Here is a 56,225-nt window from a genome sequence, read left to right on the forward strand (position 1 = left end):
TGGTCGTCCTTGATGGCGCCGGCGTCCATGACCAGGCGGACCTGTTCGGCGCGGCCCTGGTCGTCCTTCTTCAGGACCTCCGCCTGCTTCACCTCTCCGGTCCAGTCCGGGTAGCGGGCGAAGTCGGCGATCACCGCCATGACATCGGCCGGTGCCGCCTCGATCGTGATGCTCGAGCTGGTGTGTTCCGCCATCGCCGTGGCTCCTCCGGATGCGGGCCGGTCAGGGTAGAGAAGAGGACACCGTGTGCCGGCCGTGGGCGCACGTGTGTGCAGCGTGAAGGCTACCGCGCGCCCGACCGGCCGCTTTCACCAGGAGTGGGTCGCCGTCGGGCCGGCGGCGGTCACCACTCCAGGGCCCATGGCTTCCCGCTGCCCGCGAAGTGCCCCACGTTCACGCATTCGGTCGCCCCGATCCGCATCCGGGGCGCGAGCGGCTGGTGGACGTGGCCGAAGAGCGAGTAGCGGGGGCGGGTGCGGCGGATCGCGTCCAGCAGGGCCCGGCTGCCGCGTTCGAAGCGGCGGGCCACGGTGTCGTAGACGAGTTCCGGCACCTCCGGCGGGATGTGGGTGCACAGCACGTCCACCTCGCCGACCGCCTCGATCTTCGCCGCGTACTCCTCGTCGCTGATCTCGTACGGCGTGCGCATGGGTGTGCGCAGGCCGCCGCCGACGAAGCCGAAGACAAGGCCGCCGATCTCCGCCCGCTCCCCGTCGAGGACGGTCGTGCCCGGCCCGGCGAACTCGGACCACAGCTGGGGCATGTCGACGTTGCCGTAGGTGGCGTAGGTCGGGGTGGGGAACGCCGGGAACAGCTCGGCGTACTGCTTGCGCACCGCCTGCTCGATCAGCTGGGCCCGGTCGCCGTCGATGCCGCCCCACAGTCGGCCGCCCAGCTCACGGGCCTCCTCGAAGCGGCGGGCGGTGCGCAGTTCGACGAGGCGGTCGGCGTTCTCCACGCCGAAGAGGTCGGGGAATATTCCGCGGGAGTGGTCGGCGTAGTCCAGGAACAGCACCAGGTCGCCCAGGCAGATCAGCGCGTCCGCGCCTTCTCCGGCCCGGGCCAGGTCGCGCGCGTTGCCGTGCACGTCGCTGACCACATGAATGCGTGTCCTGCGGTTGCCGGACGGTGTGGATGCCATGTCGATCAAGGGTAGGCGTGTGCGGCATACGTGAACAGTGGCGACCGGGATACCGGTTACTGGCCAGTCAGTAAAGCTGTGGACTACTGTCAGCCAGGAAACACCAATCTGTGTGACGCAGCGAACATCTCGTCGGACCCCCCTGTCGAAGGGGCCATACCGGCGGGTAACGTCCAGGCAGTCCAGTCGTGCTCAGGATTTCAACTACCGAGATGCCCGAGTGCATGCCCGACCCTTGGACCGCACCGTCGCATCACACAACGTCGTGGCGCCGGCGCCCTATGAGGAGCAGCAGTCTTGCGCGAGTTCAGCCTTCCGGCTTTGTACGAGGTCCCCGCGGACGGCAATCTGACCGACATCGTCCGCAGAAACGCCGCGCAGCATCCCGACGTCGCCGTCATCGCCCGCAAGGTGGGCGGCGCCTGGCAGGACGTGACGGCCACGGCCTTCCTGGCCGAGGTGCACGCCGCCGCCAAGGGCCTCATCGCCTCCGGCGTCCAGCCCGGCGATCGCGTCGGCCTGATGTCGCGGACCCGCTACGAGTGGACGCTGCTCGACTTCGCGATCTGGTGCGCGGGCGCGGTCACCGTGCCGGTGTACGACACCAGCTCCCCGGAGCAGGTGTCGTGGATCCTCGCCGACTCGGGTGCGACCGCCCTCGTCGTCGAGCTCGACGCCCATGCGGCGGCCGTCGAGTCGGTGCGCGAGTCGCTGCCGGCGCTCAAGCACGTCTGGCAGATCGAGGCCGGCGGCGTCGAGGAGCTGGGGCGGCTCGGCAAGGACGTCTCCGACAAGGCGGTCGAGGAGCGCAGCTCGCTGGCGAAGGCCGACGACCCGGCGACCATCGTCTACACGTCGGGCACGACCGGCCGGCCCAAGGGCTGTGTGCTCACCCACCGCAGCTTCTTCGCCGAGTGCGGAAACGTCGTCGAGCGCCTGCGGCCGCTGTTCCGCACCGGCGAGTGCAGCGTGCTGCTCTTCCTGCCGCTCGCGCACGTGTTCGGCCGGCTGGTGCAGATCGCCCCGATGATGGCGCCGATCAAGCTGGGCACCGTCCCGGACATCAAGAACCTCACGGACGAGCTGGCGGCCTTCCGGCCGACGCTGATCCTGGGCGTGCCGCGGGTCTTCGAGAAGGTCTACAACTCGGCGCGCGCCAAGGCGCAGGCCGACGGCAAGGGCGCGATCTTCGACAAGGCCGCGGACACCGCGATCGCGTACAGCAAGGCGCTGGAGCTGCCGGCGGGCCCGCCGCTCGCTCTGCGGATCAAGCACAAGGTGTTCGACAAGCTGGTCTACAGCAAGCTGCGCGCGGTCCTCGGCGGCAAGGGCGAGTACGCGATCTCCGGCGGCGCGCCGCTGGGCGAGCGGCTCGGTCACTTCTTCCGCGGCATCGGCTTCACGGTCCTGGAGGGCTACGGCCTGACGGAGTCCTGCGCGGCCACCGCCTTCAACCCCTGGGACCGGCAGAAGATCGGCACGGTCGGTCAGCCGCTGCCGGGCTCGGTCGTGCGCATCGCGGACGACGGGGAGGTGCTGCTGCACGGTGAGCACCTGTTCAAGGAGTACTGGAACAACCCGGGCGCGACCGCCGAGGCGCTGGCCGACGGCTGGTTCCACACCGGTGACATCGGCACCCTCGACGAGGACGGCTACCTCAGGATCACCGGCCGCAAGAAGGAGATCATCGTCACCGCGGGCGGCAAGAACGTCGCTCCGGCCGTGATCGAGGACCGGATCCGGGCGCACGCGCTGGTCGCGGAGTGCATGGTGGTGGGCGACGGGCGGCCGTTCGTGGGCGCGCTGGTCACCATCGACCCGGAGTTCCTGGGCCGTTGGGCCGAAGAGCACGGCAAGCCCGCGGGTTCGACCGCGGCGTCGCTGCGCGACGACGCCGATCTGCTGGCTGAGATCCAGTCGGCGATCGACGACGGCAACGCCGCGGTCTCGAAGGCGGAATCGGTGCGGAAGTTCCGCATTCTCTCCTCCCAGTTCACGGAGGACTCGGGCCACCTCACGCCGTCGCTCAAGCTCAAGCGCAACGTGGTGGCGAAGGACTATGCGAGCGAGATCGAGGCGATCTACGCCAAGTAGTACAGCGGTTGCGTCATGGCGCGGCGTCCTCGGCGAGGACCCGCGCCATCGTGCGTTCGGCGAGCGCGGTGATGGTGACGAACGGGTTCACCCCGATGTTGCCGGGCACCAGTGAGCCGTCGGTGACGTAGAGCTTCGAATACCCCTTCACCCGGCCGTAGTCGTCGGTCGCCTTCCCCAACACGCAGCCGCCGAGCGGGTGGTAGGTGAAGTCGTCGGCGAAGACCCTGCTGGGGGTGCCGAAGAGGTCGGAGCGGTAGATCGTGGCGTTCGCCGAGTTGATCCGGTCGAAGAGTTTCTTCGCCATGCCCATGGAGACGGCGCTCTGCGCGGCGCTCCAGCCGAGCTTCACCCCGCCCGAGGCGGCGTCGTAGGTGAACGCGGCCCGCTGCGGGTTCTTGGTGATCGCCAGATACAGGCTGACCCAGTGCTCCAGTCCCGTCGGCAGCGGGGCTATCTCGGCGAAGACGGGGTTGGCGGTGTTGGCCCAGTCGTCGATGCCCATGACCGGCATGGTCGACTGGTTGGCGCCGACGGTGTCCCACAGATGGTTGGCCCGCCCGAGCATCACGTTCCCGTTGGGCCCCCAGCCTGCCCCGACGCTCGCGTCCAGCGCGGGCAGCGTGCCCGTCTCCCGTGCCCGCACGAGGAGTTCGCTGGTCCCGAGGCTGCCGCCGCCGAGGAACAGGTAGGTGCAGCTGTACTGCTTGGTCTCGACGATCCGTCCCGTGTCGTCGATGCGATCGGCGGTCAGGAGGTACGTCCCGTCGCTCGCCCGGCTGATCCCGCGCACCTTCTCCATGGTGTGGATGGTGACGTTGCCGGTGCCCAGCGCGGACGCCAGATAGGTCTTGTCGAGGCTCTTCTTGCCGTAGTTGTTGCCGTAGATGACCTCCTGCCCGAGGGCGGACCTGGTCGCGGTGCCGGCCGCCTCGCGCTGCATGTAGCCGAAGTCGTAGACGCTGGGCACGAAGGTGGTCTTCAGCCCGGTGTTCACCGCGTGCTTCCGGGAGACCCGGCTGAACCGGTACCACTCGGTCGACTCGAACCAGGCGGGGTCGATCGTGTTGACGCCGAGCATGGCGCGGGCGCGCGGGAAGTACGTGGAGTACATCTCCGTCGCGTTCACCGTCGGGAACTGCTCGGCGAAGTAGGACTGGAGCGGGGTGACCGCCATCGAGCCGTTGACCAGGGAGCCGCCGCCGACCCCGCGCCCCACGAAGACGGACATGTTCGCGAAGTGCACCCGGTCCAGGACACCGGGGTAGAGGCTGATGTCCTTGTTGACGACGTCCAGCCACAGGAAGGTGGCCAGCGGCGCCTCGGTGCGGGTCTTGAACCACATGGAGCGCTGGTCGGGGCTAGCGGTGTTGCAGAAGACCTTGCCATCGGCGCCGGCCGTGTTCCACAGCCGGCCCATCTCGAGGACAAGGGTGCGGATTCCGGCCTGACCGAGGCGCAGGGCGGCGACGGCGGCGCCGTACCCGGATCCGACGACGATGGCGGGGGCGGATTCGACGGCTGCGGGCTCGGCCGCACGGGCGGACTGCAGGCCGACGCGGGTGAAGCCGAGGGTGGCCGCCGTCTGGAGGGCGGCCATACCAAGGATTTGACGTCTCGTCAGCTGACGGTGCATCAGTTTGGCTGTCATGTGCGCAGCATCAGCGGATTTTCACCCTCCGCCTAGAGCAAAGGGGGAAAAGTCTAGAACAATGTTTTCAAACGCTCCGCGAGCAGATCCCACCGCCACTTCTCCTCGACCCAGGCACGCCCCCGCTCCCCCATCCGACGGCGCAGCTCGGCGTCCCCCAGCAGCACGACGATGCGCTCGGCGACGTCGGCCGGAGAGCCGCCCCGCACGACCCACCCCGTCTCCCCGTCGAGCACGGCGTCGGGAGCGCCCCCGGAGTCCCCGGCGACGACGGGCAGCCCGGTCGCCGACGCCTCCAGATAGACGATCCCCAGCCCCTCCACATCGAGCCCGCCCCGCCGCGTCCGACAGGGCATCGCGAAGACGTCCCCGGCGCCGTAGTGGGCGGGCAGCTCCGCCCAAGGCACAGCCCCCGTGAACCGCACCGAACCGGCGACCCCCGTCTCCTGGGCGAGCCGCCGCAGCTCCTTCTCGTACGGCCCTCCCCCCACCACCAACAGCACCGCCTCCGGCTCGGCGGCCAGGATCCGGGGCATGGCCAGGATCAGTGTGTCCTGCCCCTTCCGCGGCACCAGCCGCGAGACGCACACGACCACCGGCCGGTCGGTCAGCCCGAGCCGCGCCCGCACCTCGTCGCCGCCCGACCCCGGGTGGAAGGTCTTCTCGTCGACGCCCGGCGGCAACTGCACCATCCGCCCGGCGGCCTCGGCGCTCAGCGCGGTCGCGATCCGCGAACGCGTGTACTCGCCCAGGTACGTGATGGTGTCCGTGGCCTCACCGATCCGCCCCAGCAACTGCCGCGCGGCGGGCAACTGCGCCCACCCGGCCTCATGCCCGTGCGTGGTGGCCACCAGCCGCTCGGCGCCGGCCTTCCGCAGCGCCGGCGCCATCAGCCCGAGCGGCGCGGCCGCCCCGAACCACACCGAGGTGCACCCGTGCTCCCGCAGCAGCCCGACGGCCCGCCGGGTCGCCCCGGGCGTGGGCAGCAGCATCGTCGTGGCATCCCGTACAACAGCGAACGGCTGCTCGGCATCGAAGGCGGCCGTGGCCTCGACGCCCTCCCGCCCCCGCTTCCAGGTCGACGCGTAGACGACGAGCCGGTCCGGGTCGAGCCGGAGCGCCATGTTGTGCAGGAACGCCTGGATACCACCCGGCCGGGGCGGAAAGTCGTTGGTCACGATCAGGGTCTTGTGCATCGCACCCGACCCTATCCAAACGCTGTTCACAGCCGCGCCCACCCGCGCCTCACAGCCCACCGGGAGATCATGTGGCGAACAGGAACGGACGGGGGCCACCGGTGGACAGCACGGACGTGAAGCGCCCCCTGACGCACCTGCTGACGACCTGGGGCGTCACCCGCCTGGCCCTCCTCCTGTTCGTCTTCAAGGTGTTCCTCTTCCCCGGCCCGGACGTCACCACCGACGTCTCGGTCATCTACCAGGGCTGGTACGAGATCCTGCGCACCGGCGCCTTCCCGGCCACCGACATCACCTGGCAGTACCCGCCCGCCGCCGCCCTGGCGATCCTCTCCCCCGGCCTGCTGCCCTTCCTCGACTACGCGTCGGCCTTCTTCGTCCTGGCCTTCCTGGCCGACCTGGCCGTCCTGATGTTGCTCCTGGACTCAGGCCTGCGCCCCGGCCGCTCACCGCGCGGCGCCTGGATGTGGGTGGCGGCCGTCCCCCTGCTCGGCCCCACCGTCTACGCCCGCTACGACGTGATGGTGACGGCGGTGGCAGTGGCCGCGCTGATGGCTGGCGTCCGGCACCCCAGGGCGATGGGGGCGCTCACCGCCTTGGCGGCCCTGCTGAAGGTCTGGCCGGCACTCCTCCTGGCAGGCGCAGTACGCAAACGGGCCTGGACGACCACGGCGGCAACAGCCGCCGCCCTCGCCGCCCTCTTCGCCTTCACCATGCCCGGTGCCTTCGCCTTCCTCGCCTACCAGCACGACCGGGGCACCGAGGTGGAGTCGGTGGGCGCCCTCGCCCTCCACGTGGCCCGACAGTTCGGCTGGCAGGGCGAAGTCCTGTTCCGCTACGGCTCCCTGGAGTTCGTGGGCCCGTACGTGGACCTGGTAGGAAACGTGGCCCTCGCCCTGACAGCCCTGGCCCTCGGCTGGCTGCTCCTGTGGCGCCTCATGGCCGAACACCTCGCACCGCACACCCTCGCGGAGGCGGCCTTCACGGCGGTCCTCCTCTTCACGGTCACCAGCCGGGTGATCAGCCCCCAGTACCTCGTCTGGCTGATCGGCCTGGCGGCGGTCTGCCTCTGCTCCCGAGAAACCCGCATGACCCTGCCGGCAACCCTCGTCCTGACAGCGTCCCCCCTCACCACGCTGGAGTTCCCGATCTTCTTCTCGGACGTGGTGGCAAGCACCCCCCTGGGCGTAACCCTGCTACTGCTGCGCAACACCCTCCTACTGACAGCCGCCCTCACAGCAGCCACCCGCCTCTGGCGCGCAACGGTGCCCCGACCCAGCGGCCCTTCCCCGACGCACCGCCCTCGACGCACGCGCGGCCGCCCGTCGACGGGAGTGGGTCGTGGCGGTGCGGCGCAGCCCGTCGCTTAGCTCGTCACAGCCAGGTCCCACTGTGGCAGCAGGCAGCAGTACGCCCAACACGCGACGGGCTCGCCGCACCGCCACGACCCCGACCCACCCACAGGGCCTGCGCACGACCCGGCTCAGCCCACCCGCACCACCACCCCGGCCGCCTCGCGCTCCCGCTCCCGTTCCCTTTCCCGCCACAACACCACCCCCACCGCCCCACACTGCACCCCCATCGCAAGCGCCAGCGCCAAGGACACCCCCGGCAGCCCAAGCCCCGACAGCCCATACGCCAACGGCAACTGGACGGCCGTCCCCAGCACGGTCACCCGCAACAGCACGCCCGCTCCCCCGCTCCCCTCGAAGACCCCGCCCAGCGCGATGAACCCGGCCATGAGCAGCAGATACGGCCCGACCGAGCGCAGGAACAGCACGCCCTCGCCGGCAACAGCGGACCCGGCGCCGAACGCGGCCATGATCCAGGGGGCCGCACCCCCCAACAACACGGCGGCCACCAGTCCGACGGCCCCGGACACCACCACCGCCTGCCGCGCGATCGCCCGCAGCCCGCCCCCGTCCCCGCCCCCGTCGCCGTCCCCGCCCGCGCCGCGGGTGTGCGCGGTGTGGATGGAGGCGGCCTGGCGGACGGCGTAGAAGGCCATGGTCGCCACGTACAGGACCTTGTAGGCGATCGAGTACGCGGCCACCGCCGTCACCCCGAGCCGCGCCACCACGGCCACCATCCCCAGCGTCCCGGCCTGCCGGACGGTGAAGTCGGCGGACATCGGCAGCCCGGTGGTCAGCGTCCGCCGCAGACAGACCCCGACGCCGAAGGCGGGCTCGGCGGCCGTCCGCAGCAGCGCGTTGCGGCGCAGGGCGAGCAGCCCGACCCCCAGGGCCACGCTCCGGCACAGCACCGTGCAGGCGGCGGCGCCCTGGACGCCGTACAGGTGGATGAGCAGCGGGTCGCCGACCAGGATCAGCCCGTTGGCGAGGAGGGCCAGCCGCATCGGGGTCCGGGTGTCACCGGCGCCTTTGAGGATGCCGTCCACGAGTTGCTGGGCGAAGAAGACGGCGATGCCCGGCATCGAGATCGCGAAGTAGGACACGGCAAGGGGCAGGGCCGGCCCGCCGCCCCCACCGAGAACCAGCCGGGACAGCGGCTCGCGCAGCAGGAACCCCCCGATCGCGACCACCGGCGTGACCACGGCACACAGCGCCCAGCCGCCCCGTACGGCCGCGCGCACGGCCCCCGGATCCCGCGCGCCCCGGGCATGGGCGACCAGCACGGTCGTCCCGGAGGCGAACACCAGCGCGACGCCGAGCAGCACGTTCTCGGCGTTGGTCGCGACGGCGACGGCGGCGACCGCCGGCCCACCGAGCCGGGACACCCAGACGGTGTTGATGACCCCGGCGGCCACGGAGGCCAGAAGCGAGAAGTAGACGGGCCGAGCCAGCACGATGAGCTGCTCCCGATGACTGTTCACAACGCATCCCCTTAAAACCGAGCTACCTCGAATCGCGCTACCTCGAATAGAGGTAGCTCGATAAGAGGTAGCATGACGTCGTCGCATCCGCAAGGAAAGGTCGTCGAAGGGCCATGCTCGAACTGTCGATCCTCGGATTCCTGGCCGAAGAGCCACTGCACGGATACGAGTTGAAGGAGCGGATCACTGCACTGACCGGCCACGTCCGCCCGGTCAGCGACGGCGCTCTCTACCCGGCGATCACCCGTCTCGTCACCGCAGGCAAGCTCGACCAGCGCACCGAGGACGGCACGGGCGCGGCCCCCCGCCGCGTGCTCTCCCTCACCGACAAGGGGCGCGCGGACCTGCTGGAACGCCTCCGCCACCCCAAGGACACGGAGATCACCGACCATGTCCGCTTCAACACGGTCCTGGCGTTTCTGCGGCACCTGCCCGACCGCCGGGAGCAGGCGGCCGTCCTGTGCCGCCGGTCGGACTTCCTCGAGACGCCTGCGAGCTTCTTCTACGCCGAGGGCCGACCCGTACGCGCGGAGGAGACGACGGACCTGTTCCGACAGGGCATGCTGCGCGTGGCCCGGGCGACGGGCGAGGCGGAGCGGGCGTGGCTGCGCGAGGCGATCGAGGAGCTGAACGCAGTTCAGCCGAGCTGAGCCTTCAGATAGGCCCGCCAGTCAGCCGTGAACTGCTCCGAAGAGGTGCCCAGCACGCTCCGCAGCGCGCCCTCCACCGCCCCGGCCCGCGCCCGGTGCTCCCCCACGGCCCGGTAGAAGGCGTCCAGCTTCACCTCGCCCCACCGCTCGGCGATCATCCGGCAGGCCAGCCACCCGCCCTCGTACGCCTGCGCCAGCCGGTTGGCGTCACCGTAGAAGCCGAAGTCGCCGTCGGCGGGCAGCGCCTCCGGCATGTTCCCGTCCCTGACGGCCTGCTGGAGCTCCGGCGCGGCCTCGGCGGGCGTGCGGCCGGTCTCGCGGTAGCCGACCCAGTCGGCGAACCCCTCGGACAGCCACAGCGGGGTGGCGGCGTTGGTGTGGGCACGGGTGGCGACATGGGTGGTCTCGTGGGTGAGGACCACCTGCCGACCGACCTGGCCGAGCAGGTCGTACGCGTCCGGGTTGACGACGACCCGGTCCGCGGGGGTCTTCGCGCCGCCGCCCGTCTCGCCCGTGGTGACCGCGGCGATCCCCCGGTAGGCGGAGGCGGGCGAGCCGAGCAGCCCCGCCATGCCCTCCAGCGACTTCGGCACGAGGACGACGACATGCCCGGCCCAGTCGGTGCCCCAGGCCGCCGACACGGCCGGCACGGCGCCGTCGGCCAGCTCCGCGAAGGACCGCAGCCGCGCGTCGGACTGCCCGACCCCCAGCACCAGGCTGTGCGCGCCCCGGACGACGCGCACGACGCCCTGGTCCCACAACTGCTCGCCGGCCTTCGCCGCGGGCTTCTCCGACGTCACCGACCACCGCCCGGCCCCGTCACGGGCCAGCCGCAGGGTGCGGCCCACGGTCACCGGGGCCTTGTCGTAGCCGTCGACCCGGTAGCTGAGTTCGGCGTCGGCGGTGGCGCTGTCCCCGCTGCGCTGCAGGGCCGTCACCCGGTACGCCCAGCCCGCCAGCGGCACGGCCCGCACGGCGGCGTACCCGGCGGCGGCGCCGGTGGCCGCGTAGGCGCTCGCGTCATGACCGAGGAGGGCGGCGGCCCGCCGGTCGAGGACCCGCTGCACATCGGCCCGCGCACTGTCCGTCCCGGTCCGCCCGCCGCAGCCGACCAGCCCGACGAGCAACAGGACGACCAGCGGGACAAGCCGCGCATGAAACCGCAGACCAAGCCGCGGAGCGAGCCGTGGAACGAGCAGCGGGCAGCGGCCCGGAACCCCGGATCCGCGCGCCCGCCGTCCCTCAGCCATCCCCCCGATCGTACGGCGGCAGCCGGGCGCGGGGTGCTGTGGGTCAGGGCCTGGTGACGGACGAGACCGGCATCATCCCGACCGGGTCGTAGCGCACGGGCGCGCCCGGGTAGGGGGCGTGGATGACCTGACCGTTGCCGACGTACATGCCGACATGACTGGCGTCGGAGCGGTAGGTGACGATGTCCCCGGGCTGGGCCTGGGAGAGCGGGATCCGGCGGCCGGCGTGCGCCTGGGCCTGCGAGGTGCGCGGGATGGAGACTCCGGCCTGCGCGTACGACCACTGCATGAGGCCCGAACAGTCGAAGCCGGTGGGCCCGTTGGCGCCCCACACGTACGGCTTGCCGAGCGCGGAGCGGACGGCGGCCACGGCGGCGCCCGCACGGCCGGAGGACGGCACGGCGCCCGAGAGGTCGGGCATCTCCTCGCGGCCGGAGCGGGAGGCCCGGTCGTAGGCGGCGCGTTCGTCGGACGGCAGGGAGTTGAGCAGCTGCCGCGCCTTGGCGAGCTTCTGCTCCACGGTCCGCTTGTGGCTGACGACGGCCTTGCGGCTCTTCTCCAGCTCGGCGAGCTTGCGGGCCGCCTCGGAGCGCTCCTGGGTGAGTTCGCGCATCGCGCCCTGGAGTTGGCTCAGTTCGCCGGCCTGGTGGGCGGTGATCCGGTCGAGGACGGACGCCTTGTCGAGGTAGTCCTCCGGGTCGTCGGAGAACAGCAGCGCCAGGGAGGGGTCGAGGCCGCCGGAACGGTACTGGGCGCCGGCCAGCGAGCCGAGCTGTTCGCGCAGGCCGTTGATGCGCTCCTGCTGCCGGGCGATGTGGTCCTGGGCCGTGCCGACCTGCCTGCGCAGTACGTCGACGTGTTCGTCGGCCTTGTTGTAGGCCTCGGTCGCCTTCTCGGCCTCCTCGTAGAGACGGTCCACCTCGGCACGGGTGTCGTCGTGCGGTGCGGCCGTGGCCGGTACGGCGGACACCGCGCCGAGTGCGGCGGCCGCGACGGACAGCACGCCCAGGGCGCTGCAGGCGCCCCGGTCGAACCCGGATCGTGCAAGTCGGCGATGGGACCCCACGGGAAGCCGCGCTCCTTCCGCTGGCGGACAGGGAAACGCGGGAGACAGTAGCCCTGTGTCAGGGGGTCGGCCAAAGACCTCGGCGGGCACGCACAGTGACGCCCCGCCGCTGACGCAGGTCACCGGCGGGGCGTGGGGTCACAGCTCGTTGTCGTAATTCGCCCGTTCGGGCGGCGTGGTGTCCTGATCTTGAAGTCGATCAGGCTCCGTACCGAGCTCGATCAGGTTCCGGTCCCGGGATGGATCAGACCCGGACGCCGAACATGAACGGGCCGCCGATCGTGCTCATCGACTCGTAGCGCACGACGGTACCGGTGCGCGGGGCGTGGATGATCTGGCCGTTGCCCGCGTACAGACCCACGTGGTGCAGGTCGTTGAAGAAGAACACCAGGTCGCCGACCTTGAGGTCGCTCTGGGAGTAGATGCGCGTCCCGTCGTTGGCCTGCGCCTCCGAGGTCCGCGAGATGCCGACGCCGGCCTGCGCGTAGGCCCAGGAGGTCAGGCCCGAGCAGTCGTACGTGGCGGTGCCGGTGGCACCGTACTGGTAGGGCTTGCCGAGCTGGCTCTGGGCGGCCTGGAAGGCGGCCATGGCCCGGCCGGAGCCCGCGGGGGCGTCACCGAGGTCGACCCGCTCACCGGCGTCACGGCTGGCGCGGGCGTCGGCGGCGGCGAGGTCCGCCCGCTCCTTGGCGGTCAGCGTGTTGAGGAGCGCCCGCGCCTCGGCGAGCTTGCCCTGCACCGTCTTCTTCTGCTTGGCCAGCTCGGTGCGGGTGGAGGCGAGGTCCTTGAGCTTGCTGGACGCCTCGGAGCGCTCCTGGGCGAGCTCGCGCTGCTTCTCCTGGATCTTCTTCAGCGCCTCGACCTGCTGGGCGCTCAGCTGGTCGGCGGTGGACGCCTTGTCCAGGAAGTCGTCCGGGTTCGAGGACAGGAGCAGCTGCACGGACGAGTCGATGGACCCGGTGCGATACTGCGCGGCCGCCGCCAGGCCTATGGAGTCGCGCAGCTCGTTGAGTTCCGCCTGGCCGCGGGCGACGTTGTCCTGGATGGTGGAGATCTCCTTCTGGAGCTTCTCCTGCTTCTCCTGGGCGCCGTTGAGCTTCTCGGTGGCCTGCTCCTGCTCTTCGTAGAGCTTGTCGACCTTGCTCTTGACCTCGTCCTTGGTGGGCTTCGCACTGGGCGCCGCGTTGGCGGCCTGGGAGCTGAGGACGACGGCAGCGGCAGCTGCGGTGGTCAGCACGGTCACGCGCACGCGACTCGGCTGCTTCGGTCGACGGTGGGACGCCACGGAGACGGGCTCCTTCTTTTGAGTGATCACCCGTGTGGAGGTTCGAGCACCAGACCTTAGTGACCCAGCCGTGATCAGTTCAAATCCTCGGGAGAAAAAAACCCATCACGCAACACAGTTTTTTCACACAACTCACGCGCAGCAATGCTCGATTGACGCTACGTTGCGTGATCATTCAGTCAATTCAGGCATTAAACCAGTAACTTCGACCTTCAGGACAGTCGCTTCAGAAGTACCGCGGAAGCCACCGGTCGGGCACCCGCCTTCGCGACCCCGTCGGCCACCTCGCGGTCGGTCGAGGCGACGATGACCGGCCGGCCCGGCGGCTCGGCCCGGACCAGCTGACGGATCAGCTCGTCGGCCGTGACCCCGGGCTTGGAGAACAGCACCCGCACCCCGCGCGGCGGCGCGAGCAGCACCGGAGCCGCCAGTTCGGCCCCGTCGAAGACACAGGTGACCTCGGCGCCGGTCTGCGCGGCGAGCTGCGAGAGCTGCCCCAGCAGCCGCAGCCGCTGCTTCTCCAACGGCATCTGCGGATACCCGGTCTTGGTGACGTTGTAGCCGTCCACGACGAGATGCGCCTGCGGCAGCGCGAGGAGCTGGTCCAGAATGGCCGGATCATGCTCGGACAGGGCACGCGCGGCGATGTCCTTCGGGGTCATCCGCCCGGGCTCGACCGCGTCGACGGTCTCCGCGGGGCGCACCGACAGCGGCGGCAACGCCAGTTCCCGCCGCAGCCCTTGGGCCGCGTCCAGCACGGTGTCGAGCAGCAGCCGCACCCGCATGTCCTCGACGCTGCGCCCCTCGCGCGCCGCCCGCCGGGCGGCCTCCAGGGCGGCCTCCGTCTCCCCGAGCCGCCCCTTCAGCCGCCGCGACTCGCTCTCCGCGGCGGACACCTGGGCATGCCCCTCGGCCCGGACGGCCTCGATCTCGCTCTGCACCTTGCGCAGCGCGGCCTCGCCCCGCTTGACGTCGCTGAGGGCCGAACGCAGTTTGCGGTTGAGCGAATCGGCTTCCCTTTTCGCCACGTCCAGTTCGACGCGCAGCCGCTCGGTGTCCGCGCGGGTCTGCTCACGCGCCCGGTCCAGCTCCTCGCGCAGCCGCTCCAGCTCGGCCCGGCTCTCCTCGTCGGCGCGCTCGGCGTCCGCCCGCTGGGCCTCCTCGCCGGCCGCGGTGACCAGCTTCACCCAGCCCGTGGGCCGCAGTACATAGGCCGCGGCCGCCACGTCGAGCGGGTCCGCGGCCGGGGTCGGCGAGCCGGAGTCGAGAGCGCCGGAGAGTTCCGGCTGGGCTTCTCTGAACTTCTCGGCGATGCGTTGCCGGAAGAGCGGATCGGTCTCCAGCGCGGCGGCCATCGCGTTGCCGGCGAACTTGGCCCGCCGGTTCGGCGCGAACCGCGCGTACTGGCGCAACTGGGCGGGCAGTTCGCCGACGGTCAGTCCGCCGAAGCCGTCGGACACGATCGTGACGACCCTGCGCCGCACGCCGTCCGGCAGCGGACGGTCGAGCATCTCGGCGGCGCCGTCGCCCGGCCCCCCGCCTGCGCTCTCCACCATCCGTCACACCCCAATACCTGTGCGGGGCCGGCTCCCGTCAGGAGCCGGCGCCCGGCCGATCCACGAGTTCCACCTGGTCCACGGCGTTGCACCAGCGGCACCGCACCGTCTCGATGGTCTCACTGACCACCTCGCGCTCCTCGACCTTCGGCTCACCGGCGAGGTCGAGGTGCACGTACTCGACGACCTTCGACGAGCGCGTCACGTCGAAGCGCGTGAGGTTGCCGCAGAGCGTGCAGCGCCACCGCGTCGTGGCGGTCGGCAGGGGAACCGTCATCGTGACTTTCCGCTTCCTTCTAGTGTCGTACTTCCAGTGTCGGGGTCGGGCCGGAGGCTCCCCCGCGTGTATGGCTCGTAACCCTACGGCCTGGCGCGTACTCGCCGCCCATCCGATCACCGCGCCCATCCGGCGGCGAGGCGGTCTGTGCTGGTGCGTCCTGTTCCGTCATGCTCTGTGGTCATGATCAGCAACTGGAGCGGGACGGTCGGCAGGACGGTCCGCAACCCCTCGGCGCCGGTGACCTACGGACTGATCGCCGTGTGTTGCCTGATCTTCGTCATCGGCCCCGCCTCGGGCTTCAATCCGGGCTACGGCGCCGGCGACGAGCTGCTGGCCGCGCAGCGGGCCTACTTCCGACGCTGGGGCGTGGTGCCCGCCGAGCTCTTCGCGGGCTCCCCACGGGCCGCCCTGACCCCGGCCACGGCCCTGTTCGTGCACGGCAGCTGGGTGCACCTGCTGGGCAACATGCTCTTCCTCCACGTGTTCGGGGCGATGGCCGAGGAGCGGATGGGCCGCGTCGAGTTCACGCTCTTCTACCTCGGCTGCGGCTACCTGGCCCTGCTGGGCTACGCCGCCGCCAACGCCGGGTCCGCGCAGTCCCTGGTCGGCGCCTCCGGGGCGATCTCGGCGATCCTCGGCGCGTTCGTGTACCTGTTCCCCCGGGCACGGGTGACCAGCCTCCTGCCGTTCCTGTTCTTCCTGCCGCTGCGCTTCCCCGCCTGGGTCGTGCTGCCCTTCTGGGCGGCCCTGCAATGGGTCGCGGCGGGCCGGGCCGCCCAGGGGCCAGGGGTGGCCTACCTGGCCCATGTGGTGGGCTTCGGCCTGGGGCTCGTCTACGCCTGGGCCCGTTTCGGACACAGGAAGGGCCCGAAGGGCGGCCTCGGCAGAGCGGCGGCGGGAGACGAGCGGGCGACTAGAGTGAGGGCCGCCCCAGCAACGGCCCCCGAGGGAGAGAACCAGCCGTGATCACCGCGATCGTCCTCATCAAGACCAGCGTGGACCGGATCCCCGAGATCGCCGAGCGGATCGCCTCGCTGGACTCCGTGAGCGAGGTCTTCTCCGTCACCGGGACCTACGACCTGATCGCCATGGTCCGGGTGAAGCAGCACGAGGACCTGGCGGAGGTCATCCCCGGGAGCATCAGCAAGATCCCGGGGGTCGAGGGAACGGACACGCACGTCGCCTTCCGCACCTACTCCCAGCACGACCTCGAGGCCGCGTTCGCCATCGGCCTGGAGTAGGCCCTACACCGCGGGGACGCAGCGGCCGTCCTGGGTCCGGTACCGCCACCGCGCGCCGTCGGTCACCAGTTCCCGTACGGCGGTCACGAAGCGCTCCACGTGCTCGTCGGGGGTGCCCGCGCCGAAGCTCACCCGGATGGCGTTGAGGGACTTCTCCCCGGGGGCCGCCTCGGGGGCGCCGCACTCGCCCTGGCTGTGCAGGTCGCCGCCCAGGAGGGTGCGGACCAGCGGGTGGGCGCAGAAGAGGCCGTCCCGGACGCCGATGCCGTACTCGGCCGAGAGGGCGGCGGCGAAGTGGGAGCTGTTCCAGCCCTCGACGACGAAGGAGATCACGCCCACCCGCGGGGCGTCGTCCCCGAACAGGGACAACACCCTGACCTGCGGCACCTCGGCCAGACCGGCCCGCACCTTCTCGATCAGGTACTGCTCACGGGCCACCAGCGCCTCGAAGCCGGCCTCGGTCAGCGCCTTGCAGGCCGCGGCGATGGAGTACGCACCGATCACGTTCGGGGAGCCGGCCTCGTGGCGGGCGGCGCTCTCGTGCCACTCCACGTCCACTCCCCCGTCCTCGCGCCGGGTGACCTTGCGGCTGGCGCCGCCGCCCGCGAGGTACGGGTCGGCGGCCCGGAGCCAGTCGGCGCGGCCGGCCAGGACGCCGGAGCCGAAGGGCGCGTACAGCTTGTGGCCGGAGAAGGCGACCCAGTCGACGTCGAGGTCCTGCACCGACACCGGGTGGTGGGGGGCGAGCTGGGCGGCGTCCAGGACGATACGGGCGCCGTGGGCGTGCGCGGCCGCCGCCAGCTCGCGCACCGGCCACAGCTCGCCGGTGACGTTCGAGGCGCCGGTCACGCAGACCAGGGCCGGGCCGTACGGGTCACGGTCGGCGAGGGCGCGCTCCAGGGTCTCCACGGCCTGGCGCGGGGTGCGCGGGGCGTCCAGGTAGGTGACCCGGGCGTCCTTCCAGGGCAGCAGCGAGGCATGGTGCTCGGTCTCGAAGACGAAGACCTGGCAGTCGGCGGGGAGGGCCGCGGCGAGCAGGTTGAGGGAGTCCGTGGTGGAGCGGGTGAAGATCAGCTGGTCGTCGGGGCGGCAGTCCAGGAACTCGGTGACCGTCCGGCGGGCGTTCTCGAACAGGTCGGTGGAGAGCTGGGAGAGGTAGCCGGCGCCGCGGTGGACGCTGCCGTAGTAGGGGGCGTAGGCCGCGACGTCGTCCCAGACGCGCTGGAGGGCGGGAGCGCTGGCCGCGTAGTCGAGCGCCGCGTAGGCGACCTCGCCGCCCGTGACGAGCGGAACGGTGACATCCCGGCCCAGAACGGGCAGAGGCGCACAAACGGTCTGGACAGAGGCAGCGGTGAAGACGGAAACGGACATGACGGAACTCCCGTGTGAGGCAAGGGAAAAGTGAAAAGGGGTACGCGGAAGCGGGGCTCTGCGCCCTATCGCATTCGCTTGCTCACAGAAGGCTCCCTCGATGACCAGGATCCCTGGCCGCACGCTCTCAGAAGCGTGTGAGGGATCCGCGCTTGCCGTGCACCTTGTTGTGCACAGCCTGGTCTTCACCCGGGGCACCCCGCCACGGACGGAGGGTTGCCGGACAGTCGGCCGGGGCCTCTTGACTGTCACTCATGACCTGACAAAGGAACGTACGCGATGTGATCGTCGTCCCGCAACCCGTGTCCGGATCGCGGGACGACCGAGCGCCCGAAGGGGCGCGGGGAACTGCGCGACCAGCCGCGACGGCGCCGCAGACGGCTGACGGCGCCGCGCGGCTCTTCCAGCGGGCGCCTACGCGTTGCTGGCGGCGACCCAGCGCTCCAGCGACCGCTTGGCCGCGCCGGAGTCGATGGACTCGGCCGCCCGGTCCATGCCGGCCCGGATCTGCTCGGCCAGCGTTCCGCTGCCCGGGTCGAGGGCCACCAGCGCGGCCGCCGAGTTCAGCAGCACGGCCTCCCGCACCGGGCCCGGCTCGCCCTCCAGAAGGCGGCGGGCGACCTCCGCATTGTACGACGGGTCCCCGCCCCGCAGGGCCTCCACGGGGACCAGCTCCAGACCGACGTCACGCGGGTCGAAGCTCTCCTCGGCGACCTTGCCGTCGCGGACGACCCACACATGGGACGTGGCCGTCGTCGTCAGCTCGTCGAGGCCGTCGTCGCCCCGGAAGACCAGGGACGAGTTGCCGCGCTCGGCGAAGACGCCCGCGACGACCGGCGCCATGCGCGGGTCCGCGACCCCGACCGCCTGGGCCCGCACCTTCGCCGGGTTGGTCAGCGGGCCGAGGACGTTGAACACCGTGCGGATGCCCAACTGGCCGCGGGCCGCGCCCACATGACGCAGCGCCGGGTGGAACTTGATCGCGAAGCAGAAGGTGATCCCGGCCTCCTGAGCCACCTCGGCCACCCGCCGTGGCGTCAGCTCCAGATTGACGCCGAGCTTCTCCAGGACGTCCGAGGCGCCGGACGCGGAGGACGCGGCCCGGTTGCCGTGCTTGACGACCGTGGCGCCCGCACCGGCCACGACGATCGCCGACATCGTGGAGATGTTGACCGTCTTCGCGCCGTCGCCGCCCGTGCCGACGATGTCGACGGTCCGACCCGGCACCTCGATCAGGTTGGCGTGCTCGTACATCGCCCGGACGAGCCCGTTGATCTCCTCGACGGTCTCGCCCTTGGCCCGCAGCGCCACCACGAACCCGGCGATCTGCGCGTCGGTCGCCTCGCCGCGCATGATCCGGTCCAGCGCCCAGAACGTGGCGTCGGCGTCCTGGTCGTGGCCGTACAGCAGGCTGTTCAGCACCTCGGGCCAGGAACGGCCCGCCGCGGTGTCGCCTCCAGCGGGGGTCACAGCGCTCATCAGCCGCTCCTGGGTGTCGTAACGATCTTCTAGGGCTCTCGTAGAAGAGTGTGTCCCCACCCTATCCAGCCCATGGGCACGGCAACGGGCCCCGTCCGAAGACCGGACGGGGCCCGTTGCGCGGGCGTGGCGACGCCGCAAGCGATCAGTGGTGGCCGTGGCCGCTCGTGATCTCCTTGTACTCCTCGACGGTGGGCTTCGGGATCTGCTGGTCCTCGCCGAAGTACGCGCCGCTGATCTTGGCGCGCAGCTTCTCGGAGCCCGTCACCTTGCGCTCGACGCCGTTCTCGTCGACCGCGGGGCCGATCGCGGCGGGCACGTACTGCTCGTGCGCGGTGAGGGTGTGCAGCTGCTCCTGGCTGAGCGGCTCGTGGATCTCGACGAACTCACCGTGCGGCAGGCGCTTGATGGTGCCGGTCTCCCGACCGTGCAGCACCTTCTCCCGGTCCCGGCGCTGCAGGCCGAGGCAGATCCGCTTGGTGAAGATGTACGCGATGACCGGTCCGACGAAGAAGAAGATCCGGACGAACCAGGTGATCGAGTTGATCGACAGGTGGAAGTGGGTGGCCCACAGGTCGTTGCCACCGCCGACCAGCGTGATCATGTACATCGTGACCCAGGCGACGCCCAGCGCGGTGCGGGTCGGCGCGTTGCGCGGGCGGTCCAGGATGTGGTGCTCGCGCTTGTCGCCGGTGACCCAGGACTCGATGAAGGGATACATCGCCAGCGCCGCGAGGACCACGCCGAAGAGCACCAGCGGGATGAACACGCCCAGGACGAGCGTGTGACCCCAGATGTTGATCTCCCAGCCCGGCATGAAGCGGATCAGACCCTCGGCGAAGCCCATGTACCAGTCGGGCTGGGCGCCGGTCGACACCTGGTCCGGACGGTAGGGGCCCATGGCCCAGATCGGGTTGATCTGCGCGACCGCCGCGATGGCCGCGATCACACCGAAGACCAGGAAGAAGAAGCCTCCGGCCTTGGCCATGTACACCGGCAGCAGCGGCATGCCGACGACGTTCTTGTTGCTCTTTCCGGGGCCCGCGAACTGCGTGTGCTTGTGGTAGAAGACCAGGATCAGGTGGCCCACCACGAGGCCGAGCATGATGCCCGGCAGCAGCAGGATGTGGATCGAGTAGAACCGCGCCACGAAGTCGTGACCCGGGAACTCACCGCCGAACAGGAACATCGAGATGTACGTGCCGACGATCGGCATCGACAGGATCGCGCCCTGGGTGAAGCGGACACCGGTGCCGGAGAGCAGGTCGTCCGGGAGCGAGTAACCGGTGAAACCGGTGAACATGCCCAGGACGAACAGCAGGAAGCCGAACAGCCAGTTGATCTCACGCGGCTTGCGGAACGCGCCCGTGAAGAACACGCGCATCATGTGCACGAACATGCCGGCGAGGAAGATCAGCGCCGCCCAGTGGTGGATCTGCCGGATGAGCAGACCGCCGCGCACGTCGAAGGAGATGTGCAGGGTCGAGCTGAACGCCTCGGACATCAGCTGTCCCTGAAGCGGGACGTAGCTGCCGTGGTACTCCACCTCGTTCATCGACGGGTGGAAGAACAGCGTCAGATACACACCCGTCAGGATGATGATGATGAAGCTGTAGAGGCAGACCTCGCCCAACATGAACGACCAGTGGTCGGGGAAGATCTTGCGCATGTTGGCCTTGGCCAGGGAGTAGATCCCCAGCCGACCGTCGGCCCAGTCGGCGACGCGCTCGCCGGCCGGCGCCTTCCCGCGTTCGCGGGACTCTGTCGTCTCTGTGGTGCTCATCCGCGCTCCCAGAATGCAGGACCGACGGGCTCTTCGAAGTCGCCGAGCGCCTCGAGGTAGCCCTCGTCGTTCACACCGATGCGCAGCTGCGGCAGGGCGTGACCGGCGGGACCGAAGATCACTCGGGCACCGTCGGAGAGGTCGAAGGTGGACTGGTGGCAAGGGCACAGCACGTGGTGCGTCTGCTGCTCGTACAGCGAGATCGGGCAACCGACGTGGGTGCAGATCTTCGAGTACGCCACGATGCCCTGGTAGGACCAGTCGAGTTCCTGCTTGTCCTTGATGTTGTCCGGCTGCAGCCGGACGATCATCAGGGCCGCCTTGGCGATCTCGTTCTGGAACTCCTCGTCGTGCTCCTCCAGGCCCTCGGGCTTGGCGAAGGTGAGCGAACCGACGGCGACGTCCGAGGGACGCAGCGGCTCGTTCGTGTTCATGTTGACGAGCAGCTTGCCCTTGGACCACAGCGTGTGCCGCAGCTTGTCCTCGGGCAGCGGACCGAGGTCGCGCAGCAGCACGATGCCGGAGAGCGGCACCAGGGTGAGCGCGCCGAACATCGTGTTGCGGATCAGCTTGCGCCGACCCATCGCCGATTCCTTGGCGCCCTGCTTGAAGTCCGCGTGGACCTTGGCCCGGACCTCGGGTTCGGCCGCGATCGGGTGCCGGTCGTCGGCGACCTCCACGTCCGACATCAGGGTGCGGGCCCAGTGGACCGCGCCGGCGCCGATGGTGAACAGCGCCGTGCCCAGCGTCAGACCCAGCGCGAAGTTCAGCGCGCTGAGGTGGCCGATCGGGAACACGAAGATCGACTTGTCGGCGGGGATCGCCACATACGAGGCGATGAAGCCGACCGTGGCGAGCATCGACAGCGTGAACAGGAAGGCGACCGCACGCTCGGACCGCCTGGCGGCCCGCTCGTCGATGTCCTGGATGCGGTGCTCGTGGGGCGGCAGACCGGGGTCCGCGAACGGGTTCTTCTCGTCCGCGACGGATACCGCGCCATGGGCGTGGTCCTGCTCAGCAGGCAGGTTCTCTTCTGGAATGTCTTGGTTACTCATGACTTCTTGGCCTTTGCGGTCCGAGCGGCGACCCAGACGGCGACCGCGATCAGGGCGCCGAGTCCGAAGATCCAGGCGAAGAGGCCTTCGGTGACCGGCCCGAGGCCGCCCAGCTCCAGACCACCGGGGTTGTTCGTCTCGTCGCTGTTGACCGCGTGCAGGTACGCGATGATGTCCTTCTTGTTCTGCTCCGACAGCGTGGTGTCGGGGAAGGAGGGCATGTTCTGCGGGCCGGTCTGCATGGCCTCGTAGAGGTGCTTCGGGTCCACACCCTCCAGGGTCGGAGCGAACTTGCCCTCGGTGAGGGCGCCGCCCTTGCCGGTGAAGTTGTGGCACTGCGCGCAGTTGGTGCGGAACAGGTCGCCGCCCTTGGCGATGTCCGCGCCCTCCGGGCTGTACTCGGCCTCGGTCGGGACGGACGGGCCGGCGCCGAGGGAGGAGATGTACGCGGCGAGCTGGTCGATCTCGGCCTGCGTGTAGATGTTCTTCTTCTTCACCACCTGGGCGCCCTGGGAGGTCGCCGCCGGCATGCGGCCGGTGCCGACCTGGAAGTCCACGGCCGCGGCGCCCACGCCGACCAGGCTGGGACCGTCGGAGCTGCCCTGACCTCCGGTGCCGTGGCAGCTGGCGCAGCCGACGGCGTAGAGCTTCTTGCCCTCGTCGATGGCGAGGGACTGGGCGGTGTCGTCTGCCTGCGCCTTGCTCGCGGGCGCGAACACGGCGTACAGCCCCCCTGTGCATGCCAGCGCGAGGAGTAGGACGACGAGCGCCGCCAGCGGATGGCGTCGTCGTGCGGAGAGCTTTTTCACGGATTACCCCGGTGTCAGGATCTTCTGCGTCGATGCGTACGGATGTGCGGGAGCGGGCCCGGCTACTTGATCATGTAGATCGTGGCGAAGAGGCCGATCCAGACGACATCGACGAAGTGCCAGTAGTAGGACACGACGATGGCCGCGGTCGCCTGCTCGTGGGTGAACCTCTTGGCCGCGTAGGTGCGGCCGAGGACGAACAGGAAGGCGATGAGGCCGCCCGTCACGTGCATGCCGTGGAAGCCGGTGGTCAGGTAGAACGCCGAGCCGTACGGGTCGGAGGAGAGCGAGAGCCCGTCCTTCTTCACCAGCTCCGTGTACTCGAAGATCTGACCGCCGATGAAGATCGCACCCATGATGAAGGTGACGATGAACCACATCCTGAGCTTCTTCACGTCACCGCGCTCGGCGGCGAAGACGCCGAGCTGGCAGGTGAGGGAGGAGAGCACCAGGATCGTGGTGTTCGTGGCCGAGAACGGGAAGTTCAGGCTCTCGGCCATTTCCTTCCAGTGATCCGGCCCGGTCACCGATCGCAGGGTGAAGTACATCGCGAAGAGGGCCGCGAAGAACATCAGCTCGGAGCTCAGCCAGATGATGGTTCCGACGCTGGTGAGGTTCGGCCGATTGACCGACGGGTGCGCGTGCCCGGTTTCTACTGTCGTTGCTGTCGCCACGACCGACATTATGTCGGTCCCTTATCCAGCCCTCACTCCCGGGGGTGCCGTTCGGAGTGTTCACACCGCGTGTACTGCCCGTATGGCCCATCGAAGTGGTGTTCCAACCGGTGTTGACGGGGTGTGCAAGGGAGTAGCATCCGCGGCATCGGTTCTGTCCGTACGACGCTGATGTCACGGAGGAAGCATGCAGGCGACCGCCACGGTGCTGGTCTACAGCGACGACTCCAACACCCGCGAGCAGGTGCGGTTGGCCTCCGGCCGACGACCCGCCCCCGATGCGCCGCTCGTGGAGTTCCTCGAGTGCGCGACGCCCGCGGCGGTGCTCACGGAGTTGGACAAGGGCGGGATCGACGTCTGCGTCTTCGACGGGGAGGCCGTGCCGATGGGCGGCATGGGCCTGTGCCGCCAGGTGAAGGACGAAGTTTTCCAGTGTCCGCCGGTGTTGTTGCTGATCGGGCGGCCGCAGGATGCGTGGCTGGCCACCTGGAGTCGGGCGGAGGCGGCCGTGACGCTGCCGGTGGAGCCGGTCGAGTTCGCCTCGGCGCTTGCTTCCCTGCTGCGGCGGAAGAACCTCCAGCAGAGCGCGTAGCCCTCCGGGAGAGGGGCGCGAGGTCGTGTCGCGACCGACGGCCGTCCGTGGCTGCACATCGGTACAGCCCCGCGCCCCTCAAAAGCATCTACGCAGCCGCCGGGCTGAGTCTCGCCGTCTCTTGACGGGTCTCCTGCTTGCCGCCGGTGAGAGCGCTGCCCTTGGTCCACTTCTGCCAGTCCAGGTTCCAGTCGCCGAAGCCGTTGCCGAAGGTCTCCATCGTGTTGCCGTAGCTGTTGACGACCTGGACCACGTCGCCCGCACGGACGTTGTCGAAGAACCACTCGGCGTTGGACGTGCTCATGCCGGTGCAGCCGTGGCTGACGTTGGCATAGCCCTGGGAGCCCACCGACCAGGGTGCGGCGTGGACGTACTCGCCGCTCCAGGTGACCCGGGTGGCGTAGTAGACGGGCAGGTCGTAGGCCTCGGAGGAGTCCTCCGAGATGCCGACGGTGGTGCCGCGCATCCGTACGAAGTACTCCTTGCCCAGGACGACCTTGACGCCGTTGCGGGTCTCGAAGCCCGGCTTTCCGGTGGTGACGGGGATCTGGTTGATCTCCTCGTTGTTCTTGAAGACCGTCATGGAGTGCGACGACGCGTCCGTCACGGCGATGACCCGGTCGCCGATGGTGAGCTTGAGGTCCTTCGCGGGGCCGCCCCACAGCCGGTCGCCGATCTTGATGCCGTCCAGGTTGCTGTGGACGCGGACGGTCGCGTGGGCGGGCCAGTAGTCCTTGGGCCGGTAGTGGAGTTCCTTGTCGTCCACCCAGTGCCAGCCGCCCTGCACGGAGGGCGTGGAGTCGACCTTGAGGGCGCGTTCGACGACGGCGCGCTGGGCGGGGTCCTTGACGGGCTGGTCCAGCTTGGCGGTGACGGGCTGGCCGACGCCGTACTCGCCGGCATCGGGGCCGAACTGGACCGCCAGCCGCTTCTTGCTGGTGGGCTTGCCGGTGTCGAAGGTGAGGACCCGGCGGCCGGGTGCGCCGTCGTCGTCCTCGGTGCTCACGCGGACCGTGTAGCGGGCGCCTGCGGCCAGCGGCTCGGTGCTGTGCCAGCGGCTGCCGTCGGCGGAGAGTTCGCCCGGCACATAGCGGCCTGTGCCGTCCACGGCGGTGACGTCCGTGATCCGGTCGTCGTCCTGCGCCGTGACCTCCAGCGGCTTGTCCGGGTCGGTCTTCTTCCCGTCCTCCTCGACGCCGTTGAAGGAGATCTGGTCCGTCGCGTCGTAGGGGCGGCGCACGGACAGTGGGTTGCCGTCCGAGCCGCAGGCGCTCGCGACCGCGCCCAGGGCGATCACCAGCAGGGTGCAGCCGACGACGGTGCGGGGGCGTGGTTGGTGGCTCATGACTTCACGCTAGGGAGCCGCGTCGGCGGCGGCGCGCCGAGTGACACGGACGGAGCAGCGCCGCTACGGCAAAAGCGTGAGCCCGGACCCTCCTGACGGAGTGTCCGGGCTCTCGCCGCGTTCCACGCGTGCTACTGGGTGCGGTTCTCACCGTGGTAGTACTCGAAGACCCAGCCCCACAGACCGATCATGATCAGCGGGACGGAGAAGTACAGCAGCCACCAGCCGATCGCGACGCCCAGGAAGGCCAGCGCGCCGCCGATGCCGAGCGACAGCGGCTGCCAGCTGTGCGGGCTGAAGAAGCCCAGCTCGCCGGCGTCGTCCGCGACGTCCGCTTCCTTGTTGTCCTGCGCGCCCGAGTCGACCCGCTTGGCCGTGAAGCCCAGGTAGAAGCCGATCATGATGGACAGGCCGAAGGCGAGGAAGAGGGCCGTGGTGCCCGCCGGCTCCTTCGACCAGACGCCGTAGACGATGGCCATGATGAGGATGAACACGCTCAGCCACGTGAACATCCATCCTTGGACCTTCACTTGCCGGCCTCCTTGCCGCCTGCGATGGCACTCGCGCCGTGACCGCTGTGCTCCAGCTGCTCAAGCGCGGCGATCTCCGGGTGGTGCAGGTCGAACGCCGGGGATTCACTGCGGATCCGCGGCAGGGTGAGGAAGTTGTGGCGCGGCGGCGGGCAGGAGGTGGCCCACTCGAGCGAGCGGCCGTAGCCCCACGGGTCGTCGACGCCGACCGGCTTGCCGTACTTGGCGGTCTTCCACACGTTGTAGAAGAACGGCAGGACGGACAGACCGAGGACGAACGAGCTGATCGTCGAGATCGTGTTCAGGGCGGTGAAGCCGTCCTGCGCCAGATAGTCGGCGTAGCGACGCGGCATGCCCTCGGCGCCCAGCCAGTGCTGGACCAGGAAGGTGCCGTGGAAGCCGATGAACAGCGTCCAGAAGGTGATCTTGCCGAGGCGTTCGTCCAGCATCTTGCCGGTGAACTTCGGCCACCAGAAGTGGAAGCCGGAGAACATCGCGAAGACGACGGTGCCGAAGACGACGTAGTGGAAGTGCGCCACCACGAAGTACGAGTCGGACACATGGAAGTCCATCGGCGGCGAGGCCAGGATGACGCCGGTCAGACCGCCGAAGGTGAAGGTGATGAGGAAGCCCGTCGCCCACAGCATCGGTGTCTCGAAGGACAGTGAGCCCTTCCACATCGTTCCGATCCAGTTGAAGAACTTCACGCCCGTCGGCACGGCGATGAGGAACGTCATGAAGGAGAAGAACGGCAGGAGGACGCCGCCGGTGACGTACATGTGGTGCGCCCACACCGTCACGGAGAGACCGGCGATGGAGATGGTCGCGGCGATCAGGCCCATGTAGCCGAACATCGGCTTTCGGGAGAACACCGGGATCACTTCGGAGATGATGCCGAAGAACGGTAGGGCGATGATGTACACCTCTGGATGGCCGAAGAACCAGAAGAGGTGTTGCCATAGCAACGCGCCGCCGTTGGCCGCGTCGAAGATATGGGCGCCGAACTTGCGGTCCGCCTCCAGGGCGAACAGCGCGGCCGCGAGGACCGGGAAGGCCAGCAGGACCAGGACACCGGTCAGCAGGACGTTCCACACGAAGATCGGCATGCGGAACATCGTCATGCCCGGGGCGCGCATGCAGATGATGGTGGTGATGAAGTTGACCGAGCCGAGGATGGTGCCGAAGCCGGAGAAGGCCAGGCCCATGATCCACAGGTCGGCGCCGATGCCCGGGGAGCGGACGGCGTCCGAGAGCGGGCTGTAGGCGAACCAGCCGAAGTCGGCCGCGCCCTGCGGGGTGAGGAAGCCGCCGACCGCGATGAGCGAGCCGAACAGGTACAGCCAGTAGGCGAACATGTTCAGTCGCGGGAAGGCGACGTCCGGCGCGCCGATCTGGAGCGGCATGATCCAGTTCGTGAAGCCGGCGAACAGCGGCGTCGCGAACATCAGCAGCATGATCGTGCCGTGCATCGTGAACGCCTGGTTGAACTGCTCGTTCGACATGATCTGCAGACCCGGACGGGCCAGCTCGGCGCGCATGAAGAGCGCCATTACGCCACCGATGCAGAAGAACGCGAACGACGTGACCAGGTACAACGTACCGATGGTCTTGTGGTCGGTGGTCGTCAGCCACTTCACCACGACGTTGCCGGGCTGCTTGCGCCTGACCGGCAGCTCGTTCTCGTACGAGTCCTCAGCTGCGGAGGCACCCTGGGGTTCGTTGAGGATGCTCACAGGTTGTTCGTCTCCCGGTTCTTCTCGTGGCTCGTCTGCTCGATGCCCGCGGGAACGTAACCGGTCTGCCCCTTCTCTACGAGTTCCTTGAGGTGCTGCTCGTAGCGCTCCTGAGAGACGACCTTCACGTTGAACAGCATCCGGGAGTGGTCGACGCCGCAGAGTTCGGCGCACTTGCCCAGGAAGGTGCCCTCCTTGTTGGGAGTCACCTGGAAGGAGTTGGTGTGGCCCGGGATGACGTCCTGCTTCATGAGGAACGGCACCACCCAGAAGGAGTGGATGACGTCACGCGAGGTCAGGATGAAGCGGACCGTCTTGCCCTCGGGGAGCCAGAGGGTCGGACCCGGGTTGTTGGTCTGCGGGTTCCGCTCGTTGGGGACGCCACAGGTGTAGGTGCCACCCGCGTTGTCCGGGAAGTCCGCCTTGAACCGGTCCGGGATCGCGGCCAGGTTCTTGTCGGTCTTCGCGTTCCCGTCGGAACCCTCGACGTTCTCGATGTAGTTGAAGCACCAGCTCCACTGGAAGCCGACCACGTTGACCGTGACGTCGGGCTTCTTGTCGAGGCTCAGCAGCTTCGACTCGTCGCGGGCGGTGAAGTAGAACAGCACCGAGACGATGATGATCGGCACGACCGTGTACAGCGCCTCGATGGGCATGTTGTACCGGGTCTGCGGAGGAACTTCGACCTTTGTGCGGCTGCGCCGGTGGAAGAAAGCACTCCACAGGATCAGGCCCCACACCAGCACGCCGGTGGCCAGCGCGGCAGCCCAGGAGCCCTGCCACAGGGAGAGGATCCGCGGAGCCTCTTCTGTGACCGGGGTGGGCATACCAAGGCGGGGGAAGTCCTTGTATGTGCAACCGGTGGCGGTCGCCAGGACCAGGCCCGCGGTCATTGCCTGCAGCAGCTTCCGCCGCATCGGGCGCCGCGGCGAGCGGTCGGAGCCGTTGGGACTCACGTAGCGCCTTCCCGAGAGTCTCGCCCGCGCGGTTGGCTGCGGCCTGCCTTCTCGCGGGTCGGTCGCCGCCCTGCGTCGGGCAGGGGTTTGGATGTTTATGCGGACCAAACCCTACTGGACGCGTTTTGGGGTCGCGCGGGGAGGGGTGGGCAACGCGCCGGGCGTCCCGCGTAAGGGGCGGGTTGCCCGACTCCGGGGTACTTCTGACGGGGGGTTCGGGCGCGTGACAGCTCGTGCGGCTCTGCCGTGTGGCGAGTGCGGGCTCCGTCGTGGCTCGTCGCGCAGTTCCCCGCGCCCCTGGACGGGCCACCGGCGTTCTAACGTTGCTGTGTGTCCTACTTCGATGCCGCTTCCGCCGCCCCCCTCCATCCCGTCGCCCGGCAGGCGATGTCGGCCTCGCTCGACGAAGGCTGGGCCGACCCTGCCCGGTTGTATCGGGAGGGGCGTCGGGCGCGGCTGCTGCTCGACGCGGCCCGGGAGGCCATGGCGGAGGCCGTCGGGTGCCGGGCGGACGAGGTCGTGTTCACGTCGTCCGGGACGCGGGCCGTGCACAGCGGGATCGCCGGTGCGACGGCCGGGCGGCGGCGCGTCGGACGTCACCTGATCGTGTCAGCCGTCGAACACTCCTCGGTGCTCCATTCGGCCGAGGCGTTCGAGGCGGACGGCGGTGAGGTGACCCGGGTGCCGGTGGCGCGGACGGGTGCGGTGGCCGTCGGGTCGTACGCCGACGCCCTGCGGTCCGACACCGCGCTGGCCTGTCTGCAGTCGGCCAACCACGAGGTGGGGACCGGGCAGCCGGTGGCCGAGGTGGCCGAGGTCTGCCGGGCGGCGGGGGTGCCGTTGCTGGTGGACGCCGCGCAGTCGCTCGGCTGGGGGGCGGTGGAGGGGCCCTGGTCGGTACTGACCGGCAGCGCCCACAAATGGGGCGGGCCGCCCGGGGTGGGGGTGCTCGTGGTGCGCAAGGGGGTGCGCTTCGCCGTCCAAGGCCCCGTGGACGAACGGGAGTCGGGGCGGGCGGCCGGGTTCGAGAACATTCCGGCCGTGGTCGCGGCGGCGGCCTCGCTGCGGGCGGTGCGGGCGGAGGCCGCGGCCGAGGCGGTACGGCTGCGGGAGCTGACGGCGCGGATCCGGGCGCGGGTGGCGGCCGTCGTACCGGATGTGGAGGTGGTCGGGGATCCGGAGCGGCGACTGCCGGGGATCGTCACCTTCTCCTGTCTCTATGTCGACGGGGAGGCGCTGCTGCACGAGTTGGACCGCGCGGGCTTCTCCGTGTCGTCCGGTTCGTCCTGCACGAGCAGCACGCTGACGCCCAGCCATGTGCTGAAGGCGATGGGGGTGCTGAGCGAGGGGAACGTGCGGGTCTCGCTGCCGGCGGGGGCGGCCGAGGAGGACGTGGAGCGGTTCCTCGCCGTGCTGCCGGGGGCGGTGGCGGGGGTGCGGGAGAAGCTCGGGGCGCCCGTTCCGGCCACGGAGACGCGGGGTGACGTGCTCGTCGTGGACGCGCTCGGCAAGCGGTGTCCGATTCCCGTCATCGAACTGGCGAAGGTCTTCGGGGACGTCCCGGTCGGGGGCATCGTGCGGGTGCTGTCCGACGACGAGGCGGCTCGGCTCGACATCCCCGCCTGGTGCGAGATGCGAGGGCAGGAGTATGTCGGCGAGGAGCCGGCGGACCGCGGTGCGGTCTACGTGGTCCGCCGGGTGTCCTAGGACAGGACAGGGCCTGGGCCTCAGGCGAGGTGGCCGCGGACCTCGGTGGCGGCCTCTTCGCCGTAGGCCTTGGTGAAGCGGTCCATGAAGTGGAGGCGGCGCAGCTGGTACTCCTGGGTGCCGACCGTCTCGATGACGAGGGTGGCGAGCATGCAGCCGATCTGGGCGGCGCGCTCGTGGGAGACGCCCCAGGCGAGGCCGGAGAGGAAGCCGGCGCGGAAGGCGTCGCCGACGCCGGTGGGCTCGAGCTTGCGCTCCTCGTCCGGGCAGCCGACCTCGATCGGGTCCTCGCCGGCGCTCTCGATGCGGACGCCGCGCGAGCCGAGGGTGGTGACGCGGTGGCCGACCTTGGAGAGGATCTCCGCGTCCGACCAGCCCGTCTTGGACTCGATCAGGCCCTTCTCGTACTCGTTGGAGAAGAGGTACGTGGCGCCGTCCAGCAGCGTCCCGATCTCGTCGCCGTTCATCCGGGCGATCTGCTGGGAGAAGTCGGCCGCGAAGGGGATCGAGCGGGAACGGCACTCCTCGGTGTGGCGGAGCATCGCCTCCGGGTCGTCGGCGCCGATCAGGACCAGGTCGAGGCCGCCCACCCGGTCGGCGACGGTCTTCAGCTCGATGAGGCGGGCCTCGCTCATCGCGCCGGTGTAGAAGGAGCCGATCTGGTTGTGGTCGGCGTCGGTCGTGCAGACGAAGCGGGCGGTGTGCAGCGTCTCGGAGATCCGGACCGAGTCGGTGTCGACGCCGTGCCGGTCCAGCCAGGCCCGGTACTCGTCGAAGTCCGCGCCCGCGGCGCCGACCAGGATCGGGCGGGTCCCCAGTTGGCCCATCCCGAAGGCGATGTTCGCGCCCACGCCGCCTCGGCGGACGTCCAGGTTGTCGACCAGGAAGGAGAGCGAGACCGTGTGCAACTGGTCCGCGACGAGCTGATCGGCGAAGCGGCCGGGGAACGTCATGAGGTGGTCGGTTGCGATGGAGCCGGAGACTGCAATGCGCACGGCGTGGACTCTCCTGTGGGGAGGGGGATTGACAGTTCACGCTACCGGGTCGGCCCGCGCCACTGAAGCAGCTGAAACTACCCGATAGTAGATCTTTCTTCGCAGGCTCCGGCGTGCCTACGGTTCGGTTATGACGAACCTCAAGGTCCACGCCCCCGCTCCGGCCGATCTCGACGGCGACCTGGCGTCGCTGCGCGGTGACTGCGCCCGGATGGCTCCGCACTGGGCGGTCCCGGAGAAGATCACTTCCCGTCCGGTCTCCCCGTCACTCATCCATGGCGTGACCGTACCGGCGAAGTCCGCCCGGCTGCTGGAGGCGATGCCGGACTACGGCAACTAGGGTTTTCTTCGGTACGGCGCTCAGAAGGGAACCGTGCGCTCCCCCGCCGCGTCCCATCGGCGTCCCCCGTAAAGGGGATGTGGGGTACGACAGCAGGGCTGCCGAAGGAGCGATGCGGTGAACACCGAGCGACCCGAGAACGACGACGCCGCGCGCGAGCCGGAGGAGACGGGTTCCGAGGAGACGGGTCCCGAAGGGACCAAGGCCGAAGAGGCGAAGCCGGAAGAGGTGACGGCCGAAAAAAAGGCTGAAACCGTAGAGGTCGAAGCTTCAGAAGCCTCGGAGGCTTCCGAGGTCGAGACGTCAGCGGCTGAAGTTTCCGAGGCCGAAGCTTCAACGGTCGAGGCCGAGCCTGCCGTCGTTCCGGAACGACCCGCCGCTTCCGACGACGACGCCGACGAGCCCGTCGTCACTCCGGCGGCCGGTGACGGCGAGGCGGCCGGGGGCTCCCGGCGCCGCTCGCCCGTGCTCGTCGCCTCCGTCGCCGCCGCCGTGCTGCTGGTGGGCGGTGGCGGGGCCTATCTGACCTCCACCTCGGTGAACGGCTCGGGCGGCGGGGGCTCCGGCTCCGGGGCGCCCTCCGGGGACAGCACCCCCGCGGCGCTCCTCCTCGACGACTACTCCGGAGGTACGGGTACCCCCGAGGGCGGCACGAGCGGCATCGCGCCCGGCGAGCCCAACCCCTACGGGGTGACGTACAGCGCCGCCGGCACGCTGCCCGAGGGACCCGGCTCCGCGCCCGTGTACTGGGCGAAGGGCGAGGTCACGAAGGACGAGGTGGCCGGGCTGGCGAAGGCGCTGGGCGTCGAGGGCACGCCGGTCGTCGACGGTGAGGCCTGGAAGGTCGGCGCCGGGAACGACGGCTCGGGGCCGGTGCTGCGGGTGAACCGGCAGGCACCGGGGATGTGGACGTTCACCCGGTACGCGCCCGGCACGGACAACTGTTCGGGCGGCACCGTCAAGTGCACCCCGACTCCCGCGACCCCGGCCGGCGACCCGGTGAGCGAGGCGGCCGCGAAGAAGGCGGCGGCGCCGGTCCTGAAGGCGGTCGGCCAGGACGAGGCCAAGGTGGACGCGAGCCAGGTCATGGGCGCCCAGCGGGTGGTGAACGCCGACCCGGTGATCGGGGGTCTGCCCACCTACGGCTGGACGACCGGGATCAGCGTCGGCGCGCAGGGCGAGATCGTCGGCGGTAACGGGCAGCTGGAGGCCCCGGCGAAGGGCGACACGTATCCCCTGCTGAGTGCGCAGGAGGCGCTGGACGCGCTGAACATGGCGTCGGGGAGCGACCACCGGATGGGCATCGGCGGCTGTGCCACCCCGGTGCCGACGAAGGACCGGCTGGAGAGTCCGTGCGGTGCGTCGACCACGACGACCACGCAGACGCAGACGTCGGCGCAGACGGCGACGGTCGAGGACGCGGTGCTCGGGCTCGCCCCGCACAACTCGGGCGGACAGCAGGTTCTCGTGCCGTCCTGGCTGTTCGACGTGAAGGCGGCGGGGACCGCGGCCGGCTACACCGTGACGCAGCCGGCCGTCGAGCCGGCGTATCTGAAGTCCGCGGCGACGCCCACGCCCGCACCGACGCCCACGGGCACCTCGGCGACGCGTGATGTGCAGGTGGGCGGCTACACCGTCGAGGGCGACACGCTGACCGTGAGCTTCTACGGCGGGGTGTGCGCCGACTACAAGGCGAAGGCGGTGGAGAGCGGCGATGAGGTGAAGGTCACCGTGACCGAGACGCCCTGGCCGGACAAGGTCTGCATCATGATCGCCAAGGAGTACCACCAGAGCGTGCAGCTGGACGAGTCGCTCGGCAGCCGGAAGGTGGTCGGCTCGGACGGCAAGGCCATCCCGCTGGAGAAGGCGGGCGCCCGGCTGCCGCAGGTCCAGTAGCGCGCAGACCACACCCGTACCGCACCCGCACAGCGCGAAGGCGGCGGCCCCGTCGGAGGGGGCCGCCGCCTTCGCGTACGCCTGAGCCGAAACGCCTGAGCCGCTTCAGCTCAGCCGAAACGGCTTAGCTGAAGGAGTCGCCGCAGGCGCAGGAGCCCGTCGCGTTCGGGTTGTCGATCGTGAAGCCCTGCTTCTCGATGGTGTCGACGAAGTCGATGGACGCGCCGCCCAGGTACGGGGCGCTCATGCGGTCGGTGACGACCTTGACGCCGTCGAAGTCCTTGACGACGTCGCCGTCGAGGGAACGCTCGTCGAAGAAGAGCTGGTAGCGCAGGCCGGAGCAGCCGCCGGGCTGAACGGCGACGCGCAGGGCCAGGTCGTCGCGGCCTTCCTGGTCGAGCAGGGCCTTGACCTTCGCCGCGGCGGCGTCGGACAGGATGATGCCGTCGGTGACGGTGCTGGTCTCGTCCGATACGGACATCTACATCTCTCCCGGGTTGTACGGAGACTGCTTGCCGACAGGTGCAACCGGCAAGGCCGCGGATTCATTCCGGGCCGGGCGACGGGTTTTCGACGCCTCCTTCATGCTCGCACATGCGCCTGCGGGCGGAAAACGGCTCATCGGGATTCACGTCACATCGACGCAATGACCATCGTCAAAGTGACGTTATGCGGGTTATCATAGATAACGTCAGATCGACGAAAAGTAGAAAGGGTGCGTGTCGTGACCACCGCCCAGACCACGGAGCTCGACGTACAGCCGTCTCCGCTCGCCCTGTTGCTGCTCGGCCGTGAGGCCGACCCGAAGAGCGAGCGGGGCGTCGAGTGTCCCGGCGACCTGCCCTCGCCCTCCGACCCGGACCTGGTCGAGCGTGCCCGTGCCGCCAAGGAGAAGCTCGGCGACAAGGTGTTCGTCCTCGGCCACCACTACCAGCGCGACGAGGTCATCCAGTTCGCCGACGTCACGGGCGACTCCTTCAAGCTGGCCAAGGACGCGGCCGCCCGCCCGGAGGCCGAGTACATCGTCTTCTGCGGTGTGCACTTCATGGCCGAGTCCGCCGACATCCTGACGTCGGACGACCAGAAGGTGGTCCTGCCCGACCTCGCCGCCGGCTGCTCGATGGCCGACATGGCCACCGCCGAACAGGTCGCCGAGTGCTGGGACGTGCTGACCGAGGCCGGCATAGCCGAGCAGGTCGTGCCCGTCTCGTACATGAACTCGTCCGCGGACATCAAGGCGTTCACGGGCAAGCACGGCGGCACGATCTGCACCTCCTCCAACGCCCAGCGGGCCCTGGAGTGGGCCTTCGCACAGGGCGAGAAGGTGCTGTTCCTGCCCGACCAGCACCTGGGCCGGAACACGGCCGTGCGGGACCTCGGCATGTCCCTGGAGGACTGCGTCCTGTACAACCCGCACAAGCCGAACGGCGGGCTGACCGTCGAGCAGCTGCGCGACGCGAAGATGATCCTGTGGCGCGGCCACTGCTCGGTGCACGGCCGCTTCAGCCTGGAGTCGGTCGACGACGTCCGCGCCCGGATCCCCGGGGTGAACGTGCTCGTGCACCCCGAGTGCCGGCACGAGGTCGTGGCCGCGGCGGACTACGTCGGCTCGACCGAGTACATCATCAAGGCGCTGGAGGCCGCCCCGGCCGGCTCGAAGTGGGCCATCGGCACGGAGCTGAACCTGGTCCGCCGGCTGGCGAACCGTTTCGCGCCCGAGGGCAAGGAGATCGTCTTCCTCGACAAGACGGTCTGCTTCTGCTCGACGATGAACCGGATCGACCTCCCCCACCTGGTCTGGACCCTGGAGTCGCTCGCCGAGGGCAAGCTCGTCAACCGCATCGAGGTCGACAAGGAGACCGAGACGTTCGCGAAGCTGGCGCTGGAGCGGATGCTGGCGCTGCCGTAGCCCCGCGCCGCCGGGGACCCTTGTGGGCCCCGGCCCCGGCTCACTCCGCCGCCGGCGTCCGGTCGGGGTGGGCCGGGTCCAGGCTGAAGACGGTGCCGTCGGGGGTCAGCACCACCAGGGCTCCCTGGTCGAGGAACACCCGGCCCGCGGCATAGCCGGCCCCGACGACCTGCTCGGCCCGCGCGGGGGACTCCCACAGCAGGGTGCCCGTCTCGATGTCGAGGGCGGCGACCCGTCCGGAAGCGCTGGCCGTGAACACCGCCTCTCCCCGTTCGTCGGCGACGGGAGTACCGGGCTGCTGAAGGGTCGTCGAGGTCTGCCACAGCCGCTCGCCCGTCTCGGGCGAGTGGGCGACCAACTGCCCCGCGGAGGAGGCGAAGCAGAGCACTCCGCCCACCAGCGCCACCTCACCGCGCGGGTCGCCCGCCAGCTTCCTGGTGCGCACAGCGCCGGTGTCCGGGTCGATCAGCAGGACCTCGCCGTACGCCGATTCCGCGGAACTCTCGGTGTCCCGGATGTACATCACGAAGGCCAGGTCGCCGTCGACGGCCCCGACGTACACGGCGTCGCCGTCCGGCACGCTCACCTTCCGGGTCGAGCCGTCGGCCGGGTCGACGGCGTAGAACACGGTGCGCGACGGTGTACCCGCGTCGGTGCAGCCGGCGTACGGGACGCTGTCGACGTCGTAGAGGTCGCAGCCGTAGGTGGGCCCGGCGGGCAGAGTGGCCGTCCAGCGCACGGTGCCGTCGCGTGGGTCGCGGGCGGTCACCCCTTTGTCGCCGTCCGGGGTCATCAGCAGATCGCCCACGAGGGCTGCGGTGACGCCGCCCTCGCTCATCGGGTGCGACCAGAGCCGCCGCTTGCCGGTGGCGGCGTCGAGGGCCACGACGGTGCTGGTCTGGTCGTTGCCCGCGCTGTTCCGGATCGACTCGGAGACCAGCAGCACGCCGTCGTGCACCCCGAGGACCGTGTTGTCGTACCTCTCCCGGGCCAGGCCCGAGGGCTGGGAGTCCGCCCGCCAGGCGAGCCGGCCCATCGCCGTGTCGACGCGGACCGGAAGAACGCCGTCGCCCCCGCAGTAGAAGGCGCCGTCGCCCATCGCGCAGGACAGGGAGGTGCCGTAGGAGACCCCGGAGCCCTCCAGCGGCTTCGTCACCCCGCTCGCGGCGGTCCCGAACACCGTGGTCCGCCAGGGCTCCCAGCCGTTGGGCAGCGGATCCCAGCTGCGCAACTCGGAGCCGGTGACGTCCGACTCCGCCGCCTTGTCGTCCTTCTTGAAGGGGTCGAACAGGAGATAGCCGGTGAGCGCCAGGGCCACGACGCCCGCCACCCCGGCCAGCACCGGCCACCGGCGCAGCCGGGAGCGGCGGCCCGTGCGAGGCGGCGGTGCGGCGGGTCCCGGCTCCTCGCCCGCCACGGGCGCGGGCGCGGGCGGCGGACGCAGGATCACCGTCTCCGGGTCGCCCGGCGCGGATTCGGGCAGCGCCTCCGCGAACTCCCCCGCCAGTTCGTCGAGTCCGGGCCGGTCCGCGGCCTCCTTGGCCAGGCAGCGGGTGAGGATCGCGCGCAACGGCTCGGCGACCGTGTCCACCGCGGGCTCCTCGTGCATCACCCGCCACGCCGTCAGATACGGGCTGTCCGCGTCGAAGGGGCCGCGTCCGGTCGAGGCGAACACCAGCAGCGCGCCCAGCGAGAAGACGTCCGAGGCGGGCCCGACCGAACGGGCGTCCGTGAACTGCTCCGGCGACATGAACGGCGGGGTGCCGATCGCCTTCCCCGTCTCGGTGAGCGTCTGGTTCTCCGCCGCCCGGGAGATCCCGAAGTCGATGACGCGCGGGCCGTCCGGGGCCATCAGGACGTTGCCGGGCTTGAGGTCGCGGTGCACGACCTGGGCCCGGTGGATCTCCCGCAGCGCCTCCACCAGGCCCAGGGCGAGCCGGCGCAGTTCCACGCCGCGCACCGGACCCTGCTCGCGGATCCGCGCGGAGAGCGTGGGGCCGGGCACGTACTGGGTGGCCATCCAGGGCCGTACGGCCTCCGGGTCGGCGTCCACCACCGGGGCGGTGAACGCGCCGCTCACCTTGCGGACGGCCTCGATCTCCTGCCGGAAGCGGGCGCGGAAGACCGCGTCCTCGGCGTACTGGGAGTGCACCACCTTGACGGCGACCTCACGCCCCGAGCGCGCCCGCCCCAGATACACGACGCCCATACCGCCGCTCCCGAGCCGGTCGACGATCCGGTAACCGCCGAGCGCCTTCGGGTCGTCCTTGTGCAGAGGCACCGCCCCGACCACCTTCCCCCGAGTCCCCCGAGCCGTTCGAGTCGCCAGCATATGAAACGGCTGGGCGGTGCCGGCGGTTCCACCGTGCCGGTTGCGGTTCGGGCTCAGTCCACCCGTGGGCGGACCAGCCCCGACTCGTAGGCGATGACCACGAGTTGGGCCCGGTCGCGGGCGCCCAGTTTGGCCATGGCCCGGTTGACGTGTGTTTTCACGGTGAGCGGGCTGACCTCCAGGCGCTCGGCTATCTCGTCGTTGGAGTGGCCGCCGGCGACCTGCACGAGGACCTCGCGCTCGCGCACGGTGAGCGCGTCCAGCCGGGCCGAGCGGGTGGGGTCGTGGTCGTCGGCCGTGCCGCCCTGGGCGAGGAAGCGGGCGATCAGGCCCTTGGTGGCGGTCGGCGAGAGCAGCGCCTCCCCGCCCGCGGCGACCCGGATCGCGCTGAGCAGCTCCTCCGGCTCGCTGCCCTTGCCGAGGAAGCCGGAGGCGCCGGCCCGCAGCGACTGCACGACGTAGTCGTCCACCTCGAAGGTCGTCAGGATGACCACCCGGACGTGGGCGAGGGAGTGGTCGGCGCTGATCAGACGGGTCGCGGCGAGGCCGTCCACGCCGGGCATGCGGATGTCCATCAGGACGACGTCGGCGCGCTGCTCCTTCGCCAGCCGGACCGCCTCCGCGCCGTCGGACGCCTCGCCGACCACCTCCATGTCGGGCTCGGAGTCGACGAGCACGCGGAACGCGCTGCGCAGCAGTGCCTGGTCGTCGGCGAGCAGGACGCGGATGGTCATGCACTGTCTCCCATGGTGGCCGTGCGGGTCTTGACCGGCAGGATGGCGTGGACGCGGAAGCCGCCGCCGTAGCGCGGGCCGGTGGTGAGGGTGCCGCGCAGGGCGGAGACGCGTTCCCGCATCCCGAGCAGTCCGTGGCCGCCTCCGCTCTCCGGGCTCTCGTCGCCCGCCGGGCGCCCGTTGTCGAGGACCGTGACCTCGATGTTCGGACCCACGCGCACGACGCTGACCTCGGCCTTCGCCTCGGTTCCCGCATGCTTTTGGACGTTGGTGAGGGCTTCCTGGATGACCCGGTAGGCGGCCAGGTCGACGGCGGCCGGGAGCTTGGTCCCGTGATCGGTGCGGGCCACCTCGACGTGCAGGCCGGCGCTGCGGAAGGTGCCGGCGAGCTCGTCGAGGCGGTCCAGGCCGGGGGCGGGTTCGGTGGGGGCCTCGGGGTCGCCGGACTGGCGCAGCAGGCCGACGGTGGCCCGCAGTTCGTTGAGCGCGGAGCGGCTGGCCTCACGGACGTGCGCGAGGGCCTCCTTGGCCTGGTCGGGCCGTTTGTCCATGACGTGCGCGGCGACTCCGGCCTGGACGTTGACCAGGGCGATGTGGTGGGCGACCACGTCGTGCAGATCGCGGGCGATGCGCAGGCGCTCCTCGGCGACCCGGCGGCGGGCCTCCTCCTCGCGGGTGCGTTCCGCGCGCTCGGCTCGGTCGCGGATGGCCTGGACGACGACCCGGCGGCTGCGTACCGCGTCCCCGGCGGTGGCGCCGATGCCGGTCCACGCGAGGATCCCGAGGTTCTCCTGGGCGTACCAGGGCAGCGGTCCGGCGAGCATGGCCGCGCCGGTGAGGACCGTCATGGTGAGCAGACCGGCCCGCACGGTGGTGACGCGGTCGGTGGCGGCCGCGACGGTGAACAGGGCGACGACGGCGGACATGGCGACGGGGGCGCGGGGGTCGCCGGTGACCGACTCCATCACGGAGGCGGCGCCGGTGAGGGCGAGAACCGTCATGGGTGCGCTGCGGCGGAAGACGAGGGCGACGGCGCCGAGGGTCATCAGCAGGAGGCTGAGCGGGTCCGGGCTGCGCAGGCTCCAGGTGACGCTGTGCTCGCCGTGCGGGTCGACGAAGGAGCCGGCCAGCATGCAGAGGAGGACTCCGGCGGCGAGGGTCGCGTCGAGGGCCAGGGGGTGGGCCTTGAGCCGGCACTCGGCACGGGCGAGGAGGGTCACTGCCTGGTTACCGTCGCTTTCCGTGCCGTGCTGCTCGTCTCACCCCGGGATCAAGCCGTCGTCGCTCAGCATCTCCCGGACCTCCGCCAGGCTTGCGTCCGGGGCCGGGAGGATGAGTTCCGAGGGTTCCAGGGCGTCGTCCGGCAGGGGGGCGCCCAGGCGGCGGACGGCGTCCAGGAGGGCGCCGAAGGTGCGGTGGAAGCCTTCCTCGTCGCCGCTCTCCATCTCGGCCAGCAGCTCGTCGTCCAGCTTGTTCAGTTCGACGAAGTGGGAGTCGGCCAGCGTCCACTGGCCCTCCCCCATGATCCGTACGATCATGTCGCTCTCCTCGGCTCCGGGCCCCGGCGCCGGGCTACTGCTTGTCGAAGCGCGGGGTGTCCTGCGGCTGCTGCTGGGACTGCGACTGGCTCGTGCCACCTTCGATGGCCTGCTGGCCGGAGGAGCTCCCGCCGGCGAGTTCGGCCTTCATGCGCTGCAGTTCCAGCTCTACATCCGTACCACCGGAGAGCCGGTCCAGCTCGGCCTGGAGGTCGTCCTTCGCGATGCCCGTCGGGTCGTCCAGGGCACCGGAGGCCATGAGCTCGTCGAGGGCGCCGGCGCGGGCCTGGAGCTGGGCCGTCTTGTCCTCGGCGCGCTGGATGGCCAGGCCGACGTCGCCCATCTCCTCGGAGATGCCGGAGAAGGCCTCGCCGATGCGGGTCTGGGCCTGGGCGGCGGTGTAGGTGGCCTTGATCGTCTCCTTCTTGGTGCGGAAGGCGTCGACCTTGGCCTGGAGGCGCTGGGCCGCGAGGGTGAGCTTCTCCTCCTCGCCCTGGAGCGTCGAGTGCTGCGTCTCCAGATCGGTGACCTGCTGCTGGAGGGCGGCGCGGCGGGAGAGCGCCTCGCGGGCGAGGTCCTCGCGGCCGAGCGCGAGCGCCTTGCGGCCCTGGTCCTCCAGCTTGGTGGACTGCGACTGCAACTGGTTCAGCTGGAGTTCGAGGCGCTTGCGCGAGGTCGCCACGTCGGCGACGCCACGGCGGACCTTCTGGAGCAGCTCCAGCTGCTTCTGGTACGAGTAATCGAGGGTTTCGCGCGGGTCCTCGGCCCGGTCAAGGGCCTTGTTCGCCTTCGCGCGGAAGATCATCCCCATACGCTTCATGACACCGCTCATGGGCTTCGCGCGCCCCCTTCTGACGGACTCCGGCTCCAGCCTTGCGACAGAACCCACAGTACGGGCCCTGCATCCATTGACGCACTGTTCGGGGACGGATGCGCTCATCCCCAAGGACGACTGACCAAGCCCTTGCTCCGGCGTAGGGAGTAGGTGACCTTCAGGGTGAGCATTAGGTCACCCTGTGTCTCTTCTCCCTCGTTCTTGGACGGTCTGTCCCCTCTACAGACGACTGGTGTTGCCGGATCGTTCCCCTCCGGGCTGGGGTCCATGCCCAGAAGCGCTTACCCTTGGGTTTTGTGTTCCGTAGCCGTGCCAAGGAAGAGAAGGCCCCCGCCGACGCGGTGGTGACCGACTCCAAGCAGACCCGTGACCCTCAGGCGAAGAAGGGTCGGCCCACGCCCAAGCGCAGTGAGGCCCAGACCCAGCGCCGCAGCGCCGCCAACACGACGACGTCGCGCAAGGACGCCGCCAAGCGTCAGCGCGAGGAGCGCCGCGCCCAGATGGACCGGCAGCGCCAGGCGCTGGCCGGGGGCGACGAGCGGTATCTGCCGGCCCGTGACAAGGGTCCCGTGCGCAAGTTCGCTCGCGACTTCATCGACTCGCGGTTCAACGTGGCGGAGTTCTTCCTGCCGATGGCCGTGATCATCCTCGTGCTGAGCATGGTGCGGGTGGGCTCGCTGCAGACCATCGCGCTGCTGCTGTGGCTGGTCGTGATCGTGCTGATCGTGCTGGACTCGTTCGTCACCTCCTTCCGGCTGCGCAAGCAGCTCGCCGAACGCTTCGAGGGGCAGAACCGGCGGGGCGCGGTGGCGTACGCGCTGATGCGCTCGCTCCAGATGCGTCGCCTCCGGCTGCCCAAGCCGCAGATCAAGCGCGGAGCGCGGCCCTGAGCGCTGCGGCCTTCTCCGGGGGAGCGGCCGAGGCCTGGCTGAACAGGCTGGGTGGGCTGCGTGACGTCGTACGACAGGAGCTGGTGGCCCGGCAGCTCGACGAGCAGATAGCGGGGCGCTACCCGGTCGGGCAGCGGCTGCGGGTGCTCGACGTCGGCATGGGGCAGGGCACGCAGGCGCTGCGGCTGGCCCGGCTCGGACATCAGGTGACCGGTCTCGAGCAGGAGGCGACGATGGTCGCCGCGGCCCGTACGGCCCTGGCCGGCGAGCCGGAGGGCATCCGGGAGCGGGTGCGGATCATCGAGGGCGACGGCCGGGACACCGGGGTGCACTTCCTGCCCGGCAGTTTCGACGTGGTGCTGTGCCACGGCGTGCTCATGTACGTCGAGGAGCCGGACGCGCTGCTGGCGGGGCTGGGGCGGATGCTGGCGCCGGGCGGACTGCTGTCGCTGCTGGTGCGCAACGCGGACGCGCTGGCCATGCGGCCGGGCCTGTCCGAGGACTGGGCGGGCGCGCTGGGCGCCTTCGAGACCACGGCCTACGTCAACCGGCTGGGGCTCGACGTGCGCGCGGACCGGCTGACGACGCTGACCGGCGCGCTCGCCGGGATCGGGGCGCCGCTGCAGGCCTGGTACGGCGTGCGGGTCTTCACGGACACGGCGGCGGACGACGCGGAGATCCCGGACGACGTCGAGACCCTGCTGTCCGCCGAGGAGCGGGCCGGGCGGACCGACCCCTACCGGCAGGTGGCGGCGCTGCTGCATCTGTGCGGAGTGCGCGGCTGAGCCTGCGTTGTTCACTCGTTCGAGTGAGCGGCGGACGGGGTGGACCCGGCCGGCGGTCGGGGTGACCGGGCCGCGGCCACCCCGACGCAACGGTAGGACCGGTTACGACTCGTTCGCGTGCAGGCTCATCGGGCCGTAGATCTCGGTGGAGTCCTCGAAGAGCCGCACCTGGTCCGCGCCGCCTTCGACGAGGTCCTTCCAGATCTCCCCGATCCACGACTCGGCGTCCCCCTGCGTGGTGAACTCCTCGGGCTGCACCGCGGGTTCGACCTCCGTCCCGTCGGCCTTCTCGAACCGCCACGTCCATGCCGCCATGTACGCCTCCCAGCTGTGACCACGTGCAGAGCAGAAGCCGGATCAAGGTCCGGCTTCTGCGGTCAGCCTAGTCGGGTGCGCAAGACCAGGTCAGACACGCGAAAATCAGCTTCGTGGAAGTCACTCTGCTCGGTACCGGCGCCCCCGCGGGGCTGCCCCGCCCCGACTGTTCGTGCGCCGTGTGCGCGGTCTCGCTCGGGGTGCATGCGCGGGCGGCGACCGCGTTGCTCGTCGACGGGGCCCTGTTGCTCGATCTGACGCCGGGTGCGGCGTTCGCGGCCGCGCGGGCCGGGCACTCGCTGGGCGGGGTCGGGCAGGTGCTGCTGACGCATCCGCACGACGGGCCGCCGGTGGAGGTGCCGGCCGGGCTGCCGCAGCCCGGCCGGGTGCCGGACGGGCGGGAGTTGGCGCTGCTGACGGGACATCGGGTGCGGGCGGTGGCGATGGACGCGCCGGGCACCGGGTACGCGGTGACCGGGCCGGACGGGCAGCGGCTGCTGTATCTGCCGCCCGGGGGCGCGCCGGCCGGCCTGGAGGAGGGGCCGGGGCCCGTCGAGCGGTACGACATGGTCCTCGCGGATCTCGTGGGGCGGCCGGACGCGCTGGCCAAGCTGCGGGCGGTCGGCGAGGTCGGGCCGACGACCGACGTGGTCGCCGTCCATCTGGACCACGACGTGCCGCCGGGCGCGGAGCTGCGGCGACGGCTCGCGGCGGCGGGCGCGCGGGCGGTGCCGGACGGGTCGACGCTGACGGTGGGGGTGTACGAGGACGTCCCGGACGTGCCGCGCCGGACGCTGGTGCTGGGCGGCGCCCGGTCGGGGAAGTCGCTGGAGGCCGAGCGGCGGCTGGAGTCCTTCCCGGACGTGCTGTACGTGGCCACCGGGGGGACGCGGGGCGGCGACACCGAGTGGGCGTCCCGGGTGGCCGCGCACCGGGAGCGCCGGCCGGGGTCGTGGCGCACGACGGAGACCTGCGATCTGGCGCCGTTGCTGGCGCAGGACGGGGCGCCGCTGCTGATCGACTGTCTGTCGCTGTGGCTGACGGACGTCATGGACTCGGTCGGGGCGTGGGACGACGCGGTGTGGGCGGACGGCGGCGAGCGGGCGCTGCGCTCACGGGTGGCGGAGTTGGCGGCGGCGGTGCGTTCGGCGCGGCGGACCGTCGTACTGGTGTCCAACGAGGTGGGCTCGGGGATCGTGCCGGCCACCGCGTCGGGGCGGCGGTACCGGGACGAGTTGGGGCGGCTGAACGCGGCGGTCGCGGCCGAGTGCGAGCAGGTCGTGCTGGTGGTGGCGGGGCAGGCGCTGGTGCTCCGCGGCTGAGCGGCCGTCCGCTCGGCGGCTTCAGCGGGCGGCTTCAGCGGGCGGCTTCAGCGGGCGGCTTCCGTCGCGGGCGGGCGCCGTCAGCCGCGTCGCGCGATGATCCGGTACGCGTTCGAGAAGCGGGTGCGACGCAGGGCGGGGGCCAGCAGGTGGTCGAGTGCCGCGGCCAGGGCGGTGAGCGGCCCGGCCGCCGGGCGCAGGCGGCTCCGCTCGGCGTAGAGCGAGACGGCCGCGGCCAGGTCGTGGGGGGTGTGGGCGGCCCTGCGGTCCGTCACGACGATCTCGCAGCCCTGGGCCTGGAGTTCCGCCCGGAGGTTGGCCGGCGGGATCAGGTGCAGATGGCGGGGCTGGTCGTAGGAGTGCCACCACTTGCCGAGGACGGCCGCGGAGGCGCTGGCGGGGTCGGGGAGTTCCAGCAGGAGATGGCCGCCCGGCCGCAGGGCGGTCAGCGCCGCCGCGAGTTCCGCTCTCGGGTCCCGGGTGTGCTCCAGGTGGTGGAGCATGCTGACGACGTCGTAGCGGCCGCGCAGCCGGGACAGGACCTCCGGGGCGGTCAGCCGGCCGACATGGGCCTCGTCGAGCCGGCCGGCCGCGTGCGCCCGCTCCACCCTGGAGGTCGGGTCCAGCCCGTCGAACGCCGTGTAGGCGAACAGTTCCTTCGCCGCCTCCGGGAAGGGCGCGTCGCCCGTTCCGACGTCCAGCCAGCTCTCCGGCTCGGGGAAGGGCAGCATCGCCCGGGCCGTCGCCCTGAGCTGTCTGCGGGCGACGGGCCGTCGCTCCCCGTCCGCCGGGTAGAGCTCCAGCCCTTCGACGGTCAGGCGCGGGTTCTGGAAGGCGTGTGCGCAGTCCAGGCACTCGTCGACCACGAACGTGCCCGGCCTGCGGTGGCGCAGATCGGGTGCGCGCAGCCGGGTGCGCAGCCGCTTCGAGCCGCACCAGGGGCAGTCGTCGCGGCGCGGCTCGTGGACGGGCCTGGGGGGCATGAGCGGCTCCGGGGAGGACGAGGAGGGGCACACGAGGGGGGAACGGGAAGAGCAGGGCGAGCGGATGACAATTTGCGGCAAACTGGAACGTATGGGATCCCGATCTTGGGTGCAATGACGTCACGCGGGTGTGGTGGCGACGGGGCGCGGAACTGTTCGATCGGTGCCGGTACTGTTCGGCGAATGAGCTCGCTTAATCTCGACGACTTCACCGATCTGATCGAGCGCCCGGACGGCGGTGTCCGCCGTGACGCGGAGGCCCGCCGGGAACGTCAGATCGTGCCGCCCGGATCGCTGGGGCGCCTGGACGACCTGGGTGAGTGGCTGGCGGCGGCGCAGGGCTCGTCGCCCGTGCGACCGGTCGAGCGGCCGCGGGTGGTGCTGTTCGCCGGCGACCACGGCATCGCCGAGCTCGGCGTCTCCGCCCGACCCGCGGGCAGCGCCGCGGAGTTGGTGCGCGAGGTCCTGGAGGGCGGCCGTCCGGTCTCCGTGCTCGCCCGCCGCCTCGACGTGCCCGTGCGGGTCGTGGACATGGCCCTGGACTGCGATCCGGAGGCCTTCCCCGAGGACGTCGTGCGGCATCGGGTGCGGCGCGGCAGCGGCCGGATCGACATCGAGGACGCGCTGACCGTGGAGGAGGCCGAGGCGGCCTTCCGGGCGGGCATGGCCGTCGCCGACGAGGAGGCCGACTCCGGTACGGATCTGGTCGTGCTCGGCGATGTGAGCGTCGGCGGGACGACGGCCGCGGGGGTGCTGGTGGCCGCGCTGTGCGGGACCGACGCGTCCGTGGTGACCGGACGGGGCGGCGAGGCGATCGACGACCTGGCGTGGATGCGCAAGTGCGCCGCCATCCGGGACGCGCTGCGGCGGGCCCGGCCGGTGCTCGGGGAGCAGCTGCAACTGCTGGCGACCGTGGGCGGGGCGGACCTCGCGGCCATGACGGGCTTTCTGCTCCAGTGCGCGGTACGGAAGTTGCCGGTCGTGCTGGACGGGGTCGTGGTGGCCGCCTGTGCGCTCGTCGCGCAGCGGATCGCGTTCCGGGCGCCGGACTGGTGGCTGGCCGCGCACAAGAGCGGTGAACCGGGACAGGCCAAGGCACTCGATCGGATGGCTCTGGAACCACTCCTCGACCAGGGCGTGAAGGTCGGCGAGGGCGCCGGCGCGCTGCTGGCCCTGTCGCTGGTCCAGGCCGCGGCCGCACTCGCCGCGGAACTTCCCGAGAAGCCCGAGAAGCCCGAGGACGAGCCGGCAGCGGAGTCAGTGGAGAAGCCGGCGGAGGAGTCGGCAGAGAAGTCGGCAGCAGAGTCGGCCAGGGAGTCGGCCAGGGAGTCGGCTGGGGAGTAAAGGGGACAGGCGGACACAAAAGAGCGGTTTCCCGGAAGTGCAGCCATATGATCACCGCTCATGGGCAACACCCGGGGCGCCGCCGCCTTCGCCGTCTGGTACCTGCGTGCCGTCGCGTTCGTCAACTTCCTCAGTGCGGTCTGGGTCTCCCTGGGGCAGGACGTGCGGCGGCACAACCAGGCGGACTTCTTCACGCCGTACCTGCTGACGGCCGGGTTCGCCTCCGGGGTCTTCACCGCGTTCCTCGCCGTCACCATGCGGCGGCGCAAACGGGCCGCGTGGATCCTGAACCTCGGCCTGAGCGGGGCGTTCCTGGCGCTGTTCGCGTTGGCCATGGCGTTCCCGGAGATCCGGCGCCACCCCCAGAACTGGGTCTCGCTCGCCCTGACCGCCGCGTTCGTCGGCGCGCTGCTCGCCGGGCGGCGGGAGTTCTACGCGAAGGGCGACCGGTCCAACCCGCGGCTCGCGGCGGCCGTCGGGGTCGGCGGGCTGCTGGGCGCCTCACTGCTGGCCGCCCTGCTGGTGACGGTCACCAACCGGGCGTCCGGACCCTCCACGTTCCTCGACCGTTGGCGGTACGGCACGCTGCGGCTGGTCTCCGTCGCCGCCGACGACGGACGCGTCGCCGGGATCGTCACTCCGACCTGGGTCGACGTCGCCGTCAACGTGCTGAGCACGGCGCTCGTCCTCGCCGTCCTGTACGCCGCGTTCCGCTCCCGGCGGGCCGTCGACCCGCTCACCGACGACGACGAGAAACGGCTGCGGGAGCTCCTCGACCGGCACGGCGAACGGGACTCGCTCGGCTACTTCGCGCTGCGGCGGGAGAAGAGCGTCTGCTGGTCGCCGACCGGGAAGGCCGCCGTCGCCTACCGCGTCGTCGGCGGGGTGTCGCTGGCGTCCGGGGATCCGCTCGGGGACCCGGAGGCCTGGCCGGGGGCGATCGGGCCGTGGCTCGCCGAGGCGCGGGCGCACGGCTGGATCCCGGCGGTCATGGGCGCGAGCGAGGAGGCCGGGACCGTGTACGCCCGGCACGGGCTCGACGCGCTGGAACTCGGGGACGAGGCGATCGTCGAGGTCGCCGAGTTCACCCTGGAAGGACGCGCCATGCGGACCGTCCGGCAGGCCTACAACCGGGTCCGGCGGGCCGGTTACACGGTGTGCGTCCGACGCCACGAGGACGTCTCCGCCGACGAGATGGCGTACCTGCTGCGGCGCGCCGACGACTGGCGCGACGGGGCCGCCGAGCGCGGGTTCAGCATGGCGCTGGGCCGGCTCGGGGACCCGCAGGACGGGCGCTGCGTGCTGCTGGAGTGCCACGACGCGGACGGTGAGCTGCGGGCGCTGCTCTCCTTCGTGCCGTGGGGCCCGCACGGGCTCTCGCTGGACCTGATGCGGCGCGACCGGGACTGCGACAACGGTCTGATGGAGTTCATGGTCATCGAGCTGCTGCTGCGCGCCCGGGACGAGCGGGAGGCGATCACCCAGGTCTCGCTGAACTTCGCCGTGTTCCGCTCGGTCTTCGAGCGGGGCGCGCGCCTCGGCGCCGGGCCGGTGCTGAGGCTGTGGCGGTCGCTGCTCAGCTTCTTCTCGCGCTGGTGGCAGATCGAGTCGCTGTACCGCGCCAACGCCAAGTACCGGCCGATCTGGGAGCCCCGGTTCCTGCTCTTCGAGAAGAGCGCGGACCTGCCCCGCATCGGCATCGCGTCGGCGCGGGCGGAGGGGTTCCTGCCGTGAGGCGGATCGCCCGCCGGGCCCGCGCCGAATGGGGGCCGCTGTACGAGGCCGTACGCGACCCCCTGGCGGAGCGGCGGTGGCGGGCGGTCCCCATGACGCTCGGCGCGGTGTGTCTGACGGCGGTCACGCAGATCGTGCAGAACCGGTCGTGGGGCTGTCAGCCGGTCCAGGACCTCGGGGCGGTACGGGCCGAGGACCCCCTGTGGCTCGCCCTGCTGCGCACCCCGCTGTCGCTGTTCGTCCCCGCGCCGGACCTGCCGGTCTGGGGCGCGCTCGCGCAGATCCTGCTGGTGTTCGGGATCGCGGAGCTCTGCCTGGGCTGGTGGCGCACGCTCGTCATCGCCTACGCCGCCACCCTCGCGGGCACGCTGTACGCGCGCGTGGGCATCGCCCTGGGCTGGCTGCCCGCCGCCGACGGCCTGGTGGTGGACACCGGCCCGTCGGCGGCGGTGGTCGGCCTCGCGGTCTTCCTGTGCCGGCGGTATCACGCCTACGCGACGGCGGCGGCGGTGATCGTCGCGATAGTGGTGGAGGTCCTGCTGAAGAACAACCTGGCGGGCAAGGAGCACTTGGCGGCGATCGCGGCGGTGCTGGCGCTGTGCGCGGTGGCGGGGCGGGTGCGGGTGGTCGGAGGGCAGGCGCATCCGCATCCGCGCCCGCTGAGGCGGCGTTGAGGCACCGTCGGGACGCCGTCGGGATGCCGTCGGGATGCCATGGGCGCGCCGTCGGGGCGCCGTCTGGGCGCCCTCACTTCCGCTCGGCGGGCTCCGTGGACTCGGCGAGCTCCGCGGTCGTCTTCCCGCCCAGCCAGTCCCCCACCGCCCGGCGCGGGCCGGCCCAGCGTCGATCGTGCCGGTAGGCCCGCAGCAGCGCCCTCGCACGCGCGCGTGGCCGCTTCCGGTAGAAGCGCCGGGCCCACGGCGAGTCGGGCCGGGCCAGCCGCACCAGGCCCACGAGGCCGAGGAACGGGATGAACACGCTGAAGACGGCCATCTGGGCCTTGCCCTTGCTCAGCACGGCCAGCGAGAACAGGAAGTTGACCACGACCGTCGAGATGACGCTGCCCCGGTCCTGGAGCTCGTCCTGGCTCATGTCGTTGACGCCGAACGGCGCGAAGCCCACCAGCAGCAGTCCGACCAACGCCGCCGTCAGGACCACGGCCTCCACGCTCTTGCGGCCCGCCTCCGTCCAGTACACGTCGTCGAGGTGCAGGATCAGCGCGAACTCGTCCAGGACGAGGCCGGTGCCGATGCCGAAGACCACCGCGAAGGCGTTCGCGCCGAAGCCGTGCCGGCCGCTCGCCACCGCGCCGAAGCCGCCCGCGACGGTCAGGACGACGCCCGGGACCACATGGTGGATGTGCACCCCGCCGGCGCTGCTGATGTTGCCGAAGGGCCCCTTGCCCGCGCGGATGAGCCGGGTGATGACCCGGGTGATCAGGAAGGTGAGCACGAACGCGGTCAGCGCGACGAGCAGCGGGACCTTGCCCGGTTCGACGATGTTGCGCTGTAGCCAGTCGCCCATGTCGACAGTCTTCCGGGGCCGGGGGTGGGCTGCCCGGCGGACGGGGCGTCCGGGCTACTCTGCCGCGGTGTCAACGACCTCGCCGCTCGACGGCCTCCGCTTCGCCTTCGGCACCCTGACCGTGTTCCCGGTCCGGGTGACGCGCTGGGACCGTCCGGCCGCGCGCGGGGGCATGCTGGCCGCCCCCCTGGTGGGGCTGGTGGTCGGCGGCTGCGCGGCCGGGCTGGGGCTGCTGATGCTCCGCCTGGGCGCGAGCCCGCTGCTCGCCGCCGTCGCCTCTGCCGCCGTGCCCGCCGTCCTCACCCGGGGTCTGCACCTCGACGGGCTGGCGGACACCGCGGACGGGCTGGGCAGCGGCAAGCCCGCCGAGGACGCTCTGCGGATCATGAAGCAGTCGGACATCGGGCCGTTCGGCGTGCTCACGCTCGTTCTCGTACTGCTGGTGCAGGTGGCGGCGCTTGCGCAGCTCTACGACGAGTCCTGGGCGCTGGGCGCGGTCGCCGTCGTCGTCTCGGCGGCCGCCGCCCGCCTCGCGCTGACCCTGGCGGCCCGCGCCGGGGTGCCGGCCGCGCGGCCGGAGGGGCTGGGGGCGGCGGTGGCCGGCGTGGTCCCGGTGCGGGGCGCGGTGCTCGTCGCGGCCGCCGTCGTCCTGGCGGCGGCGGGCGCGGGAGCGTACTTCGGACCGTACGACGTCGGCGTCGGCGCCGTCGCCGTGATCGGGCCGGTCGAGGCGGGGCCGGTCCTCGAGCCGTACGACGCCGTCCGTCCGGCTCTCGCGGTCCTCGCCGCGCTCGCCGCCGCCGAACTGCTCCTGCGGCACTGCACCCGCCGCTTCGGCGGCGTCACCGGGGACGTGTTCGGGGGCCTCGCGGAGACGGCGGCGACCACCGCCCTCGTGGCGCTGGCCCTGCTCGGCTGACGCCTGCCCTAACAGGCCTCGCGCCAGACGCCCAGTTCGTACTTCTTCAGCAGCGAACTCAACTTCAGACGGCGGGAGTCGGCGCAGAAGTCGCTCGTGGGCAGTTCGTACTCGACGTGGAAGACGGCCTTGCCCGCCTCGATGAAGGGGGTCAGGTCCTCGCACTCGTCGTACTGGGCGCACTGTTCGTTGACCGCGAAGTCGAAGTCGTCGACGAGTTCGGGGATCTGGTCGAGGTCGTTCTTCAGGCCGACCGACATGCCCCGGTCGTGGGCGAGGTCGGCGATGAGCCGGTTGTAGCGGAGCTGGTCGGCGGCCTTGACGGGGAAGCCGGTGGTGTTCTTGTAGCCGTCCATGTTGTCCGGCTCGACCGCGTCGAAGCCCTTGTCGCGGCACATGTCGAGGCGGGCCGCCATGAGGGGCTCGAGGATGTCGACCTGGCGGATGTCGAGCCAGCGCTCGCCCTCCCAGCCGTTGCCCTTGCCGATCACCGACTCGGGGAAGTCGTCGGCGTCGGGCCGCCAGTCCTCCCAGGCGCCGGTGGACAGGTAGCAGATGACCTTGCGGCCGTCCTTGTGCAGGCCGGCGACCGCGACCTCGGTCTGGTCGAAGCCGTCGATGTCGTAGACCGGCACGTCGACGGAGGTGTCCAGGCGTCCGCTGAGCTGCCACTGCCAGCCGATGCCGGGGGCCGGCTGCCAGAGAGTCGTCCCGCCCTCCTCTCCGGTTGCGCTCGCTTCGTCGTCCGGCTTGTCGTCCGGTGCGGCGGTGCAGCCCGCGAGCAGCAGGGCGAGGAGGGGCAGCAACAGGGTCGGGCGTCTCACCGGAGGGGCTCCAGGGGGTGCGGCAACGGACTCCAGCATGATCGCCCATGCCGGAACCCGGCGAGTGTGACCCAGTTCATGGAGTGCGAGGATCCAGAAGTGGCTACGACGCCACCGACAGGTGAACACTCGCGTGCATGGGCGAACGCACACGCACGCGTACGCTCATTGCGGGATTCGCCAAGCCGGTTCGCCGCGCCGGTGAGGCAGACCCCCGGATGCGACCGCACCCATGACCCGGATCTAGGGTCGGCTTTCGGGCCCGGTCGACCCACACACTCCGGCCACAGCAACTCCACATCGGAAGCGAGATTTCACCACCGTGACTGCTCTCACTCTCAGCACCGCCGCGGCGCCCGGCCTCCGGGCCGACGCGATCGTGATCGGTGTCGCCAAGGGCGCGAAGGGCCCGATCGTTGCCCCAGGCGCCGAAGCCGTCGACCAGGCCTACGACGGCCGACTCGCCGCGGTCCTGGAAACCCTGGGCGCCGCCGGCGCCGAGGGCGAGCTGACGAAGCTGCCCGCCCCGGCCGGTTTCAAGGCGCCGCTCGTGCTCGCGGTGGGCCTCGGAGCCGAGCCCGAGAAGGACGCCTCCTTCGACGGCGAGGCGCTGCGCAGGGCGGCCGGTGTGGCCGCCCGCGCCCTCACCGGCTCCAAGAAGGCCGCCTTCGCCCTGCCGGTGACCGACGCCGCCGACATCGGCGCGATCGGCGAGGGCGTGGTGCTCGGCGCGTACGCCTTCGACGCCTACAAGCAGAACGGCAACGATGCCAAGGCCAAGAACGGCAAGGCGCCGCTCGCCGAGGCCGCCCTGCTCGGCGGCAGGCCGCGCGACGCCGCCCACAAGGCCGCGGTGCTGCGTGCCGCCGCCGTCGGCGAGGAGCTCAACCGCGCCCGCGACCTGATCAACATGCCGCCGAACGACCTCAACCCCGAGGCGTTCGCCGCGCTGGCCCAGACCGCGGCCAAGGAGCACGGCATCAAGGTGCAGGTGCTCGACGAGAAGGCGCTCGCCAAGGGCGGCTACGGCGGCATCCTGGGCGTCGGCTCCGGCTCGGCTTCGGCCCCGCGTCTGGTGAAGCTGTCGTACACGTCCGCCAAGGCGACGAAGCACCTCGCCCTCGTCGGCAAGGGCATCACCTACGACTCGGGCGGCATCTCGCTGAAGCCGGCCGGGCACAACGAGACGATGAAGTGCGACATGAGCGGCGCGGCGGCGGTCTTCGCCGCGGTCGTCGCCGCCGCGCGGCTCGGGCTCGAGGTGAACGTCACCGGGTGGCTGGCGCTGGCCGAGAACATGCCGTCGGGCTCCGCCACGCGTCCGGGCGACGTGCTGCGCATGTACAGCGGCAAGACGGTCGAGGTGCTCAACACCGACGCCGAGGGCCGGCTGGTCCTGGCGGACGCGCTGTGGGCGGCCTCCCAGGAGAAGCCGGACGCGATCGTGGACGTCGCGACCCTGACCGGCGCGATGATGCTGGCGCTGGGCAGCCGGACCTTCGGGATCATGGCGAACGACGACGCGTTCCGCACCGCGCTGCACGAGGCCGCCGAGGAGGTCGGCGAGCCCGCGTGGCCGATGCCGCTGCCGGAGCACCTGCGCAAGGGCATGGACTCGACCGTCGCGGACATCGCGAACATGGGCGAGCGGATGGGCGGCGGGCTGGTGGCCGGGCTCTTCCTGCGCGAGTTCGTGGGCGAGGGGGTCACCTGGGCGCATCTGGACATCGCCGGGCCCGCGTTCAACGAGGGCGGCCCGTTCGGGTACACGCCCAAGGGCGGTACGGGTACGGCGGTGCGGACGCTGGTGCGGCTTGCCGAGCTGACCGCCGCGGGTGACTTGGGCTGACGTTCGCCTGACAACTCGGTCCATTCCGTCGCATGGCGGCTCCGCCGCGTGGGGGCTGGTCGCGCCCACGCGGCGGAGCCGCATATCGGCACAGCCCCGCGCCCCTGTGGGGCGCTCATCTGAACGTGGGACGTCTCACACCCCGGCCCGGCGTCTCGTTCGTCTTCTGCAAGTGCGAAGATGGGGCTCGGCAGGACAGGGCCCCCACCACAGGGCCGAAGAAAGAGCGGCCGGACACCAGCCGCCGCCCGGTCAGCGACGACCGGCGTACGGCGCACATGCATGGAGGACGTGACGTGGCGAACGACGCCAGCACCGTTTTCGACCTAGTGATCCTCGGCGGTGGTAGTGGCGGTTACGCCGCGGCGCTGCGCGGGGCCCAGCTGGGGCTTGACGTCGCCCTGATCGAGAAGGACAAGGTCGGCGGCACCTGCCTGCACCGGGGTTGCATCCCCACCAAGGCCCTGCTGCACGCGGGCGAGATCGCCGACCAGGCCCGCGAGAGCGAGCAGTTCGGCGTCAAGGCCACCTTCGAGGGCATCGACGTCCCCGCCGTCCACAAGTACAAGGACGGTGTCATCTCCGGCCTGTACAAGGGTCTGCAGGGGCTCATCGCGTCCCGCAAGGTGACGTACATCGAGGGTGAGGGCCGGCTGTCCTCCCCCACCTCCGTCGACGTGAACGGCCGGCGCGTGCAGGGCCGTCATGTCCTGCTGGCGACCGGCTCCGTGCCGAAGTCGCTGCCGGGCCTGGAGATCGACGGCAACCGGATCATCTCCTCCGACCACGCCCTCGTGCTGGACCGGGTGCCGAAGTCCGCGATCATCCTGGGCGGCGGCGTCATCGGCGTCGAGTTCGCCTCGGCGTGGAAGTCCTTCGGTTCCGACGTCACGGTCATCGAGGGCCTGAAGCACCTCGTGCCGGTCGAGGACGAGAACTCCTCCAAGCTTCTTGAGCGCGCGTTCCGCAAGCGCGGCATCAAGTTCAACCTGGGCACCTTCTTCTCGAAGGCCGAGTACACCGCCGACGGCGTCAAGGTCACCCTGGCCGACGGCAAGGAGTTCGAGGCCGAGGTCCTGCTGGTCGCGGTGGGCCGCGGGCCCGTCTCCGCCGGTCTGGGCTACGAGGAGCAGGGCGTCGCGACGGACCGCGGCTACGTCCTGGTCGACGAGTACATGCGGACGAACGTCCCGACCATCTCCGCCGTCGGCGACCTGGTCCCGACGCTCCAGCTCGCGCACGTCGGCTTCGCCGAGGGCATGCTGGTAGCGGAGCGCCTGGCCGGTCTGAAGGTCGTCCCGATCGACTACGACGGCGTCCCCCGGGTGACGTACTGCCACCCCGAGGTCGCCTCCGTGGGCATCACCGAGGCCAAGGCCAAGGAGATCTACGGCGCGGACAAGGTCGTCGCTCTGAAGTACAACCTCGCGGGCAACGGCAAGAGCAAGATCCTGAACACCGCGGGCGAGATCAAGCTCGTCCAGGTGAAGGACGGCGCCGTGGTCGGCGTCCACATGGTCGGTGACCGCATGGGCGAGCAGGTCGGCGAAGCCCAGCTGATCTACAACTGGGAGGCGCTGCCCGCCGAGGTCGCGCAGCTCATCCACGCCCACCCGACGCAGAACGAGGCGCTCGGCGAGGCCCACCTGGCCCTGGCGGGCAAGCCGCTGCACTCGCACGACTGACCCTCGGTCGACGAAGCGACGACTCAGACTTCCGCAATTCGTTAGGAGCAACCGAAACCATGGCGGTTTCCGTAACCCTTCCGGCGCTCGGCGAGAGCGTCACCGAGGGCACTGTCACCCGCTGGCTGAAGGCCGAGGGTGAGCGCGTAGAGGCCGACGAGCCGCTGCTCGAGGTGTCGACCGACAAGGTCGACACCGAGATCCCCTCCCCCGCCGCCGGCATCCTGGCCTCCATCAAGGTCGCCGAGGACGAGACGGTCGAGGTCGGCGCCGAGCTGGCCGTCATCGACGACGGCACCGGGGCCCCCGCTGCCGCCCCCGCCCCGGCCGCCGAGCCCGTCGCGGCTCCGGCCCCGGCTCCCGTGGCCGAGGCGCCCGCCGCGCCTGCCCCGGCCCCCGCCGCTCCGGCTCCGGCCGCCGCCCCCGCGGGCGCCGCGTCCGGCACGGACGTGGTCCTGCCCGCGCTCGGCGAGTCCGTCACCGAGGGCACCGTCACCCGCTGGCTGAAGTCGGTCGGCGACAGCGTCGAGGCCGACGAGCCGCTGCTCGAGGTCTCCACGGACAAGGTCGACACCGAGATCCCGGCGCCCACCTCCGGTGTGCTGCTCGAGATCACGGTCGCCGAGGACGAGACCGCCGAGGTCGGCGCCAAGCTCGCCGTCATCGGCGCCCCGGGTGCCGCTCCGGCGGCTGCTCCGGCCCCCGCTGCCCCGGCTCCGGCACCCGTCGCCGCGGCTCCGGCTCCGGCTCCGGTCGCGCCCGCCGCCCCGGCTCCGGCCCCGGCTGCTCCGGCGCCCGCCCCGGTCGCCGCTGCCCCGGTCGCACCGGCCCCCGCGCCGGTCGCTCCGGCTCCGGTCGCCCCGGCCGCTCCGGTCGCGCCCGCCGCGCAGGACACCGACGAGGGTGCGTACGTCACCCCGCTGGTGCGCAAGCTCGCCGCGGAGAACGGCGTCGACCTGGGCTCCGTCAAGGGCACCGGCGTCGGCGGTCGGATCCGCAAGCAGGACGTCCTCGCCGCCGCCGAGGCCGCGAAGGCCGCCGCCGCTGCCCCGGCAGCTCCGGTCGCCGCCGCGCCGGCCGCCGCGAAGAAGACCCCGAAGCTCGAGGTCTCCCCGCTGCGTGGCCAGACCGTCAAGATGCCCCGCATCCGCAAGGTCATCGGCGACAACATGGTCAAGGCGCTGCACGAGCAGGC

Annotated in this window: 51 protein-coding genes and 1 riboswitch (2 of these 52 only partly in view); of the genes, 20 read left to right on the forward strand and 31 right to left on the reverse strand. The window is 70.9% G+C overall.

Features of this window, described 5'->3' with window-relative positions:
* Nucleotides 1–194: the 5' portion of an SRPBCC family protein gene (locus ABZ725_RS39195; protein ID WP_351912444.1), read on the reverse strand. 271 nt of this gene lie to the left of the window's left edge; the window shows 194 of its 465 coding nt (coding positions 1–194); its start codon is at nt 192–194; the stop codon falls past the left edge of the window.
* 149 nt (nt 195–343) lie between these two features.
* Nucleotides 344–1,099 carry a metallophosphoesterase gene (locus tag ABZ725_RS39200; RefSeq protein WP_358807216.1) on the reverse strand — a complete coding sequence of 252 codons (756 nt, stop codon included), beginning with the start codon at nt 1,097–1,099 and terminating at the stop codon, nt 344–346.
* Between the two features lie 339 nt (nt 1,100–1,438).
* Here ABZ725_RS39200 and ABZ725_RS39205 point away from each other — a divergent pair, with 339 nt between their 5' ends.
* Complete coding sequence (locus ABZ725_RS39205; RefSeq protein WP_358807163.1) at nt 1,439–3,235, forward strand: AMP-dependent synthetase/ligase; 1,797 nt, start codon at nt 1,439–1,441, stop codon at nt 3,233–3,235.
* Between the two features lie 13 nt (nt 3,236–3,248).
* Here the strand turns inward: ABZ725_RS39205 and ABZ725_RS39210 are convergent, their stop codons facing one another.
* Both ABZ725_RS39210 and ABZ725_RS39215 read right to left on the reverse strand, forming a co-directional pair.
* Nucleotides 3,249–4,835, reverse strand: a complete 1,587-nt coding sequence (locus tag ABZ725_RS39210) for a GMC oxidoreductase (RefSeq protein WP_358807164.1) — start codon at nt 4,833–4,835, stop codon at nt 3,249–3,251.
* Between the two features lie 104 nt (nt 4,836–4,939).
* Complete coding sequence (locus ABZ725_RS39215) at nt 4,940–6,082, reverse strand: glycosyltransferase family 4 protein (protein WP_358807165.1); 1,143 nt, start codon at nt 6,080–6,082, stop codon at nt 4,940–4,942.
* A 101-nt stretch (nt 6,083–6,183) separates the two neighbouring features.
* Between ABZ725_RS39215 and ABZ725_RS39220 the strand changes: the two genes are divergently transcribed.
* Nucleotides 6,184–7,452: a glycosyltransferase 87 family protein gene (locus ABZ725_RS39220; protein WP_358807166.1), complete on the forward strand. Its 1,269-nt coding sequence runs from the start codon at nt 6,184–6,186 to the stop codon at nt 7,450–7,452.
* A 113-nt stretch (nt 7,453–7,565) separates the two neighbouring features.
* Here ABZ725_RS39220 and ABZ725_RS39225 read toward each other — a convergent pair whose 3' ends face one another.
* The gene (locus tag ABZ725_RS39225) at nt 7,566–8,915 is read right to left on the reverse strand and encodes an MATE family efflux transporter (protein ID WP_358807167.1); all 1,350 of its coding nucleotides are present in this window, start codon (nt 8,913–8,915) and stop codon (nt 7,566–7,568) included.
* Between the two features lie 113 nt (nt 8,916–9,028).
* Between ABZ725_RS39225 and ABZ725_RS39230 the strand changes: the two genes are divergently transcribed.
* On the forward strand, nt 9,029–9,565 hold the full coding sequence (locus tag ABZ725_RS39230) for a PadR family transcriptional regulator (RefSeq protein WP_358807168.1): 537 nt from the start codon (nt 9,029–9,031) through the stop codon (nt 9,563–9,565).
* On the opposite strand, the gene ABZ725_RS39235 is transcribed toward ABZ725_RS39230, so the two are convergent.
* The 5 genes from ABZ725_RS39235 to ABZ725_RS39255 all read right to left on the reverse strand — a co-directional run bounded on the left by ABZ725_RS39235 (nt 9,553) and on the right by ABZ725_RS39255 (nt 14,999).
* Entirely contained in the window at nt 9,553–10,815 is a 1,263-nt protein-coding gene (locus tag ABZ725_RS39235; protein ID WP_358807169.1) for a hypothetical protein, read from the reverse strand. The two genes, ABZ725_RS39230 and ABZ725_RS39235, sit on opposite strands and share 13 nt — an antisense overlap.
* A 43-nt stretch (nt 10,816–10,858) precedes the next feature.
* Nucleotides 10,859–11,881, reverse strand: coding sequence for an NlpC/P60 family protein (locus ABZ725_RS39240; RefSeq protein ID WP_358807170.1), 1,023 nt, complete (start codon nt 11,879–11,881; stop codon nt 10,859–10,861).
* Between the two features lie 244 nt (nt 11,882–12,125).
* Nucleotides 12,126–13,166: an NlpC/P60 family protein gene (locus ABZ725_RS39245; protein WP_351912428.1), complete on the reverse strand. Its 1,041-nt coding sequence runs from the start codon at nt 13,164–13,166 to the stop codon at nt 12,126–12,128.
* A gap of 212 nt (nt 13,167–13,378) precedes the next feature.
* Complete coding sequence (locus ABZ725_RS39250) at nt 13,379–14,722, reverse strand: NYN domain-containing protein (RefSeq protein WP_358807171.1); 1,344 nt, start codon at nt 14,720–14,722, stop codon at nt 13,379–13,381.
* A gap of 37 nt (nt 14,723–14,759) precedes the next feature.
* On the reverse strand, nt 14,760–14,999 hold the full coding sequence (locus ABZ725_RS39255; RefSeq protein WP_351912426.1) for a hypothetical protein: 240 nt from the start codon (nt 14,997–14,999) through the stop codon (nt 14,760–14,762).
* Between the two features lie 183 nt (nt 15,000–15,182).
* Between ABZ725_RS39255 and ABZ725_RS39260 the strand changes: the two genes are divergently transcribed.
* Together ABZ725_RS39260 and ABZ725_RS39265 are read left to right on the forward strand one after the other, a co-directional pair.
* A complete protein-coding gene (locus ABZ725_RS39260) occupies nt 15,183–15,968 on the forward strand; it encodes a rhomboid family intramembrane serine protease (RefSeq protein WP_358807172.1) in 786 nt (261 codons plus the stop codon).
* Nucleotides 15,965–16,243, forward strand: a complete 279-nt coding sequence (locus ABZ725_RS39265) for an Lrp/AsnC ligand binding domain-containing protein (RefSeq protein WP_351912423.1) — start codon at nt 15,965–15,967, stop codon at nt 16,241–16,243. Before ABZ725_RS39260 ends, ABZ725_RS39265 begins: the two co-directional genes overlap by 4 nt.
* 3 nt (nt 16,244–16,246) lie before the next feature.
* On the opposite strand, the gene ABZ725_RS39270 is transcribed toward ABZ725_RS39265, so the two are convergent.
* From ABZ725_RS39270 to ABZ725_RS39295, 6 genes are all read right to left on the reverse strand, one after another.
* The gene (locus ABZ725_RS39270) at nt 16,247–17,614 is read right to left on the reverse strand and encodes an aminotransferase class V-fold PLP-dependent enzyme (protein ID WP_358807173.1); all 1,368 of its coding nucleotides are present in this window, start codon (nt 17,612–17,614) and stop codon (nt 16,247–16,249) included.
* Nucleotides 17,615–17,757: 143 nt separating this feature from the next.
* Nucleotides 17,758–17,874, reverse strand: a riboswitch (SAM riboswitch).
* A gap of 154 nt (nt 17,875–18,028) precedes the next feature.
* Nucleotides 18,029–19,093, reverse strand: coding sequence for an anthranilate phosphoribosyltransferase (trpD, locus tag ABZ725_RS39275; RefSeq protein ID WP_358807174.1), 1,065 nt, complete (start codon nt 19,091–19,093; stop codon nt 18,029–18,031).
* Between the two features lie 145 nt (nt 19,094–19,238).
* Nucleotides 19,239–20,876, reverse strand: coding sequence for a cytochrome bc complex cytochrome b subunit (locus ABZ725_RS39280; protein ID WP_358807175.1), 1,638 nt, complete (start codon nt 20,874–20,876; stop codon nt 19,239–19,241).
* A complete protein-coding gene (locus ABZ725_RS39285) occupies nt 20,873–21,931 on the reverse strand; it encodes a Rieske 2Fe-2S domain-containing protein (RefSeq protein ID WP_358807176.1) in 1,059 nt (352 codons plus the stop codon). The genes ABZ725_RS39280 and ABZ725_RS39285 overlap by 4 nt, the downstream gene beginning before the upstream one ends.
* Nucleotides 21,928–22,740 (reverse strand): c-type cytochrome, encoded by an 813-nt coding sequence (locus tag ABZ725_RS39290; protein WP_358807177.1) that lies wholly within the window; start codon nt 22,738–22,740, stop codon nt 21,928–21,930. Before ABZ725_RS39290 ends, ABZ725_RS39285 begins: the two co-directional genes overlap by 4 nt.
* A gap of 62 nt (nt 22,741–22,802) precedes the next feature.
* Nucleotides 22,803–23,423 carry a heme-copper oxidase subunit III gene (locus ABZ725_RS39295; protein WP_358807178.1) on the reverse strand — a complete coding sequence of 207 codons (621 nt, stop codon included), beginning with the start codon at nt 23,421–23,423 and terminating at the stop codon, nt 22,803–22,805.
* Between the two features lie 178 nt (nt 23,424–23,601).
* Between ABZ725_RS39295 and ABZ725_RS39300 the strand changes: the two genes are divergently transcribed.
* Entirely contained in the window at nt 23,602–24,006 is a 405-nt protein-coding gene (locus ABZ725_RS39300) for a hypothetical protein (RefSeq protein WP_351912411.1), read from the forward strand.
* 88 nt (nt 24,007–24,094) lie between these two features.
* On the opposite strand, the gene ABZ725_RS39305 is transcribed toward ABZ725_RS39300, so the two are convergent.
* From ABZ725_RS39305 to coxB, 4 genes are all read right to left on the reverse strand, one after another.
* Nucleotides 24,095–25,351 (reverse strand): Ig-like domain-containing protein, encoded by a 1,257-nt coding sequence (locus ABZ725_RS39305; RefSeq protein ID WP_358807179.1) that lies wholly within the window; start codon nt 25,349–25,351, stop codon nt 24,095–24,097.
* A gap of 131 nt (nt 25,352–25,482) precedes the next feature.
* Entirely contained in the window at nt 25,483–25,881 is a 399-nt protein-coding gene (locus ABZ725_RS39310; protein ID WP_351912407.1) for a cytochrome c oxidase subunit 4, read from the reverse strand.
* Nucleotides 25,878–27,614 (reverse strand): cytochrome c oxidase subunit I, encoded by a 1,737-nt coding sequence (gene ctaD / locus ABZ725_RS39315; protein WP_358807180.1) that lies wholly within the window; start codon nt 27,612–27,614, stop codon nt 25,878–25,880. The genes ABZ725_RS39310 and ctaD overlap by 4 nt, the downstream gene beginning before the upstream one ends.
* On the reverse strand, nt 27,611–28,570 hold the full coding sequence (coxB, locus tag ABZ725_RS39320) for a cytochrome c oxidase subunit II (protein ID WP_351912403.1): 960 nt from the start codon (nt 28,568–28,570) through the stop codon (nt 27,611–27,613). Before coxB ends, ctaD begins: the two co-directional genes overlap by 4 nt.
* Nucleotides 28,571–28,900: 330 nt before the next feature.
* Here coxB and ABZ725_RS39325 point away from each other — a divergent pair, with 330 nt between their 5' ends.
* The gene (locus tag ABZ725_RS39325) at nt 28,901–30,277 is read left to right on the forward strand and encodes an aminotransferase class V-fold PLP-dependent enzyme (protein ID WP_358807181.1); all 1,377 of its coding nucleotides are present in this window, start codon (nt 28,901–28,903) and stop codon (nt 30,275–30,277) included.
* A gap of 20 nt (nt 30,278–30,297) precedes the next feature.
* Here ABZ725_RS39325 and ABZ725_RS39330 read toward each other — a convergent pair whose 3' ends face one another.
* A complete protein-coding gene (locus ABZ725_RS39330; RefSeq protein ID WP_358807182.1) occupies nt 30,298–31,272 on the reverse strand; it encodes a carbohydrate kinase family protein in 975 nt (324 codons plus the stop codon).
* A gap of 130 nt (nt 31,273–31,402) precedes the next feature.
* On the opposite strand from ABZ725_RS39330, the gene ABZ725_RS39335 reads away from it, so the two are divergent.
* Nucleotides 31,403–31,612 (forward strand): hypothetical protein, encoded by a 210-nt coding sequence (locus ABZ725_RS39335; protein ID WP_358807183.1) that lies wholly within the window; start codon nt 31,403–31,405, stop codon nt 31,610–31,612.
* Nucleotides 31,613–31,729: 117 nt separating this feature from the next.
* Complete coding sequence (locus ABZ725_RS39340; RefSeq protein WP_358807184.1) at nt 31,730–33,508, forward strand: hypothetical protein; 1,779 nt, start codon at nt 31,730–31,732, stop codon at nt 33,506–33,508.
* Nucleotides 33,509–33,632: 124 nt separating this feature from the next.
* On the opposite strand, the gene ABZ725_RS39345 is transcribed toward ABZ725_RS39340, so the two are convergent.
* Nucleotides 33,633–33,989 carry an iron-sulfur cluster assembly accessory protein gene (locus ABZ725_RS39345; RefSeq protein ID WP_030794551.1) on the reverse strand — a complete coding sequence of 119 codons (357 nt, stop codon included), beginning with the start codon at nt 33,987–33,989 and terminating at the stop codon, nt 33,633–33,635.
* A 243-nt stretch (nt 33,990–34,232) separates the two neighbouring features.
* On the opposite strand from ABZ725_RS39345, the gene nadA reads away from it, so the two are divergent.
* Nucleotides 34,233–35,417 carry a quinolinate synthase NadA gene (nadA, locus tag ABZ725_RS39350; RefSeq protein WP_358807185.1) on the forward strand — a complete coding sequence of 395 codons (1,185 nt, stop codon included), beginning with the start codon at nt 34,233–34,235 and terminating at the stop codon, nt 35,415–35,417.
* A gap of 40 nt (nt 35,418–35,457) precedes the next feature.
* Here the strand turns inward: nadA and ABZ725_RS39355 are convergent, their stop codons facing one another.
* The 5 genes from ABZ725_RS39355 to ABZ725_RS39375 all read right to left on the reverse strand — a co-directional run bounded on the left by ABZ725_RS39355 (nt 35,458) and on the right by ABZ725_RS39375 (nt 40,826).
* A complete protein-coding gene (locus ABZ725_RS39355) occupies nt 35,458–37,698 on the reverse strand; it encodes a serine/threonine-protein kinase (protein WP_358807186.1) in 2,241 nt (746 codons plus the stop codon).
* Between the two features lie 104 nt (nt 37,699–37,802).
* Nucleotides 37,803–38,483, reverse strand: coding sequence for a response regulator transcription factor (locus ABZ725_RS39360; protein WP_358807187.1), 681 nt, complete (start codon nt 38,481–38,483; stop codon nt 37,803–37,805).
* Nucleotides 38,480–39,703 (reverse strand): sensor histidine kinase, encoded by a 1,224-nt coding sequence (locus ABZ725_RS39365; protein WP_358807188.1) that lies wholly within the window; start codon nt 39,701–39,703, stop codon nt 38,480–38,482. The genes ABZ725_RS39360 and ABZ725_RS39365 overlap by 4 nt, the downstream gene beginning before the upstream one ends.
* Nucleotides 39,704–39,742: 39 nt before the next feature.
* Nucleotides 39,743–40,021 (reverse strand): hypothetical protein, encoded by a 279-nt coding sequence (locus ABZ725_RS39370; protein WP_351912386.1) that lies wholly within the window; start codon nt 40,019–40,021, stop codon nt 39,743–39,745.
* 34 nt (nt 40,022–40,055) lie between these two features.
* Nucleotides 40,056–40,826 carry a PspA/IM30 family protein gene (locus ABZ725_RS39375; protein ID WP_351912511.1) on the reverse strand — a complete coding sequence of 257 codons (771 nt, stop codon included), beginning with the start codon at nt 40,824–40,826 and terminating at the stop codon, nt 40,056–40,058.
* 326 nt (nt 40,827–41,152) lie between these two features.
* Here ABZ725_RS39375 and ABZ725_RS39380 point away from each other — a divergent pair, with 326 nt between their 5' ends.
* Both ABZ725_RS39380 and ABZ725_RS39385 read left to right on the forward strand, forming a co-directional pair.
* The gene (locus tag ABZ725_RS39380) at nt 41,153–41,746 is read left to right on the forward strand and encodes a DUF3043 domain-containing protein (protein WP_358807189.1); all 594 of its coding nucleotides are present in this window, start codon (nt 41,153–41,155) and stop codon (nt 41,744–41,746) included.
* An 83-nt stretch (nt 41,747–41,829) separates the two neighbouring features.
* On the forward strand, nt 41,830–42,531 hold the full coding sequence (locus ABZ725_RS39385; protein ID WP_358807190.1) for a methyltransferase domain-containing protein: 702 nt from the start codon (nt 41,830–41,832) through the stop codon (nt 42,529–42,531).
* A 102-nt stretch (nt 42,532–42,633) separates the two neighbouring features.
* Here the strand turns inward: ABZ725_RS39385 and ABZ725_RS39390 are convergent, their stop codons facing one another.
* A complete protein-coding gene (locus tag ABZ725_RS39390; RefSeq protein WP_351912380.1) occupies nt 42,634–42,846 on the reverse strand; it encodes a hypothetical protein in 213 nt (70 codons plus the stop codon).
* A 113-nt stretch (nt 42,847–42,959) separates the two neighbouring features.
* Between ABZ725_RS39390 and ABZ725_RS39395 the strand changes: the two genes are divergently transcribed.
* Nucleotides 42,960–44,168 (forward strand): bifunctional adenosylcobinamide kinase/adenosylcobinamide-phosphate guanylyltransferase, encoded by a 1,209-nt coding sequence (locus tag ABZ725_RS39395; protein WP_358807191.1) that lies wholly within the window; start codon nt 42,960–42,962, stop codon nt 44,166–44,168.
* Between the two features lie 80 nt (nt 44,169–44,248).
* Here ABZ725_RS39395 and ABZ725_RS39400 read toward each other — a convergent pair whose 3' ends face one another.
* Nucleotides 44,249–45,151, reverse strand: a complete 903-nt coding sequence (locus tag ABZ725_RS39400) for a class I SAM-dependent methyltransferase (RefSeq protein WP_358807192.1) — start codon at nt 45,149–45,151, stop codon at nt 44,249–44,251.
* 183 nt (nt 45,152–45,334) lie between these two features.
* Here ABZ725_RS39400 and cobT point away from each other — a divergent pair, with 183 nt between their 5' ends.
* From cobT to ABZ725_RS39415, 3 genes are read left to right on the forward strand one after another with little or no spacing between them, the layout of a single operon-like run.
* A complete protein-coding gene (cobT, locus tag ABZ725_RS39405; RefSeq protein ID WP_358807193.1) occupies nt 45,335–46,495 on the forward strand; it encodes a nicotinate-nucleotide--dimethylbenzimidazole phosphoribosyltransferase in 1,161 nt (386 codons plus the stop codon).
* Between the two features lie 60 nt (nt 46,496–46,555).
* The gene (locus ABZ725_RS39410) at nt 46,556–48,229 is read left to right on the forward strand and encodes a phosphatidylglycerol lysyltransferase domain-containing protein (protein ID WP_358807194.1); all 1,674 of its coding nucleotides are present in this window, start codon (nt 46,556–46,558) and stop codon (nt 48,227–48,229) included.
* Entirely contained in the window at nt 48,226–48,903 is a 678-nt protein-coding gene (locus tag ABZ725_RS39415; RefSeq protein ID WP_358807195.1) for a hypothetical protein, read from the forward strand. Before ABZ725_RS39410 ends, ABZ725_RS39415 begins: the two co-directional genes overlap by 4 nt.
* A gap of 73 nt (nt 48,904–48,976) precedes the next feature.
* On the opposite strand, the gene ABZ725_RS39420 is transcribed toward ABZ725_RS39415, so the two are convergent.
* A complete protein-coding gene (locus tag ABZ725_RS39420; protein WP_358807196.1) occupies nt 48,977–49,753 on the reverse strand; it encodes a hypothetical protein in 777 nt (258 codons plus the stop codon).
* Nucleotides 49,754–49,820: 67 nt separating this feature from the next.
* Between ABZ725_RS39420 and ABZ725_RS39425 the strand changes: the two genes are divergently transcribed.
* Nucleotides 49,821–50,672 carry an adenosylcobinamide-GDP ribazoletransferase gene (locus tag ABZ725_RS39425; RefSeq protein WP_358807197.1) on the forward strand — a complete coding sequence of 284 codons (852 nt, stop codon included), beginning with the start codon at nt 49,821–49,823 and terminating at the stop codon, nt 50,670–50,672.
* 8 nt (nt 50,673–50,680) lie between these two features.
* On the opposite strand, the gene ABZ725_RS39430 is transcribed toward ABZ725_RS39425, so the two are convergent.
* Nucleotides 50,681–51,496: an endo alpha-1,4 polygalactosaminidase gene (locus ABZ725_RS39430; protein ID WP_358807198.1), complete on the reverse strand. Its 816-nt coding sequence runs from the start codon at nt 51,494–51,496 to the stop codon at nt 50,681–50,683.
* Nucleotides 51,497–51,818: 322 nt separating this feature from the next.
* On the opposite strand from ABZ725_RS39430, the gene ABZ725_RS39435 reads away from it, so the two are divergent.
* The 3 genes from ABZ725_RS39435 to sucB all read left to right on the forward strand — a co-directional run.
* On the forward strand, nt 51,819–53,345 hold the full coding sequence (locus tag ABZ725_RS39435) for a leucyl aminopeptidase (protein ID WP_358807199.1): 1,527 nt from the start codon (nt 51,819–51,821) through the stop codon (nt 53,343–53,345).
* Nucleotides 53,346–53,641: 296 nt separating this feature from the next.
* Nucleotides 53,642–55,030, forward strand: a complete 1,389-nt coding sequence (gene lpdA / locus ABZ725_RS39440; RefSeq protein ID WP_358807200.1) for a dihydrolipoyl dehydrogenase — start codon at nt 53,642–53,644, stop codon at nt 55,028–55,030.
* Between the two features lie 59 nt (nt 55,031–55,089).
* On the forward strand, nt 55,090–56,225 hold the 5' portion of the coding sequence (gene sucB / locus ABZ725_RS39445; protein WP_358807201.1) for a 2-oxoglutarate dehydrogenase, E2 component, dihydrolipoamide succinyltransferase. It continues 640 nt past the right edge of the window; the window shows 1,136 of its 1,776 coding nt (coding positions 1–1,136); it begins with the start codon at nt 55,090–55,092; the stop codon falls past the right edge of the window.

Source organism: Streptomyces sp. NPDC006872, assembly GCF_040635845.1.
In the GTDB taxonomy this organism is placed as follows: Bacteria; Actinomycetota; Actinomycetes; order Streptomycetales; family Streptomycetaceae; genus Streptomyces.

Bases quoted from the DNA above. Each gene is read 5' to 3' on its own strand.
- ABZ725_RS39210 (WP_358807164.1), bottom strand. From the start codon at position 4,835: ATGGCCGCCCTCCAGACGGCGGCCACCCTCGGCTTCACCCGCGTCGGC.
- ABZ725_RS39215 (WP_358807165.1), bottom strand. From the start codon at position 6,082: ATGCACAAGACCCTGATCGTGACCAACGACTTTCCGCCCCGGCCGGGT.
- ABZ725_RS39230 (WP_358807168.1), top strand. From the start codon at position 9,029: ATGCTCGAACTGTCGATCCTCGGATTCCTGGCCGAAGAGCCACTGCAC.
- ABZ725_RS39235 (WP_358807169.1), bottom strand. From the start codon at position 10,815: ATGGCTGAGGGACGGCGGGCGCGCGGATCCGGGGTTCCGGGCCGCTGC.
- ABZ725_RS39250 (WP_358807171.1), bottom strand. From the start codon at position 14,722: ATGGTGGAGAGCGCAGGCGGGGGGCCGGGCGACGGCGCCGCCGAGATG.
- ABZ725_RS39255 (WP_351912426.1), bottom strand. From the start codon at position 14,999: ATGACGGTTCCCCTGCCGACCGCCACGACGCGGTGGCGCTGCACGCTC.
- ABZ725_RS39260 (WP_358807172.1), top strand. From the start codon at position 15,183: ATGATCAGCAACTGGAGCGGGACGGTCGGCAGGACGGTCCGCAACCCC.
- ABZ725_RS39270 (WP_358807173.1), bottom strand. From the start codon at position 17,614: ATGTCCGTTTCCGTCTTCACCGCTGCCTCTGTCCAGACCGTTTGTGCG.
- trpD (WP_358807174.1), bottom strand. From the start codon at position 19,093: ATGAGCGCTGTGACCCCCGCTGGAGGCGACACCGCGGCGGGCCGTTCC.
- ABZ725_RS39280 (WP_358807175.1), bottom strand. From the start codon at position 20,876: ATGAGCACCACAGAGACGACAGAGTCCCGCGAACGCGGGAAGGCGCCG.
- ABZ725_RS39285 (WP_358807176.1), bottom strand. From the start codon at position 21,931: ATGAGTAACCAAGACATTCCAGAAGAGAACCTGCCTGCTGAGCAGGAC.
- ABZ725_RS39295 (WP_358807178.1), bottom strand. From the start codon at position 23,423: ATGTCGGTCGTGGCGACAGCAACGACAGTAGAAACCGGGCACGCGCAC.
- ABZ725_RS39300 (WP_351912411.1), top strand. From the start codon at position 23,602: ATGCAGGCGACCGCCACGGTGCTGGTCTACAGCGACGACTCCAACACC.
- ABZ725_RS39305 (WP_358807179.1), bottom strand. From the start codon at position 25,351: ATGAGCCACCAACCACGCCCCCGCACCGTCGTCGGCTGCACCCTGCTG.
- ABZ725_RS39335 (WP_358807183.1), top strand. From the start codon at position 31,403: ATGACGAACCTCAAGGTCCACGCCCCCGCTCCGGCCGATCTCGACGGC.
- ABZ725_RS39345 (WP_030794551.1), bottom strand. From the start codon at position 33,989: ATGTCCGTATCGGACGAGACCAGCACCGTCACCGACGGCATCATCCTG.
- ABZ725_RS39360 (WP_358807187.1), bottom strand. From the start codon at position 38,483: ATGACCATCCGCGTCCTGCTCGCCGACGACCAGGCACTGCTGCGCAGC.
- ABZ725_RS39370 (WP_351912386.1), bottom strand. From the start codon at position 40,021: ATGATCGTACGGATCATGGGGGAGGGCCAGTGGACGCTGGCCGACTCC.
- ABZ725_RS39375 (WP_351912511.1), bottom strand. From the start codon at position 40,826: ATGATCTTCCGCGCGAAGGCGAACAAGGCCCTTGACCGGGCCGAGGAC.
- ABZ725_RS39390 (WP_351912380.1), bottom strand. From the start codon at position 42,846: ATGGCGGCATGGACGTGGCGGTTCGAGAAGGCCGACGGGACGGAGGTC.
- ABZ725_RS39400 (WP_358807192.1), bottom strand. From the start codon at position 45,151: ATGCCCCCCAGGCCCGTCCACGAGCCGCGCCGCGACGACTGCCCCTGG.
- cobT (WP_358807193.1), top strand. From the start codon at position 45,335: ATGAGCTCGCTTAATCTCGACGACTTCACCGATCTGATCGAGCGCCCG.
- ABZ725_RS39410 (WP_358807194.1), top strand. From the start codon at position 46,556: ATGGGCAACACCCGGGGCGCCGCCGCCTTCGCCGTCTGGTACCTGCGT.
- ABZ725_RS39420 (WP_358807196.1), bottom strand. From the start codon at position 49,753: ATGGGCGACTGGCTACAGCGCAACATCGTCGAACCGGGCAAGGTCCCG.